Source organism: Heyndrickxia sp. FW510-T9 (genome assembly GCF_058781025.1).
In genome coordinates this window covers 1-47,096 of record NZ_JBYSWK010000034.1, presented here as the reverse complement: position 1 = coordinate 47,096, position 47,096 = coordinate 1, and the positions used below count along the sequence as shown (strand labels likewise).

Sequence of the window (47,096 nt, the reverse complement as noted above, 5' to 3'; positions counted from 1 at the left end):
CGGTTCTTGCGTTTCGTGAAACGCAAGAACCGTCCCCTTGTTCCATTTCTTAGGTAAAAACCCATTTTTATAAGAATAAGCTTCATTCCTAGGTAAATGGCATAGGATGAAATTGGTTATAAATCTTCTTCAAAAAGTAGGTGAAAACATGTATCCAGATCAAAGAATTCATAATCCGTATATGATGGGATATGGATATCCTTCCTACGGAATGGGCTATCCGATGATGGGATATTCTCCTTATGGAATGATGCACTATGAAGATCCTTGCTGTGGGCACTATCAACCTGTGCACTACCAACCTGTACACTACCATCCAGTGCACCACCATCATGAGTATCCACACAATACTCAGATGCAAGCCCAAGCAATGTCCCTTAACATCCCTGGTAGGATGTACATTTAATAGTTAGAAAAAATTAGCGTTTGTTTGACTACACATTAATATGTTTATTTAAGAAGTGGATTTGGTGTGACAAAAATTTAATGGTTTCAAAAAAATGTGATGTAAGCCTAATAGCGCTACTAACAATGGATTGTCAACTTCACAATTAGCCCTTCCGTTTGGAGGGGTCTTCTGTGTGGAAAAATTATTGACCGCTCTACTTGAACAAGCCTTTATCAATTTAGGATTAACAGTGTAGAGAAAGTAGGTCGGCCAACATTTACATACTTGGCTGAGTAAGGTAGCTAATGATTTTATTAAAAAATATCAACTAAAGAGGTGTTCCAGTTTATGTGTCGAATATATTTTTAAAATTAGGGAGACATCAAGAATAACTAAAGGGATTAGAACGTTGAATATGGATAAGGTTGACGACAAGATGCTAAAATCAAGGGATAATAAGGAAATCAGAAAATGGATTGTACCAGTATATATTGATGTAAGAGATTAATAGGAATTGGCAGGGGAGCATGATGAAAAAACAGCAAATTATTAGTTTCATGCTAGGAATAGGAGTTTTTGTGTTTATCATTTTGTTTATTCATTCGGAAATAGAGAAAAAAGCTTATGCAGGATATCTTTCGGATCAGTTAGTAAATCATATTGGTGGTATCTCTCAATCCTCATTGTATAGTTTGGGGATGTTACAAGATGTAATCAAAAGTGGAAAGTTAACAATCGGGCAAGCAAGAGAACTTCAGTCATGCTTTGAAGATATTGCGATGAATACTCAAGATGTTGGTGATATGGGTACTACCATTGGGCGCTTGCGAAATTATAGCGCAAATGATGTTCTCATAATCAATAGTGAATATTCTCGCTTTTTTCTGAATCTGCATATGAAAAAGCAAGAAATTAAATTAACAGATGAACAGATTGATAAATTGAAAATAATGGAGAGTTTAATGCAAGAATACGATAAAGTTGTGAAGGACACGATGGTAATAAGAGGGGAAATTGGTAAAAAGGGAGTACCGGACGAATTCTCGGATTATTACCATAAGAAAGGGATAACAGATAATTATTGGATAAACTTGCTTAAAGGTTATGAAAGAGTAACGGATATGAGTTATCGAATTGAATAAATTAGTACCTTCACTTCGTGACAAAACCCTAAAATGTCCATACCAGATGGACAATAAAAGAAGCATGAATGTGGAAATTTGTAGAAAAAAAGTATATTGCTTGTTAATGGTAAATCGGTTAAACTGTAAACACCAATAAAGGCTCTTTTCTTAAACGTTGTTGCTTTTGTAATCGTAAATTTCATAATTACTTTCATTTAACTTAAGGATGGGGAATCTTAATAAGAAAAGATGCCCCAACTAAGACTTATTAGGAATTTAAACAAAGTACGAAAAGCTACAATTTATACGAAAACAGCCTTATTAAAAAGGAGTGAACCAAAGGACGATGATCTACTAATCCTATTACAAGAAAACATTCGTATATTCACGATGCTTTTTTCAGAAATAGGATTAGTCTATGCATGTATAAAGATGGTAATAGTACAGGAGAAGACTGTACTGTCCTTTTATGGTTCATGACGGCGACTACACCCCCTATTTTGCTAAAAAAGCAGGATAGGGGGTTTTTAATGTGGGTATAATTGTTAGAGGATAAAAAAAATTCAAACAATAAGAGGAGAATTATATGAAACAATTATTAAGAAATCGGTGTGTGCAAGCCATTTTTGTATCTTCCTTGTTTTTACAAGTGGGAATATGGGTTCGGAATTTTGCCGTTCTGTTATTTGTTATGGAAAAAACAAAAGGAGATGCGTTCGCCATTTCCATGATATCGGTTGCTGAGTTTGCACCAATCTTCATTTTTTCCTTTATAGGAGGAGCGTTTGCAGATCGTTGGCGTCCGAAACGAACAATGGTTTGGTGTGATGCATTGAGTGCGGTTTCCGTTTTTGCCGTCATTTTAGCATTAATGTTTACAACGTGGAAAGTGGTGTTCTTTGCTACTTTAATCTCGTCTATCTTGTCTCAGTTTTCACAGCCATCGGGGATGAAATTATTTAAAATGCATTTGCCAGAAGATCTAATTCAGTCTGCGATGTCCATTTATCAAACGATTTTTGCGATTTTTATGATCCTTGGACCAATTGTTGGAACTTTTGTATTTCAGAGTTTCGGAATAAAAGTTTCCATTCTGATTACGGGGATTGCATTCCTCTTATCTGCAGCTTCCTTAACATTCATTCCAGCCGACCATTCGATGGAAAGAGAAAAAAAACACACGACACTTTGGCAGGAAATGAAAAGCGGGGTCCGATATGTATTAGCCAAAAAAGAATTAAGGCTTTTAGGACTTTGTTTTATGGCGGCAGGTCTAGCGATTGGTTTGATTCAGCCGTTAAACATCTTTTTAGTTACGGAACGATTGGGGTTAGCGAAGGAACATTTACAATGGCTGCTCATGTTGAACGGAGCGGGTATGATCTTAGGCGGAGGAGCCACAATGGGGTTCTCAAAGAAGGTCGGTCCGGCTAAATTGCTTGTAATTGGAATGCTTGTAAACGCTATTGGTGTAGGTGTTTTAGGTATATCGACAACATTATGGATTACTTTAGTGACGCAATTTTTCTGCGGCTTATTCATGCCTTGTATCCAAATTGGAATAAACACCATGATTCTGCAAAATACCGATTCTGATTTTATGGGTCGGGTGAACGGTACTCTCAGTCCACTATTCACAGGTTCAATGGTGGTCACCATGAGTATTGCAGGTTCCCTTAAAAACCTATTATCCATCGTCACTATATTTGAAGTTGCAGCTGTTTTATTTTTTATCGGACTTCTGTTTATTGTGCCAATATATAATAAGGCAATGCCAAAAAGTATGGAAGTTCAGAAGGATAGTATGTAAAAATGATAGGCACTCCCAGTGGGCAATGTTGAATTAGTCCAATGGGGGTGGCTATTTTTGTTTATCCAAAAATGGCCAAATAAATATCTATAAAGAAGTGTAAAGGGGAAACGAACCTTCAAAGTTAGTAAACAGAGTTTCGTGTTTTAAGTTTTAAGTGTACACCCTACGCGGACAAAAGTGACCAAATGTCTATTTATGGTGCCTGACACCATGGTGTCAGGCACCATTCATCACTCGGTTTTTGTCGTAAAATAGTTGTTCCTATTTTCCTATTTGCTAGTGTATGATATTGCTAGTTTATTATGCAAGGCTGTTTTCGTATTAGTTGTTGCTTTTTCGTACTTTATTTAAATTCCTAATAAGGATTAGTTTCGGGGCATCTTTTCTTAATAGAATTTCCCCATTCTAAAGCTGAATGGGGAAATTTGTGAGAATTACGATTACAAAAACAACAATGTTTAAGAAAAGAGCCTTAAGAAAAGAGGGAATTTATGAAGCGAGTTATGGGGAAATTAGCTTCCTTAGGTTTATGTGGTATTTTGCTTGCCACATCGTCATTTCTAACGACAAATGCATCGGCACAAACCTTGCCAACGGTGAAAATGAAATCGGTTACATTGGACCATAAAGTAAGAGCACTACAAGATAAAATGGATCAATCCAAAACGTCACCATTTAGTGAAGATACATTTTTGGTGAAATATAGTCCATCATTTTCAGTAGCTGCAGTAAAAGGAAATGGCAGAGATTTCGATGTAATTGAAAAAGTGGACAAACTGCAATACATGGTTATTAGAGTCCGCCAGAAAGCTAACTTAGCAAAAGTAATGACAACATTTCAAAAAAACAGCCGCATTCTTTCAGTCAGTAGGAGCGCATTATATAAAACATTTTCTACTAGTCAAGGAGATCCAAAGACAGCAGAACAATACCATTTAAAGCTATTAAAAATTGCGGACGCTCAGAAATTAGCAGGTAAGCACAAAGTAACAGTAGCGGTTATTGATACCGGCGTTGATAAAAAACATCCGGAATTAAAAGGGGTTTTTTCAAAGGACAGCTATAATGTTATCAACCCAATGAATCAAGGTACACCGGATACTCATGGGACCCATGTAACAGGGATTATTGCCGCAAAAAAAGGCAATGGAATTGGGGGCTATGGAATAAATCCAAATGTAAATATCCTTTCAATTGATGTTTTTGATAGAATGATGTTCACCTCAGATTACACGATTGCCCAGGCAATTCTTTATGCTGTACAGCACGGAGTGAAGGTAATCAATATGAGTCTTGGTTCACCATATGCCTCACCTTTATTAGAAGAAGCAGTAGAATCAGCAATTGCAAAAGGTGTCACCGTTGTAGCGGCTGCAGGGAATGACGGCACAGATACGCCTAGTTATCCAGCAAGCTATGAAGGAGTCATTGGAGTTGGATCCGTTAATAAATCAAAGCAGCTAAGTTATTTCTCAAACTACGGTCCGTCCCTTGATATCGTGGCACCAGGGGAAGACATTTATGCCCCAATCTATGACCTTGAGAAAAAATCTAGCTTTGCAGCATTAAGCGGTACATCAATGGCATCACCAATGGTAGCGGGTACTGTGTCCTTGCTGCTATCTAAATATCCTAACCTGAAGCCTGTGCAAGTGGAATATATTTTAGAACACACGGCCACTGACCTAGGTGCAAAGGGCTATGATTTAAAATACGGAAATGGTTTATTGAACCCGACTGCAGCACTTAAATACAATGTGAAAAAGCTCCCTTCTTTCGTGAAAAATTCTTGGTCGAAGAAAGAAATTTTAGCAAAATCAGCAGGACTATCTTTTTCAAAAAAGATTGCAAAAGAAGGTTATATTACAAAACCATTTGAACAAAAATGGTATGAGTTTAAAGTTGTCAAAGGGGAATACATTCAAACGGAACTAACAAGTGCACCTGAATATGACAATAAATTAATGATTCGATTTTATTCAGATGATGCGAAGCAATCTCAATCTATCGCTATTAATGATGTAGGAGCAGGGCAGGCGGAAGGGAAGTTACTTCAAGCACCTTATACAGGGATAATGGCCATTGGTGTGAAGGATGTAAATGGAAATTACGACGATTCTTCGGCAAAAAAAGCGAAATTTAAGCTTTCTTTGATTCGTACAAAGAATCAACCAAAGGCTGAAACGACATTTGACAAGCCAATGGAAGTGAAAGGTTTTCCATATCAGTCAAAGGAAATGTTGTTATTTGGCGAAAATGGGGATGACGACTATTTCACTTTTAAAACAAATAATGAAAATGTAGTAAAAATTTCTTTAAGTGGGATCGTAGGTGTTAGTTCTTCTATTCAAGTGTATTCAATGGATACACTTGGATTGGAAAGTGACGATGGGGATGATGAGGATCTACCTGCATCAGATGATCAAGAGCCACCTATGCCAATTGATCAAATTCCGCCCGATTGGCAAGCTAGTAGTAACGGAATTGGCGAAGGGGAAACGTTGACAATTCCAACTACACCGCAAACACAATACTATGTGAGAGTGACAAATAAAGCATCAGCGTTTTCTGGGGATAATTGGTTCATGTCTGGGGCCGCGATATCCCAAATGGGTATTCAACCGGATTCACAATCTTCCTTATTACCATATACACTGAAAATAGTAGGGAAGGTCATTCCTCCTGATGAGGATAATCTGCCTATGCCTAATGATGGGGAAGATTTGAATGACTACTATCAAACAATCTTGGACAATGCTCTTCCTGCTACATTAGGTGGAACTATTTCCGGCTATTTGCAAACAGACTGGGATGAGGATTGGTATAAGGTTACTCCTAGCAAAACAGGAATTTATCAGTTTACCTTGCCGGGATCTTACAACAATAAGCCTTATGTGGAAATCTTGATGGTTAATAAAGAAAAAGACGAATACGGAAATCGGGTTATCGTTACACAGCCAAACGGAAGCAATCAACCGTATGACCTTTTTAGCTTGAAGCTGAATAACAGCTTTTATACTGGAATGAAAAAAGGGAAAACCTATTTAATTCACTTTAGTGGAAATCCATTTAATTCGTCTAGTATTTCGTACGATCCTTATAAATTGCAATCCAATCTCATTGTGTCAAATTTAGGAGATCAGTATGACTCTAAGTCAAATAAAATAAAAAATCTGCCGTCATCTACCTTCCAAGGAACGTTTGCCATGCCAAATGATGAGCATTTGTTTTACCTAGAGGGGAAAAAATCAGCTGTCTACAGCCTGCTTTTTGAAAGCGGAAAGCCAACGCCGGAATTACTGCGTAAGTACCCGAAGGAATTGCTTTCAGATGTATATGGAGTTGCGCTTATTTATGAGGATGTGAATAAAAATCGCAAAATCGATGCTGCAGATATTGAACGTGCTAGTATTATTGGTACTTCACTTTATAATGGGTCAAGCACAAACTATGGTTCTTTTAAAGTAAAAAAAGGCAAAAACTATATTATCCAATTTATCGGATTAATAGACGGACCAACACCATTATCATTAGTTCCTTACAAAGCAACAGTAGCACCTGTTTCGACAAAGGATGAGGATAAAGGCTCTGTGGTGAAAAATAATGTTCCTTCTAAACCATTAAAATTGAAAAAAGTAAATGCAAAAACATGGACCGCAACTGGGCAATTGAATAGTGGTGTACCGTTCGGAGACAAAGACTGGTACGTCCTCAATGTGAAAAAAGCCTTCACAGGATATATTTCCTTTGATACAGGAAAAGAAGTCGACGGCGTCATCTCACTCTATCATAAAGGAAAACGAATTCAGTACGCCGATTACTACGGAGCAGGTCAAGCCGAAGCCATGCCAGTCCACCTGAAAAAAGGCAAATACTACATCAAAGTAAAAGACTATTTCGGCAACTCAACCATTAAACCATACACACTAAAAGTAACAAGTAAATAAAAAGTGAAATAAATGGTGTCAGGCACCCTTCGTGGACAAATGAGGAATTTGGGTCCACCTGGGGTGTACAGACACCTTTTTTTGATTATGGTGCCAGTCACCTTTTGAATTTTTGGAAATTCTCTTACAATATTTTGGGTTAACCATTATACTTAGTAAGTAGAATAAAAGAAATCGAGGTGGAATAAGTGAAATTCATACGAATTGCCTTTCTCGTGGCTTCTGTTGTTTTATTTTCAATCTTTGGGAACTACCATTCTCTAGCAGCAAGTAATACTAACAGTCTCGTAACTGCTGCAGTAAATGCTGGAAAAGTTCTCAACAAGCTTACAACGGTTGAAAATAAGGGAACAGGTAAGAACATCCCAACTAAAGAATATAAGACAGCCCTTAATAAATATCAAAAAGCGTTGAAGGCAGTAAATAAGCAAAAAGGAAATCAGAAAAAAACGAATCTGGCTAAGCTCAAGGACGTAAAAACCAAAATTGATAGAGGTAAAAAATATATCGACGCTGTTACCTATGGGAAGAAGCTATTAGTCAAAAAAACAACATTAGATAAGTATGTAAAGAAAGGTGTAATGGATACAAACACCATCAATGCATACACATCTTTGTCTAGTACTCTCAAAAGCTATTCTCCTAAGTTCACAGCTGTTTACGGTAAAAAGACGAAGGATAAAATAAAGACACTTTATAAAACGCCTGTTGATAAAGTTCTAAATGATCTTCAATATCCAGTAACGGTCAAAAAAGCACTTAATGAATCAAGTAAGCTTGTAAAATCATCTGCTTCTCCAAGCAAAATCGCTAATCAATACAAAATAATTGTTTTTAACATTGACTTAATCAAGCAAGCAAACTATCAAAAGCAACTAAGCTCAGAGTTAAAACAATTAAACGCAAGCATCCCGGCAAAACTGAAAACTGGTAGCTTTGCAGATTTGTTAAATATTGAGTCACAGTTTGAAGAATTAACCTCATTAGTTTCAAAAGGAAAATCAGATCAAAAGGTACCTGGAATCTACAAAACACTGAAATCAGAAATAGCAAAGTATAATTCAAAGTCCGATCAAACAAACTTAAATAAACGCTTCACACGCATTATGGATCGCATAAAGGTGAGTACATCAGAGCTCAAAGGAATGTTGACAAGTGCAGCCATTTCGGCAGGAATTCCACCGGAAATCCTCAAATCCATCGCTGTTACTGAAAATGGCAAGCTCCAGCAATTTTTAGCTAACGGAGATGTTTTTAAAAGTCCAGATAATGGGTACGGAATTATGCAGGTAACACCAGCATCTGATGATGACCAGCGCTATGATTGGAATCGGGTAAAATATGATCTTAAATACAATATTCAAGTTGGTGTCGCTATCCTCCTTGAAAAGTGGAAATTTGGTACTGGGGAAAGTCCTTTAATACCTAAAATAAATGCAGACGGAAAAGGCAATGTTGACAAGAAAATCCTAGAAAACTGGTATTTCGCTATTATGGCGTATAATGGATTGTCACAAAAAAATAATCCAAACACGAACAAAAACGCTTATCAACTAAGAGTATATAAAAATTTGAAAGATAGAACGCTAATGAACCCGGATATACTAACAGGAATCAACATGACGCTAGATCCAGATACACAACTACCTACCTTTAAGAATCAAATGACATATACGACAAAGAAGAAAACCGTATCAACTCAGATGTATATAAAAGGAAAACAAATAAAAATTTCCTCAAAGGCAAACTTAAGGACGGTACCTACTACAGTAAATAACAAAGCAAAGGAATTTCCAGCGGGAACAAAAGTGACTATCCAAAGTGGGCCAATCGAAGATGAAAGCTCAGCAAACCTATTCTGCTGGTACAAAGTTTCCATCACAGGAACAAAAGGTACATGGTATATAGCTTCAAGCAACTTACAATAGTAATGACACCTAAGTGGTGTCAGGCACCCCACGTGGACAAATAGATGATTTGTCCACGTGGGGTGTACAATCCTCGTTTTTCCACAGGAAAATTCCACTTAATCTATCATCTATACGTACAGAACTAGTAGAAAGCTGCATAACTCTCAATAACATCTACACTTCACTTTTGTATGATAATATCGCCCACCTATAATTGTTCTTTATAACATTACTAATTTAACATTTTCACCAAATACCCTCTTCTTTTTTACTATAAAAAGGATTACGAATTATCGTTTAAGCTATCTATTAAACGATTTTTTTTCGTTGTGTTGTGATATTAACCCATTTCAATGACTAATTATTTGTCATATTTTCTGTTCTATATACAGAACATGTCTAATAAAGAAATTTAATAGAAACAACCTAAGGAAATTGTAATTTAATGCTTGTCACTGTCAATTTCTATATCGAAATCAATCGAAACGATTAAAACATTTGTGAAAAAATAAATGTATTTCGAAGTATGAAGCTTTTTGACGGTTATAAAGTGCTTTTAAGTGTTTCATATACTAAATTTTTTGGAGAAATTAATATTTTTTACAGAATATTAGTTTGATATTTGTATAATATGTCGAAACAACTAGTGACAAGGTCGTAAAATTATTTTTTGAATATTATAAAAATCTACAAAAACCGCTATATATCGCTATTTACAAGGGTTTTACCCCATGATACATTTTGTACATCTTGGGTAAATTTAACTACATATGAAAGTTACTCAAGAGTTGAAATACAAGAAAGGAGGAGCAGTTTAGTATTTTAATATAATAAATTGGGGGAAAGCTAGTGAAAAAGTTTAGAGGTTTTAGAAAAAAAGTAGCACTTGGTTTACTATCATTACTTACTGTCACTAACATGGCGTTCGGAGTTGGATTTGCAAAAGCAGAATCAAATTCAAGTTCAACGAGCGGATTAGCCAAGCTAAACAAGTCGAAAACAATACAGGTTTTATCACAGCAACATTATAAGGATTCCGATAAGGTTAGGGTTGTCGTGGAACTAGAAGGTGATCCGGCGATTATTCTTCCCACGAAACAAGGAGTAAGATATAAGGACTTATCGGAGAAGACCCAAAGTTCATTACAGACAGAAGTTAAGAATGAGCAATCAAATCTTCTTTCAGCAATAAAAAGTAAAAAAATTGATTTTAACGTTCAAAATACATTTACCACAGTCATAAATGGTATTAGTGGTGATATAGCATTTGGAAAAATTTCTGAACTTGAAAAACTACCAAATGTAAAATCTGTAACTATCGTAAACAAGTATGAGCGTCCTAAAGAAAAACCTACAATGATTACTAGTAAAAATATGGTTCAAGCGATCCAAACATGGAATGCTGGCTACAACGGTAAAGGTATGGTCGTTGGAATCATTGATACTGGTATTGATTCCAATCATCCAGATATGAAGTTGAGTGCCGATACAAAACCGAAATTGACATCAACAAATGTGTCAAGCTTGGTCAAAACAAACAGTCTACAAGGTAAATACTATACAGCTAAAGTACCTTATGGCTATAACTATGCGGACAAAAATAGTGAAATTCTAGATCTTGGACCAGATGCTACTATGCACGGTATGCACGTAGCCGGAATCGTAGGCGCGAATGGTGATGAAACGAAGAATGGTATTAAAGGGATCGCTCCAGAAGCTCAATTGCTTGCATTAAAAGTATTTAGTAATGACCCTGGAATGATATCTACCTTTGGTGACATCTATATTAAAGCGATTGATGACGGCATCATCTTAGGTGCAGATGTCATGAATATGAGCTTAGGTGCACCAGCAGGATATGTGAATCCAGACAATCTAGAGCAACAAGCGATTGATCGTGCAGTAAACAATGGTGTTTTAATGTCAATTTCTGCTGGAAATGAGGCACAAATTGGAGATGGAAATTCAACTAATCCATATGCAACGAATCCTGATATAGGTATGGTTGGAGATCCAGGACTTTACCCCAATTCCCTTGCAGTTGCGTCCATTGAAAATGACAAAATTACATTGAACAAAATGATGATCACAATCGGATCAGAAACATTACCAATTGCATATAAAACACAGGAATCTCCTGATCCTATAGATGTTTTTGGAAAAAATGTTGATAAGGATGTAGTGTTTGTTGGTGATGGTAGTGCAGCACAGTATGCAGGTAAAGATGTAAAAGGAAAAATTGTATTTGCAGTAAGAACAGCAACAGATCCAAATTATGCAGCAATTCAACATCAAGCTGAAGCTGCTGGTGCTGCCGGTGTAATCATTAGAGGTCATGCAAGCCATGGTGATTATGTAAGTATGGCTTTAGATAGCCCTACTATTCCACTCGTCACTTTAAGTCAAAGCGATGGAAACACTCTTCAAACAAAAATCAAGGCAGCTGGTGGAGTAGGGAAAGTAACGTTTACTGGTGAATTAATGACCGTAGTAAATAGTGCAGCAGGTACAATGTCAGCCTTTAGTTCATGGGGAGTAACTCCAGATTTAGAACTAAAGCCTGAAATTACGGCTCCAGGGGGACAAATTTACTCTACACTAAATGATGGAAAATACGGTGTTATGAGTGGAACTTCCATGGCAGCGCCTCATGTATCTGGTGGGTCAGCATTAGTCTTACAAAGAGTGCATGAGTTATTCCCGGCATTAAAAGGTGCTGATGCGGTAAAACGTGCTAAAGTAATGTTAATGAATACCGCAAAAATCATTTCGAATCCAACTAATAGTAATATCCCTTATTCTCCACGACAACAGGGAGCAGGAATGATGCAGCTATATTCAGCAGTTACGACTCCTGTATATGTAGTAAATAAAGGGACGAATGAAGGGAAAATTGAGCTTAAAGAAATTAATGCAGATAAATTCACGATGACTGTAACTGCAACAAACTTCAGTGATAAAGATATAACCTATAATGTAGGAGCCTCTGTATTAACAGATGCAACAACAGGATCAGGTTCAAATACCAGACTTGCATTAAAAGAAAAAGTAATCTCAAATGCAAAAGTCGTAGTTGATACTCCAAAAGTAACACTATTTGCAGGTGCATCTAGAGATATTACTGTCCAAATTGATTTAACTAATGCGAAAGCAGAGCTAGAAAAGGCAATGGCAAATGGTTATTTTGTAGAAGGCTTTATCACACTTACAAGTGATGACCAAGATAAGCCAAATCCAAATATTACAGTACCTTATGTTGGTTTCAAAGGTGATTGGAATAAACCATCAGTATTAGACCCAATGATCTATGATACAGGTTCATATTATGGTATTTCTGGAATGGTTGATCAAGATGGATACTATTTAGGGTATAATCCATGGACTCGTAAGTACAGCAAAAGCCTAATTGCAATATCTCCACTTGGAGTAGGTGCAAATAATACCATTACGCCAGTTTTATCCTTCTTAAGGAACAGTAAAACGGTTGAGTATAGCATAACGGATTCGAGTGGAAATACATTACGTAAGCTGCGAACGGATAAAGATCAGCGTAAGGACTATGCAGCAGCAGAAGTACCTTACACATATAAACCTTACTATACTGAATGGGATGGATTCATTAATAACAAGGTTGCTCCAGATGGCTTGTACTATTATCAAGTAAAAACACAGACTTACCTTCCGGGTAAACCTCAGCAAGTAATAAAAGTACCAGTGATTGTCGATAACACACCACCGGTTGTATCGAATGTGGCATATAGCAAGAAAACAGGAATCCTTGCTTTCGATGCTTCAGATACTGGAAGTGGATTGCAATATTTTGATATTAACGTGGATGGCAAGCTTCTTGGTAACGTTAATCCAGGTACATCTACATCTTTTAAAGTTAATATTGGTACAATTGCAGATGGTTCGAAGATTGAAGTAGTTGCCCATGACTATGCTGAAAATGTTAGTAAAGGTGTTTCTGTAACAAGCCCTGGTGATGTAACCATTCCTTATATTTACGTTATATCACCAGAAGCGCTAGATGTCTTTGATTCACGCGACATTCCTTTAAGTGGATATGTAACAGATGATTCAAAAATGGATTATTTGAAAGTTAGCTCAGATAAGTTGGTCGGATCTTCTGTTAATCTAGCATTAGTATATAATAGTGCAACAAAACGTTACGAATTTAATACTAATTTGAAGTTCTCTGCTGATGGAGTTCACGACCTCTATTTTGAAGGGTCAGATATTGTAGGTAATAAGATCGCCTTTAGACGCCAAATTATTGTCGACACTGTCGCACCAACCCTTAAAATATCTGGACTACCAGCAAATAATTTTGTTGGAAGTGACGAGAAAGCTCCAGTACTGACAGTAACAGTAGCAGATAACTTTGATGATATTCGTCTATTAGTAAATGGTAGTGAAGAATATACTCATGATTTCGATGAGCCATTTGCAATGAGATCTTTCTCTTATGATTACAAATACACTCCAGTACTAAAACCAGGTGCAAATGAATTCAAGTTTCAAGTGGAAGACCTTGGGGGACATATTGTAACTCAAACCATTACAATCACAAAAGGTGATGCAACAACTCAAAATGCTCCAAAAGCACCAACGGTTAATAAAGTCGGAGATTCTGATAAGAAGATAACTGGAAAAGCTGAAGCTGGTTCTAAGATTACTGTCATGGCAGGAAAAACAAAGATAGGAACTGGAACCGCTGATAAAAATGGTGCTTTCTCTATCACGATTAAAACACAAAAAGCAGGAACGGTTCTATCAGTGACGGCGACTGGAAAAAATGGCAAAGTTAGCAGCGTCACAAAAGTTACTGTTAAAGATAAGACACCGCCAAAAGTTCCAACGATCAATATTTTAAAAGATAATTCTAAGAAAATTACTGGTAAAGCGGAACCTGCATCGAAGGTAACCGTGAAGGTCGGGAAAACAGTATTAGGAAAAGGAACCGCCGATAAAAACGGTAACTTCTCGATCACCATTAAAACACAAAAGTCAGGAAAAGTGATCTCTGTTTCCGCAACCGATAAAGCAGGCAATGTGAGCAAAATAGCTAATGTAACTGTGAAACATCAAAAATTGCCAAAAGTAGTATCAGTGAAAAAGGTAAAGTCAAGTTCCACTAAAATTACTGGCAAAGCACAAGCTGGTGTGAAAGTGTATGTGAAAGCCGGTAAAAAAGTGATAGGGTCCGTAACAGCAAATAAAAGCGGAAACTACTCCATAAAAATAAAGAAGCAAAAAGCAGGAACAGTTCTATCCGTCTATGCAAAAGATAAAGCCGGAAACATTGGAAATTCAATGAAAGTTTCAGTGAAAAAATTATAATGGCAGAAGATGGGGTGATGCTAATGCATTACCTCATCTTTTTTTCTTAAATGTAAAAAGGTTCACTGTGCCTTTTATGCCACTTAAGTTTTTTTGCGATGCATTTTAGATCGGACAAATTTCATTTAAAGTACTTGAAAAGGCTTAGTTTTTGAAAATCTGATTGAAAGGTAAAGTTCAAAGTATTATCATTTTCCATTATCGTCAAAATAGTGATACAATTCATTCCATACTAAGTGTGAATAGAGAATTAAGGTAAAATATCCGCAAAAGGATGGGGTAGGATGTTTCCATTAGGGGATCGGGCGATTCTGCTAGAATTTGGTGTTGAAATATCAAAGGTTGTTAATGATAAAGTTTTAAGAGCTGCTGATTATTTCGAGCGCAATCCTTTTCATGGAATGGTCGAAGTGGTTCCGGCTTATACTACATTGACTATACATTATGATCCAATCATAGCAAAATATGAATACGTCTATACTGTAATTGAAAAGGGCTTAAATGAGCTTGAGAAATCAAATGTTTATCCTGGAAAGACGATGAGAATTCCTGTTTGTTATGAGCAGGAATTTGCGTTCGATATAGAATTCGTGGCGGAAATAAATCAGTTGTCGGTAGCAGAAGTTATTTCTATTCATACGAATCAAGTATATGATGTGTTTTTTCTAGGTTTTGCACCAGGTTTTCCTTTCCTAGGGGGAATGGATCCAAGAATAGCCACTTCCAGGAAACAATCACCACGGTTAAAAATTCCGCAAGGCTCCGTTGGAATTGCTGGTGGACAAACAGGTATCTATTCGCTTGAAACACCTGGTGGCTGGCAAATTATTGGGCGGACGCCTATTTCACTTTTTTCATTGGAAGCATCACCACCAACTCTTTTACAACCAGGGGATCGAGTCGAGTTTGTTTCTATTACTAAGGAAGTGTACGAACGTATCGAGAGGGGTAAGTTTCTATGGGAATTCGAATCCTAAAAGGTGGTTTGTTAACAACCATGCAAGACAGTGGTCGAAAAGGGTATCAACACTATGGATTTGTCGTTGGTGGTGCGATGGATTCGTGGGCGATGCAATTAGCGAATCTTTGTCTTGGAAATAGTGCGGGTGAGGCAGTACTTGAAATGACGCTAGTTGGAGCAAAGTTTGAATTTGAGGTAAGTACGGAGGTTTGCTTTTGCGGGGCGGATATGAGCCCGATATTAAATGGAAACCCTGTCTCAAAAAGTAAACCCTTATCGGTAGAAAAGGGGGATATACTTACGTTTCGCAACGCAGTACAAGGATGTCGAACCTATCTCGCTGTTAAAGGTGGTTTTTTAGTAGAAAAGATTTTACACAGTAAAAGTACATATATGAAAGCTGGGATTGGAAAAATGCTTGAAGCAGGAGACTTTCTTCCAGTTCAGGAATTTCGGTCGACTACCGCTAAAAATTGGATGCTCAGCCCTTCGCTTTTTTCATACATACATACAAATACTGTTCGATTTCTAGAAGGAAGACAGTACAATTGGTTTTCGAAAAATAGCTTTGAAACCACACCTTATCAAGTAGAAACTAATTCTGATAGAATGGGCTATCGGTTAAAAGGGGATCCTATTTTTTTATCTGAAAAAAAAGAGCTTATCACGGAAGGGGCTACATTTGGAACGATTCAAATCCCGCCTAATGGACAACCGATCATACTGATGGCAGATCGCCAGCCAACAGGTGGATATCCGAAAATAGGTGAAGTTATATCGGCAGATTTGCCGATATTGGCGCAGCGCAAACCTGGGGATGCAATTTACTTTCGAAAAGTGACAATAGACGAAGCACAAACCGAGCTTACGGAGCGAAGTAAACAGCTAAACATGCTAGAGGCAATTTTAAAAAGAGGTGAATGCAATGGTTAAAATTGATATTAATTGTGATCTAGGGGAAAGCTTTGGCAGATATACGTTAGGAAATGACAAGGAAATCATGAAATATATTACTTCTGCAAATATTGCGTGCGGACTTCATGCCGGGGACCCGGACATTATGAATGGAACGGTTCAGCTTGCTATGAAGCATGGGGTGAAGCTAGGTGCGCATCCTGGTTTTCATGATCTTCAAGGATTTGGGCGTCGAAATATGAATCTATCTGTAAATGAAGCATATAACTTAATTATCTATCAAATCGGTGCACTTGATGCATTTGTGAAAGTGAACGGTGGCTTATTACACCATGTGAAACCGCACGGAGCTTTATATAATATGGCTGCAGTGGATCCGAAGCTCGCCGAAGCTATTGCCAAAGCTGTATATGATTATCATCCTGAACTCATCCTCTATGGATTATCCGGCAGTGAACTAACAAAAGCAGGTGAAAAGGTAGGATTGAAAGTTGCAAATGAAGTATTCGCTGACCGAACCTATCAATCAGATGGCACCCTAACGCCAAGAACACTACCTAATGCATTGATTGAAACTGACGAAGACAGCATCCAGCAAGTATTGAAAATGGTAAAGGAACAAAAGGTCACTACAGTATTGGGCAGCGAAATCAATATCCAAGCAGACACCATCTGCATCCACGGCGACGGCCCCCACGCCACGACCTTCGCCAAACTATTATCCACCCGCTTGTCGTAGGGACGTCTGTAGAGTGTCAAGCGCCAAAAAAGGCTACTAAAAAAGACAGGTTCCATCAATGGCCTGTCTTTAATGAAGTCTAGAGATGATATATAAGTATAGGAATAATAGAAAAAATTGCTATAACCGCTAGTCCGATAAGACATAAATTCATTTTTTTTGCTCTCTGTTTTTTAAAATAGACTTCCTCTGGTGTTAAGAATTTCCCCAATTTTAAAATACCCTCCTTGGCTTTGGTAGCTGGCTGACATAGTTTACTCTGAACATTAGTCCCTATAGCTTTGCGTCATCATTTTTCAATGATTTTGCCGATTCAACCATTTTGAATATATCAAATAGAAGAAATACAATTAAGTGAAAAAAGACCTAATTTAAAAATAAGTATTTTTATCTATTAATATAATACTCCTCAAATCCTCTAATAAATCTCACTAACTTGTATACTATAAAGAACGATATTGTTCTTTAAAAAACACGAAATACTTAGATAAAACGAGAATAATGAAGAAAATAAAAGAAAAATGCTATATTTTCATGAATTTCCCTTTTTTTTGAAGGTTTTCTTTTCCAGGGTTGTTCCATATAATCAATTTGTGGGTTCGCTATAAAGAACAAAAAAACACGAAAACGAACAAAGGAGGGCGGTGATGAGGAAGAAAGTAATAGGTATCATATTAACATGCATTTTATCACTAAGTATCGGAATTACTTTTGCACTATCAGATTCAGGTTTAAAGCTCTTGGATTGGTATCAAGATCAATCTAAAAAGCAAGAACAAAAAATCAGCAATTCTACTATGCAAAAGTTAATAGCATCTTTGCAGAAACTTCAAGAACAAATTCCTTCAACGCAACAAGGCATAAGTAAAGCAATAACAGACTTCCAGAATACTACTCTACTAGAATCAAAAACTTCCATCAACGAACATAACAAAAACTATCTCCATCAGTTACATACAGTCACTGAAGAGATCAAAAAACAAAATGCCGAAGAAATGGCGGCTTATACAAAGCAAAAGAAGCAGCAAGAAACTGAGGAAATCACTCAGGATGTACAAGCTATGTTAGAAGATCTATTAAATAATAATTAAAACCTAAAATGGAAAGGGCGTATTTAAATGTTTAAAACAGTTAAGGGGAAAGTTGTAGCTGGTGTTGTAACGGTAGGATTATTATCTAGTGTTGGGGCGGTATTTGCGAATTCGGATGCATATGCAAATCTGAAAAACTGGTATGGTCTAAAATTTGAAACTACTAAGAGTAATTTGGAAGCTGCAGCAAAAAATCGTGTAGAGGATAAAGTACCTGGACTAATGGCTGAATATAACGGAATAAAAACTAAAGCAGGTAATGATATTGACGCTGAAAAGAATACTCAAATTAGTACAGGCAAAAGTGACATAAAAGCTGCTGCTAATAAACATATCAAAGATCTAAACGATTCAAAGAAAGATATTCTAAATGGTATGAGCAAACAATTTAATGATTTATGGAAAGAAGCCCAAGGTAAAATCGAAGCTGCTGGAGAAGCAGCAAAAACAAAAGCTAGTGATGATTTAACAGGCTATACTTCAAAGCAAGGTGAAGCAGCACGTGCAGCTATTGACGAAGAATTGGCTAAAACGCAAAAGAATTCAGTGAATGAATTAAAACTAGCGATTATTGCAGCTAAAGCAGAGCTTACAACACAATTGGCTGTAAGATCTGGAATTACTACGCTTCAAATAAATATTGCAATCGATGCAAAAATCAAAGATCTTCGCAAACAAATCAATCAAACAGCTAAAGACTTAGTTGATGCACAAATAGCTTTAATAGATCAACAAGCGAAGGATGATGTCAAAGCTGCTACAGACGAACTTGACTCAGTAGTTGACGGAATCTAATTCATAAATTACTACTATCAGAGTTCCAAATACGGAACTCTGATAGCTTAAAAAAATGGAGGATATCACGATGAGTAGATTGTTAGATGTCGAAAAACCGAATACGAATGTATCAACATCTATAAGTAAGAAGGTAAAATTCCAGAAATCAAAAAAACATCTCAAAATCAAAATTCTTATTGGAGTTCTTTTTTTAATCGTTTCCATCGGTGGTGGAATGGGAGTTGTGTTTGCGGATTCAGACATTAATGGACTTTTAACAAACTGGTTCTCGAAAAAGGGCACAGAATCTATTTCGTCCATTGAAAAAGCCGTCATGACGGAAAAAGATAAACAAAAAGAGCGCTTAAAAGAAGAATTGCAAAAAGAATTACAAAAATCGCAGGATCAATTATCTGATTTTACAAAGAGTGAAGAGGCCAAAAGGGTTCAAGAAATCATAGATTATGCAAATAAATTAATAGCCAACATGAAAATAGATAACACAAGTAAAGAAAACGATATACGGGATCAATTTAGCTCAATCGTTAGGCAGGCAAAGGCAGCGATGGATAAAATAGCGGCTAAACAATCAGAGAAAGACTCTAAAGGTAATGGCAATGGAAACGGCAAAGAGAAGCCATAAAGTTTTTAAGTGAAAAATCAACCATAAAACTCATACTTAATAGATTATTTCAATTCAGGGGGAACAATACATGCAGAATGTGAACGTGATCGACTCAAATATTCCAGCCAAGTCGAAACCGACTAAATCAGTCATATTTGGATGGGTGCGATATGTGTTAGTATTAATCCTTCTATTTTGTGTCCTCCATTATGGATTTGGAATTAAAATAGTTGATGGGCACTCTATGAATCCTACTCTTAGTGATAAAGGGATAATGTTGATGACAAGGCTATACTTCAAGCCTGAAAGAGGCGATATCGTAGTGGTGAAAGATCCACATGGATTCGACATTGTTAAAAGGATTATAGGTTTGCCTAGTGATAAGATTTTGATAAAAAATGGGATTGTGCATGTGAATGGTACTCCATTAAAAGAAACGTACACAAAGGGGAAAGCAAATGATCTGGATGAGGTGGTAGTAAACAACCACTCTTACTTCATCATGGGAGATAACCGAACCCCGGGCGAAAGCCTAGATAGCCGAGACCAAAGCATGGGCCCTATAGACAAGTCGCGCATAGAAGGAAAAATCATTTTCCATTAAAATAGAAGGAAATAAAAAGTGTACATTCCACATGTACACTTTTCCAAATTGTCCACTAGTGGTGAAATTTGAATTGCGAATTTCACTCGGGCTAGTCATCCTATATTGTTTCGTACAATCTCTTGAATCCGTCGAAATGGTTTTTCCAGTAGGTTTCGTTAAGAGAGGAAATTTCTACTCCATTATCACCCGCATGGATAAATTGATTGTTACCAAGGTAGATTCCTAGATGAGAAATCCCCGCTTGATATGTATCAGTGAAAAAGACGAGATCACCAGGCTGCGGACTATTAACATAGAATGAACGAGCATAATATCCTGTACTGGCTAACCGCCCGAGTGGTACCCCTGCTTGGTTGTACACATAATAGATGAATCCACTGCAATCAAATCCTGATAAAGAAGACCCTGCCCAAGCATAAGGAGTGCCTAAAAGCTTCGTTGCAATATTGATTAAATTACTTGCCGAAAATCCATTTGTATTTCCAACTGTGGTTCCACTAGTCACATTACTTGGTGGTGGAGTCGGTGATTGCTGTGCCCCAGCTCCAACACTCAGCTTTTGTCCAACGTAAATAGCATCGGACGATAATCCATTTAATTTCTTTAAATCTGCAATCGAAATACCGAATTGAAGACTTAAAGCAGAAAGAGTGTCTCCAGCTTTTACCGTGTAATTAGCTTTTGAAGAATCATCAGGTTTGGAAGGTGTTGTTTTAGGTGTATCTTTAGTCGTATCAGTTGTCTTCGGTGTCGACGTCACATTTTTAGAAGTCGTTGTCGAAGAGGTCGACTTGCTGGAAGCAGCAACCGTGCCTTTCGATACTTGAATAATGTCCCCAGGATGAATGATGGATGTTGCTTTCAGATTATTCCAAGTAAGCAAGTCTGCTAATTTGACCTTGTTTTTACTGGCAATCCCACTAAGCGTATCTCCTGCTTTAACCTTATAGGTTTTGGCACTAGTCGAAGGCGTTGACGTCGCTGTTGTTTTAACAGAAGTTACTTTTACTGAGGATGCACTTGACTTCGCAGCTTCCTTTGTAATGGAAAGTACTTGACCTGGAAAAATAATATCACTTTTCAAGCTATTTAGCTCTTTTAACTTGCTAACCGTTGTATTATATTTATGGGCAATCGCACTTAGCGAGTCCCCTGATTTTACTTTATAAGTAGTTGTCCCTGTAGTCGTTTTTACTGGAGTAACAGTTACAGAAGATGCGCTGACCTTACTAGCTTCTTTTGTAACTATAAGAACTTGTTTTGGAAAAATAGTATCATTTTTTAATTTATTCCACTCTTTTAGCTGATTTATCGTTGTGTCATATTTATTGGCGATGCCCCAAAGTGAATCGCCTGATTTTACCTGGTACGTAGAGGCAAATGCCTGCGAGGTGAATGCGGAAGCAATCATCGTGGTGGCAGCAACCGACACAATCGTTTTTTTCACGTCAATATTCCCCCTTTTTTCATCTATTTCCTTATTATTCTACCAAAATCTACGGAGCTTTGTACCCCTTTTATCTGAGAATGTGACAAAAGTCTGATAAATTTATCCGAATAATACACTCCACATTTTGTATAATAGAGATAGAGGGAAAGAAGGAGGTATATTTTGAAAAAAATAAGTATAATCGTAGCCATGTTGTTCATTGCCATAGGTATATTATCCGCCTGTCAAAAAGAAGTTTCACCTAATGACAGATTAAAAGAATATGTGAAGCTTTGGGACAAAGGTAATTTTAATAAAATGTATAATGATTTTCTTACCTCAAGCAGTAAAAAGGAATACAACACAGCGGATTTCGTTGAACGTTATCCTAAAATATACAAGGACCTAGAAGTAAAAAATGTAAAAATCACATATAAAGCGCTCAAAGAGGATGCGTTTAAGAAAAAGGATAAGGTTGGTATTCCAATCCACATTGCCTTTGATACAATGGCAGGCAAAGTTCAATACGATACGAAAGTGGCACTGCTAAAGGAAGAAAGGGATAAAAAATCAAGTTGGTATATCGACTGGAAACCAGAGTTGATTTTACCCGGTCTCACTAAAGGCGATAAAATTGTTCCCACCACAGAGGATCCGAAGCGTGGGGAAATTCGTGACCGCAATGGACAAGGTCTAGCTGTGAACGGAACTGTATATCAAATCGGTGTCATCCCGGAAAAAATGGGTGGCCAAGAATCCACGGTAAAGAGCAAGCTAGCCAATTTATTGGGTCTTTCCGTCACAGAAGTTGACCAGAAACTAAACGCTTCTTGGGTTAAACCGAATTTGTTCGTCCCTATTAAAAAAATTGCGACGAACAATGAGAATCTATTAGCGAAACTATACCAACTTCCTGGTGTCGACAAGCAAAACACTACAGGAAGAGTCTATCCATTTGGAGAAGCGACCGCACACTTGATCGGTTATATCGGCTCCATTAATGCGGAGGAGTTAAAAGAAGAACAGGGCAAAGGCTATACAGAAAGTAGCGTGATTGGAAAAAGAGGACTAGAGCAGCTCTTCGAGGATCGCCTTCGCGGCAAAGCTGGTGCCAAAATCACGATCCAAAAAGCGGACGGAACGGAAAAAGTGGTGGCGGAAGAAGAAGTGCAAAATGGTGAAAACATCGAAATAACTATTGATGCAAACCTACAAGAGAAAATCTATAATCAAATGAAGGGAAATGCCGGAACAGCAGCAGCAATTCAACCTACTACAGGTGAAGTCCTATCTTTAGTGAGTTCCCCGTCGTTTGATCCAAATGATTTTGTCTTAGGGATGCCAGATTCAGAATACACAAAGCTTGAAAAAGATCCGCTGCAGCCGTTAATCAACCGCTTTGCATTGTCTTATGCACCAGGTTCCTCCATCAAACCAATTACAGCGGCCATAGCCTTGCAAAATGGAACACTAAAACCGAATTCGACGAAGAATATCATTGGTAAGTCATGGGGCAAAGGTGGCAGTTGGGGAGATTATACGGTCAGCCGTGTTCATATAGAAAATGGTGCAGTAAGTCTAGCCGATGCAATGATGTACTCTGACAACATTTACTTTGCACAAACCGCTCTCGATATGGGGGCAAACAAATTTATACAAGGCTTGAAGGATTATGGCTTTGAGGAACAATTGCCTTTTGACTATCCATTGAAAAAATCACAAATTTCAGCAGACGGAAAACTAGATCGAGAAATTTTACTTGCTGATAGCGGATATGGTCAAGGACAAGTGCAAATGAATATTCTACACTTAGCTGATACCTACACAACCTTTGTAAATGATGGGAATATGATCCAACCTTACTTACTCCTAAATGATAAAAAGTCACGAGTTTGGAAAGAAAACGTGATAAGCCCTGAAACAGCAAAAACCGTAGCAGGACTGCTCCGCAAAGTTGTAGCAGATCCACGTGGAACGGGTCATGGAGCAGATCTTCCAAATGTCGCTTTAGCAGGGAAAACTGGTACCGCAGAATTAAAAAGCTCCAAGGATGAAAAAGGTAAAGAAAACGGATTTTTCGTAGCATACGACCAAAATCAGAAGAATCTATTAGTCGCCGTCATGGTCGAGGGTGTAGAAAAAGGTGGCGGTAGTCATCTAGTTGTACAGAAAGTGGCGAAAATATTTAAATGAAAACAGGGGACGGTTCTCTTGTTTCCTTTTAGGAAACAAGAGAACCGTCCCCGCGTTTCATTTCAATTCGAGATGTTTTCTTAGTTTTTTGGAAATAGCTAATCTTTCGGATTCCGGGACAATATAGTACCAAATTTTATTGATTATTTGTCCTTCTCCACTAATTTGCATTTCATGAATATTATTGCGCAAGTCTTTATAATTGCTTTGGATGTCTACCATGTCCTTAAAAGTTAAATTGGTTTTCACATTTTTCGCTAAAGCTTCTAAAATATCATCATAGTTCCACAAGGACGAAATGCTAGCCCCTTTCTCGAGAAGGGAATCAATTATTTGTCTTTGTCGCATTTGACGGCCGAAGTCACCGCGCGGGTCATCATGACGCATCCGTGAATATTTAAGAGCTTGCTTGCCGTTTAATTCTTGAACACCAATAGGAAAAGTTTCTCCACCAGCCGTGAATTCTAAGTCATTATTAACGGTTACACCATCAACCGCATTAACCACGTCTTTGAATCCTTCCATATTGACCTTTATGTAATAATCAATCGGAATATTTAAGAAATGTTCTACAGTATCCATAGACATTTCCACATCTCCAAAAGCATAGGCATGGTTAATTTTATCAACAGTTCCTTTGCCGATAATTTCGGTTCGGGTATCACGCGGAATGCTTAGCATGTCGATTGATTTTTTATTAGGATTTACCGTCATAACAATCATCGTATCAGATCGCCCTTTATCATGTGGACGCTGATCAACCCCAAGTAGGAGAATCGAAAACGGATCTCGTTTTTTGATCGTGACTTGCTTCGTCCGCTTCACAGGATTTTCCCGTTTTTCAACAGGTTTATGGATGGAGGTAATCGTTTTGTGGACAGACTGATAAACCATATAAGCATATGCACTTCCAGCAAATAGGAAGACAATCATCGTACTGAATAAAATAGTCAACCAGATTTTTTTAGTATTTTTTTTAAGTTTCATTTGTTTTTCTCCTCTAGACTTTTTATTTTGCTTGTCGAATAACAAATCATTGGAGGTTTTTGTTTTACTCTTATGTTGTGATAGTTGGGAGTAGAACTTTTTTACGGAGTGAATTAGTCCTATAGCAAATGATTTATTTTATAGTGAAGTATTATGAACCATGCCATATAAGCATACATAAATCAGTAATTTATGCGAATTTAAAAAATTCTGTCCATACCAATATACCAATTTTCGATACGGATTGACAATCATTTTGTAACACTAACAGGTAAATAGACCTAGGTGGAACACGGGGGTGAAACATGGGGACGGTTCTCTTGTTTCCTTTTCGGAACAAGAGAACCGTCCCCATGTTTCGAAAATTTTTCCAAAAAAAACCTAAAAATATGATAAACTATGACATGAAAAGATAAAAAAGAAGGGGGGTTAGTAATGGTGAAATTTCGAAAACTATTTATTTGTCTCTTAAGCTTGTTTCTATTTTTTCAGATAACGGGAAGCACAGGCTATGCGGCGACTAAATCTAATTATTCGTCTTATAAAGTAAATGCAAATTCGCTTTATATTCGAAAGGGACCGAGTGCCCATTCTTCTTCTATTGGTTCAGTAAAGAAGAACCAAACAATAAAGGTATACAAAATCAAAAATGGCTGGGCACATATGTCCTATAGAAAGTTAACAGGCTATGTTAGTGCAAAATATTTAAAAACTATTAAAATATCAAGTACTAAGGCAAAGCCAGAGCTATTGGACCAACGCACTGTAAGAGTGGACATTCTCAATGTTCGCATTGGCCCAGGAACCAAATATAAGAAAATTGGTAAGTTAAAGAAAAATATGAAGGTGACTGTCACGAAGACTAAAAATGGTTGGGCATACATAACATACGGGAAATTAAAAGGATATGTGAGTACCACCTTTTTGAAACCGGTTAAGACATCCAGCACCAATAAAAAACCAAAACCGAGTACTTCGAAGTCAAGCAACTCAAAACCGAGCAATCCAAAACCAAGTGATCCAAAACCGAGCAATCCAAAGCCAAGTGATCCAAAACCGAGCAATCCAAAGCCAAGTGATCCAAAACCAAATGATCCGAAACCACCTGTAATTAATCCGGAACCACCGAAAGATCCGAATGACACGGAGCCTGATTCTTCCACTGATCCGTCTGGAAATAATCCAGATCCGGCGGATAATCAGAATGGCGATAACACTTCTCCACCTGGTAATAAAGAGGAAAAGCGAATGGTTACGACGGATGAATTAAATGTTCGTCAAGGTCCTGGAACCAATTACAAAGCAATAGGAAAGCTGAAGAAAGATACCGTTGTAACCGTTACGAAGATTGTTGGAGATTGGGCATATATAACTTCTGAAGCATTGCAAGGGTATGTTAGTATTGCTTATCTGAAAGAAGTTGGAGCCAAAATTATCGTGCTAGATGCGGGACATGGAGGAAAAGACCCAGGAGCAAGTGGAAATGGAATTGTGGAAAAAAATCTTACATTGTCCGTTGCAATCCGAGTTCAAAAACTCTTGGAAAAATCGGGAATACAAGTAGTGATGACGCGTACTGGGGATACTTATCCTACATTAGATGAGCGTGTTAATATTTCAGCAAAATCGCATGGAGATGCCTTTGTTAGTATTCATGCAAATGTTGCTGATTCCAGCACTGCACAAGGGACAGAAACCTATTTCTATTCCGGCGGTGACAAACAAAGAGCAGATCAAAGCAAGAAACTAGCTGGATTCATCCAAAACCGGTTATACAAAGCGATAGATACAAAAAATCGTGGTGTGAAAAGTAATGATTTTCGTGTCATTAAAAATAATCCATTACCTGCTATATTAGTAGAGTTAGGGTTTCTTTCAAATCTAAGCGATGCAAAAAAGCTAAAATCGAATACTTATCTGGATGTTGCAGCACAATCTATCTATTCAGGTATTCTTGATTTTTATAAAGAGATAGGAAAATAGCATTTAGGACAGTGGTTTTTTATCACTGTCTTTTGCTTTTTTATACTTGTTACTAGTTCATTAGTCCTATTTATTTAATAGTTTGAATTGTGGTAAATTTTAATATGACTAGTAAAATTACCCTGTAAGTTGTAAATTTACTAGAATCCGAGAGAGGAGGCTGTAGGTGTCGTTTGTCTGTATATTATAATGATAGGGGGAACATTAGTGAAGATTATCAGAAATTTTAAAAAAGCGCTAATAATCACGCTTGTATTTCTTGTAGCTCTTTCTAGTGGATTCTACAATGCTGGGTCAGCAAAAGCCAGCCAGCTTAATGTAGATCAGTTTAGAAAACATGGGAAAAGTGTGAAACTTCAAGATTCATTAAATAAGAAATACAAAGACTCAGATGTTGTCAGAGTAATTGTCGAACTAGATGGCAAACCAGCCATTTCTTATGCAACACAACAAGGTGTTAGATATAAAGACTTATCGAAATCAAAACGAGCGGACCTACAAGCGAAAGTAGATTCAGAGCAATCAACTTTCTTATCTCGACTAAAATCAAATAAAATACAATTAAGCGTTGAAAATAAGTTTACAACCGTGTCAAACGGGATAAGTGGTAAGATTAAATATGGAAATATCAATCAATTAAAGAGATTGCAAGGTGTTTCCAATGTTTATATTGCTAATGAGTACAAACGTCCTGTAGAAAAGCCAGACATGATTACAAGTAAAGGCCAAGTTCAAGCTCAACAAACTTGGAATTTAGGCTTGAAAGGCGAAGGTATGGTGGTAGGTATTATCGACACAGGTATCGATTATACCCATCATGATATGGTGTTATCATCAAATACAGAAGGAAAACTTACCCAATCCACCGTAAATGATCTAGTAAGTAAAGAAGGTCTCCCAGGAAAATACTTCACTTCTAAAGTGCCTTATGGCTATAATTACGCAGATAGAAACAAGGATATCATTGACAAAGGAACTGGCGCGTCTATGCACGGGATGCATGTGGCGGGAATTGTCGGAGCTAATGGCGATGAAAGTAATGGCGGCGTGCAAGGTGTTGCACCAGAAGCGCAGCTTTTAGCTATGAAAGTTTTCTCTAATGACCAAGGCAATCCATCTACATATGGTGATATTTATATTAAAGCGATTGACGATGCTATTAAGCTTGAAGCAGATGTCATTAATATGAGCTTAGGTTCACCTGCCTCCTTTGTAGCACCGGATGACCCTGAACAACAAGCGGTTCAAAATGCAGTTGATAATGGCGTACTTATGTCTATTTCAGCTGGAAATTCTGCATACTTTGGAAGCGGTTATGCTAATCCATTAGCATGGAATCCAGACATAGGTATGGTCGGTGCTCCAAGTGTTGCAGATGCATCTATTTCTGTTGCCTCTGTTGAAAATACAGATATACAAATGGATCAAATAGAATACGACATTGAAGGTACAAAAGGTACGGCAGGATACATGTCTGCAAGCAGTACAAATCCCAATGATTTAAATCAAAGAATATTTGATATAGCATATGGTGGAAAAGGAAACCCAGCTGAATTAGGTAATAAAGTAAAAGGAAAATATGCATTAATTCAGCGTGGAGATCTGAATTTTGTCGATAAAGCAATCAACGCTCAAAAGGCAGGTGCGGTTGGGGTTATTATTTATAACACGGCACCAGGCTTTATCAATATGGCTTCAGACCCGTCTATTACCATCCCACAATTGTTCTTACAACAAAGTGATGGTGAGAAGCTTCAGCAAGCGCTTGCTGACGGCAAGCCAGTACAAATTACTTTTAAAGATGAGAAGATTCAACTTGCTAATGCAAATGCAGGAAAAATGAGTGATTTCTCTTCTTGGGGTATTACACCAAGCTTAGATTTCAAACCAGAAATTACGGCACCAGGTGGACAAATTTACTCTACGTTTAATAACAACACATATGGATTAATGAGTGGAACATCTATGGCGGCTCCACATGTATCAGGTGGATCTGCGCTAGTACTTGAGGCAATACAAAAGAAATTTCCAAATCTGCAAGGTGCAGATAAAGTAAAAAGAGCGAAAACTCTTTTAATGAATACTTCAAGCCCTATCATTGATCCGGATGGGACAACTTACTATTCTCCGCGTCAACAAGGTGCAGGGATTATGCAATTAGCGTCTGCTGTAGAAACTCCTGTATATGTTACACAAACGGGAACAAACGAAGGGAAAATAGCTTTAAAAGAAATAAAGACTGACAAGTTTACGATGAGTGTAACGGCTACAAACTTCGGAAAAGACGAAGTTACGTATAATGTCGGTGCTAAGGTTCTAACGGATGCGTTGGCAAAGAATGAAGTTCAATTTGCTATGCAAGATCAAGAAATAAAAAATGCGCATGTGACCTTCAATAAAGATACAGTTACACTTAAACCAGGTGAATCAAAAGAAATAACGGCAACTGTTGACTTAACTGCCGCAAATGGCGCACTTAAAGATCTAATGCCAAATGGATATTACGTAGAAGGGTTCATTACTTTAACAAGTACAGAAAAAGTCCCAGTACCAAATCTTTCCGTTCCATTTGTTGGCTTTAAAGGCGATTGGAATGCGGCTGATATTCTAGATGGCATGATCTATGACGATGATAGTTTCTATGGTTATTCTGGAATGGTAGATGAAGCTGGTAACTATTTAGGTGATAACCCAGTTACATGGGATGATGACGAAAACAAGATCGCATTCTCTCCTAATGGCGATGGAAACAGTGATACGATTGCACCTATTCTATCCTTCTTAAGAAATAGCAAAACGGTAGAATACAGTATTGTAGATAAGGACGGTAAGCAATTACGAAAGCTGCATACCGACTCTGATGTTTATAAAGATTACTTTGATGCTAGCCGTGGCGAGGAAAGCATGTTCACGTATAATCCATCATTAACTTCATGGGATGGAAAAATCAATAATAAACAAGTGGCAGATGGAACGTATTATTATCAAATCAAAACACAAATCGATTATCCTGGAAAAGCACCTCAAGTGAAGAAGATTCCAGTTATCGTCGATACAAAGAGCCCAGAGTTCCAAAGCATCTCGTATAATAAAGGTACAAATAAAGTTTCATTTACAGCAGCCGATGTTGATAATGGTAGCGGAATCAATTATTTTGCCATTGCAGTAAATGGTAAGCTGGATGGATACGCAGCAGGTTCTGATAAAACAAGCAGTTATGAATATACGATTAAACATAAAGTTCCCGACGGTTCAACCATTGCTGTCATTGCCTTTGACTATGCAGGGAATTCAGCTGTGAAACTTTATGGAGAAAAAGGAGATTATCATGGTCCTGATATAATGGTAACTTCTCCAGAGAATCTATTCAACGCAGCATATAATGAAAGAACAGTAGATTTTGCTGGTTATGTAACAAATGCTTTTGATATCAAAGGCTTAGTTATAAAAGGGGACGCAATCAAAGGATCTGTCGTGAATGTGCCACTGCAATGGGATAATAATGAACAAGCATACTATTTCGACACTCCTATTACGTTCACTAAAGACGGTGTCCATGATATTAATGTGACATGGACAGATGGTCAAGGAGAGCACGATGGCTTCACACGCCAAGTTATCATTGACAGTACTGCGCCAACGATTGCTGTAAAGGGCCTTCCGGCAAATAATTATGTATCTGATAGTACAAATAGTATTAAGCTAACAGCGACTGTTGGGGATAACTTTGATCAAATGATCTTCAAAGTTAATGGAAGTGAAGAATATACTCATGATGTTGACTCACAATTAAATATGGTACCTTTAAGTCATGATGTGAAATTAACGATTCCATTAGAGCATGGAAAAAATGAAATTGAGTTTACAGCAGAAGATCTTGGTGGAAATGTTACAACTAAAACAGTAACGATCTTTAAAGGGGTACAATTGGATAAACCAATGGTGAATCCTGTAGGAGATAATGATACAAAAGTTACTGGCTCCGCTGTAGCAGGAGCAACTGTTTCGGTTAAAGCCAACTCTAAAGAAATCGGTAAAGGTACAGCAGATAAAAATGGTAAGTTCTCTGTAAGTATTGCGAAACAAAAGGCGGGCACTAGCCTTGAAGTAACGGCTTCTAAAGAAGGACTTTATAGTCAAGTGGTAACGGTGAAAGTTCTAGACAAAACACCGCCAGCTGCACCGAAGGTAAATAAAGTGTCTGATAAAGACAAGAAGGTTACCGGAACGGCAGAAGCAGGCTCCACAGTTACGGTATATGCAGGAAAAACAAAACTTGGCTCAGCAAAAGCTAACAGCAAGGGAGCATACTCTGTAACGATTAAGGCACAAAAAGGTGGAACAAGTCTATCTGTAACAGCAACAGATAAAGCAGGAAATGTAAGTAAGGCAACTGTTGTAAAAGTAGCAGGTACTACACCGCCAGTTGCACCAAAAGTAAACAAAATTACAACAAAAACAACCAAAGTAAAAGGAACAGCAAAAGCAGGTACCAAAATTACAGTCTATGCTGGCAAAAAGAAATTAGGAACAGGAAAAGCAGATAAGAAAGGTGCATTTTCTGTCACTATTAAAAAGCAAAAAGCGGGTACAACTTTATCAGTAACAGCAACCGATGCTGCAGGTAAAGTGAGCAAGGCTACGAAAGTAAAAGTTAGCCAAGCAGCACCTTCAACCCCAACTGTAAACACAGTAAAATCAAGTTCTAAGACTGTGAAAGGAAAAGGGGAAGTAGGCTCTAAAGTTTATGTCAAAGCAGGTTCAAAAGTATTAGGTAGTGCAAAAGTAGATAAGAAAGGCAATTACTCCGTAAAGATTAAAAAGCAAAAAGCGGGAACAAAGCTCACTGTATATGCAACAAAGAGCGGTAAGAAGAGCGCATCCAAAACTGTAAAGGTAAAAAAATAAACGCCTATACAGAAGTTGTTGAATAGCTAACAAAAACAGGACAAGAACGACGAATCGTTTTCTTGTCCTGTTCTTTTGTGGAACATGGGGACGGTTCTCTTGTTTCATTAAATGAAACAAGAGAACCGTCCCCGCGTTTTACCTAAAAATAACTTACAGCTTGATTTCCGAATTGCTGCCAGCCTTCTATAAAAGCTTTCTTTGGTAGCTTTTTATTTTTTCGTCCATCTAATGGGTCATTCACATAGACATATTTTGCATCATAGCCAGTAATAAGCACAGAATGTTCTTTATAAGTTATCTTTATTCTCCCTGTTGGAGTATACCAAGTAATCCAATAGCGGCTTGGTACATAGCTGAACCAACTTGTTGTTACGACCCAAACAGGATGACCAGCGGCTACGTAATTTTGAATATTATCAAATGATTTACCTGATAAATCGACGATTCGATTAGGTAAATATTGTTTTGCTAATGCGGTGATAGGCTGATGGTACACACCAAGACCAGGCTTACTAAAAGTATACATATTTCCGACAAATCCGAAATTAGGGTTTCCAAAATAAATTTTTCCATTTTTTACTGCATGATTGGTTGGATCTTTTTTTATCTTAGTGGCGAGTGTCATTTTATTTACCTTTACACCAGAATCACTTAACAGCATGGATAGACTAGTAACCTCACAGCCACGGGGCAATTCTGGCATTTGCCTAGTAACAGGTACTTTTAAAACTTTTTTGCTAGGTCTCTTTTTATGTCTCACGGTTACTTTTGTTGCTTTGCTTTTATTCCCTGCCTTATCGGTAGCATATATCTCAAACTTTGTTTGTTTGGCATGAAGTGGGATTCGATAACGAAATGTCCCGGAAGCACTAGCATTTACTGTACCGTATAACTTTTTGTTTTTTACAATATAAACTTTTGCCTTTGCTTCTGTCTTTCCTGTAATAGCAAATGACTTATTCGTAATGCTATTTATTTTCGGTGTCTTTGGTGGGATTTTATCCACAACGGTTACTGTGATCGTTTTACTCTTCTTCCCTCTACTATCCATCACATAGGCAGAAATTCGTGTCCCGGCCGTTAATTTCGCTTTTAAAGGCATTTTAAAAGACGGTGAGTTTTGTAGACTTATAGATTGCCATTTTCCATTTAGTAACAGAAAGACTTTGCTTCGCAGTTCAGCCGTCCCGGAAATAGTCGTACTTTTATTAGAAATTAAATTTACATTTGGGGGGCTTGGGGCTGGTGCATCCAAAACCTTGATATATGTACTGTTTTTTATATTATCTTTTATGGAAATAACCTTGATAATACTTCCTGTAGTAATAGAAGGTGGCAACGTAAATTCGAAGTTACCATTTTGACTATTAAATGCAACTAGTTTTAATTGCTGATTTCCAATATAGGCCTGCACACTGGAGCTACCGATTGCACTCCCCTTCATTGTTGTTTGCTTATTATTGGGAATAACGACAATCGGTGGCTGATAGATGATAGATTTGCTATCGGTATAGCCATTTTGATCCGTAGCCGTAATGGTTAAAACGGACGATGTTTCAATAGGTTGATTGAAATGAATCGTAAATAATGTGTTCTTTGTAACATTTGCTTCCCCAATTATATTATTTTCCAGACTGATGGTTATCTTCCCAGAACCTGAATATGTTCCAGTAAGTTGATTACCATCTACCTCTTCAATACTTAAAGCATCCTTTTCAGCAGCACTAGACATTAATAAGGATGGAAAAGAATTGAAGAGGAAAGTCAGGAATAAAATAATTGTTAATTTTTTCACTTTTTTCATCATATATCCTCCTTTGTTAATATTGTAATATAACATGGAAAAAATGGGAGGAAAAAAGTTCAATTAATCTTGAAAACTTTTATTTTGCACAATAATGTAGTTTTATTATTTTGAATATTTATAATTTAATGTATAATTTACTATATCGTTCTGTTAGGGGGGAAGAGATTGAAAATCACTATTCTACCTAGAAAAATCAAGACGGCCATCATGCATTTCGCTAGACCTTTTGTGATGATGAGAAGAAATGCGGCTTTTAAAAGAATAATTATGTACACTCGGTATTTGGAGAAGTTAAAAGTAGAAGATCATGTTATTCTATATGAATCATTTCATGGGAAAGGAATGATAGATAGTCCTTATGCTATATTTAAAAAGCTGGTTCATGATCCGAAATACAGTCATTATAAACATGTTTGGGCTTTAAATAACTCGGAAAATCTACATGCGGACCTTTATAAGGAGTACCATAATATAGAATTTGTGAAAGTCCACAGTAATGCATATTTAAAATACTTAGCATCAGCAAAATTTTTAATCAATAATACAACGTTTCCACCATATTTCCAAAAAAAAACTGGCCAAATTTATGCAAATACATGGCATGGCACACCATTAAAAACACTAGGCAAAGATATGAAGGGAGAGTTAGGGCAACATAAAAATATCCAGCGGAATTTTTTGCATGCCGACTATTTATTGAATCCGAACAAGTATACGGCAGATTCATTAGTCCAGTCGCATGATTTAGAGGGTTTATATAATGGAATGATTGTCCATGAAGGATATCCTCGGATAGATCTAACACTTAATGCGAATAAAGCGGATGTAATAGCAATTCTATCGCAAATAGTGAAAATAGATTCTTCAAAAAAAACGATTCTTTACGCTCCAACTTGGCGTGGAGAAGTGAATAGTGTAGCTGATACGAAGGAGGAAATTCAAAGTATAATTACGGAGTTATACGAAAGGATTCCAGATGAATATCAGTTGCTATTAAAGGTGCATACTCTTGTATACGAAAATATCAAAGAGTATAAGCAATTGAAAGGTATTTGTATTCCAGAATGGGTAGATACGAATGAACTTTTATCAATAGTCGATATATTAATTACGGATTATTCTAGTATCTTTTTTGATTATTTAATAACAAAGAAACCAATCATTTATTTTATGTATGACCGCGATCAATACGAATTGGAACGTGGTTTATACATTGATCTAGATCAACTCCCAGGACCAATTTGTACGGATCTTGATGAAGTAGTGGGTGAAATACATCATGCCGAAGCCCATTTCTCTTTTTATGAAGAAAAATATCAAAAGGCTTTAAATAAATTTTGCTCACATGATGATGGTCATGCTACTGAACGGATCATAGATATTATATTTAATAAAAAAGTAACTAAGCATTGCTACCAATTACGAAATGGAAAAGCCAATATTTTATTATATTGCGGAGGATTTTTGAATAATGGGATTACAACTTCGGTAATAAACCTATTAAATAATATAGATTACACTAAATATAATGTAGCGGTAATAGATAAAGGTAGTTATGATAGTGTATCTGCAGAAAACTTTCGGAAGCTAAATCCTAATGTGAAAAAGTTTTACAGAGTGGGCAGTATGAATACGACAATCGTAGAATCACTTAAACATTTTTATCTATTAAAAAAAGGTTTGCTGAACGAATCTCTGCATACCTTAATCCCAAAAACACTATATCAAAGAGAATTGCACAGACTGTTTGGTAACGTCCAACTTGATATCGTCATTGATTTTAGTGGTTATGTCCCGTTCTGGAGTCTCCTATTTGCATTTGGAAATGCGAAGCGAAAAGTCATCTATCAGCACAATGATATGAGGGCAGAATATGATAAAAAAATAAATAATAACTATAAGCATAGAACGAACCTAAATCTTATCTTTCCTATTTATCAATACTTTCACAAAATTGTATCTGTTGCTGAGCATACTAGAGAAATAAATAAAGAAAATTTAAAAAAATATATTCCAAGCGAAAAAGCTGCCTATGTTCACAATTGCATAAATCCAGAGAAAGTTCTAGAACAAATAGAAGAAAAAGAAGTTTTAAGTATTTCCGTGAATGACTACCTCATTATGAATAACATATTAAAGCACGGGGTCCTCCACTTCAAAGGAATTAGTATGCCATTAGCAGAAAATATAAACTTTGTCCATATGGGAAGACTCTCTCCCGAAAAGGATCAAAAAAAGCTGATTAAAGCTTTTGCAAAGATAGTGGATATATATGAAAATGGAAGACTCTATATAATTGGAGAAGGTGTCTTAGAATCGCAACTAAAAGCACTCGTTATTCAATTGGGTCTGGAAGGAAAAGTGATTTTCACTGGTCAACTATCAAATCCATTTCAACTCATGCATAACTGTGACTGTTTCATCCTATCCTCCAACCATGAAGGCCAGCCAATGGTATTACTCGAAGCTCTAATTTTAAACATACCAATCATCTCAACAGATATCCCAGGATCACGAAGTATATTACAGAATGGCTACGGTGAACTAGTAGACAACTCAGAAGAAGGCTTAATACTCGGTATGGAAAAATTCATAATGAACCAAATTCTAACAAAAAAATTTGATTATCAAAAATATAATAATGAAGCTTTGGAAATGTTTTATGAAATCGTTTGTGGTGAAATGGATAGAAAGCAAATCCAACCTCTTGAGATGGAAATTTACGGTTAGAATAAATATATTTTCATCTGTACTCTAGTTGATATTTCTATAACTTTAATATATTTTTATATTACCGTTATTTATTTAGGCTGATTCATATAAATTGTTGCTTTTCACTCTACTAGCAAAATACTAAAACAGTATAGTTTGGGTTCATTTTTTTTCTTAAGGAGGTTTTTCATTCTAAACCTAATTAAGGATGCTTAAAAGCTAAAAAAGCAACTAAGTTTAAGAAAAGGGCCTTTATTTGAGGAGAAAATATGAGTGCTTCCGTAATTTTTAGAAACGTAACAAAAAAATACAAAATGTATAAAAAAACATCGGATAAGATACTGGATATAGTTTTACCAAATGGTTATGGTGAAGACTTCTTTGCTTTACAGAACATCTCCTTTACTGCAAGTCCGGGGGATGTCATCGGGATAATAGGGGTAAATGGTGCTGGAAAATCTACTCTATCTAATTTAATATCCGGTATTATTCCTCCAACTTCAGGTAACCTAGAAATAAATGGTGAAACCTCGCTAATAGCAATCTCATCCGGGTTAAACAATGAATTAACAGGTAGAGAAAATATAGAATTAAAATGTTTAATGCTTGGATATAGTAAAAAACAAATTAGAGAAATCACACCTTCTATAATTGAATTCGCTGACATAGGAAAATTTATTGATCAGCCGGTAAAGAAATATTCCAGCGGTATGAAATCTAGGCTTGGATTTGCTGTTTCTGTCACGATTAACCCAGACATACTCGTTATTGATGAAGCATTGTCTGTAGGAGATCAAACTTTTACAGATAAATGTTTAGATAAAATGAATGAATTTAAAGATGCTGGAAAAACGATATTTTTTATTAGCCATTCAATTAGTCAGGTGAAAAAATTCTGTAATAAAGCATTATGGTTAGAAGCTGGGGAAGTAAAGGAATATGGCTCAATTAAAGAAGTAATGCCAAATTACGAGAAGTTTTTAAAAAAATTTAAAGCAATGTCCAAAGAAGAACAGAAGAATTTTAAACAAATGATATTAGAAAAAAGAAATAGCGAAAAGAAGGCAGAGATTGAACAAGGACCGGAACCTGAAAATAGTGAGGAATATCCAGTCGAAAACTCTGATTATTATACGACGAGAGCGACCAAAAAAAGACTAAATAGGAAATCAAAATTACCAAAAATTTTAATTAGTTTCTGTATTTTGTTACTACTAGTTGCTGGAGCTTACGCTTTTCAAAATAGAAGTAAGCAAGTTGCTGGATCGAAAAAGAAGGCTAATCAGCAAGTAGAGGTTACTAAAAAACATCCGAAAGTAAATAATTCAAAACAAAAACAGGATATTCCCAAGAAAATAGATACTGTGTATCTCAATGTAAGTTCTGCCCATATTCATAGTGAACCAAGTCTAACGAGTTCAGATATTAGCATGACTTCATTCGGTGATGCATTTGAAATTTTGGATACGAAACCCGACGAGACTGATAATGTTGATTGGTATAAAATCCAAAATAGTGATGGAAAAGAAGGCTGGATCAGCAGTGGTGTTGTAACGAAGATTTCTGAGCCTATGGAAGATGAAAAAATCTTGCCCATTTTGAATGAAAAAATCTTACCAAATCAAAACACTAGTGAACTAGTGAAAGTATTAGGTAAAACAAAAGACGAAATGACAACAGAAAATACTCCGGATGGAAACGTTGAATTTGCATATAATAATGAGGATATTTGTAATGAAATTATTATAAGTCCCAATCAATTATATGTAGATAATGTGACGGAGGGATTGGGTAATCCCCAAATAGAAGTCCAAGATAAAGCTATTTTGTACCACGGCACAAAATATGACTTTATATTTTATTATTCTGATTCAAATCAAGTTACTAGATTGTATATTAATAAACTACCTGATGCTAGTGAAAATTAAATTACGTCTATTTTATTTACAAAATGGGAACCATCTTATGCTTAAGATGAGGTTCCCTATTTTTTTGAAGTATCCAAGAATAAGCTATCTAAAAATGATGTCTCTCCTACTATTGTCGATTTTTGGTGTTTTATATCCATTAATAAAAAAGAACTTTAGTGACATTCTATTGTTTCATTATTAATGTTAAAAAGCAGAAGGATTAGGCTGATTTGATGCGAATGTTAGCACATTATGGTATAATTGTATGAAGATTTATCATAAAAATGTAAATCTCACCAAATTATACTGTAAAACAATCAAATTTGACAGTATTCGACAAAATACATCTATTTATCTTGCAGAAATACAATGATAATATAGTACTATATTAATTCGAATAACTAATAAAAATTAATAATGCTTATTATATGAAAATAGATGTCTAATAAAAGATCATGTCGATTGTGGTTTTTTATTAGATATTTATTTTGTTTACTTAAATAGATTAATATAGAGTTTTTGGATTTTGAGGGGGAAGTATAATTGAAAAAAGTAAGAAAAGCTATTATACCAGCTGCAGGATTAGGGACAAGATTTTTGCCAGCAACAAAGGCAATGCCAAAAGAAATGTTACCGATAGTGGATAAGCCTACTATTGAGTATATTATTGAAGAGGCCGTTGCTTCAGGTATTGAAGATATTATAATTGTTACTGGAAAAGGAAAACGAGCTATTGAAGATCATTTTGATTATGCTCCTGAGCTTGAACAAAACTTATCAGAAAAAGGTAAATTAGATTTATTAGATAAGGTTCAATATTCATCTGAACTAGCGAATATCCATTATATTCGACAAAAGGAACCAAAAGGTTTAGGACATGCAGTATGGTGTGCACGCAGTTTTATTGGAGATGAACCTTTTGCTGTTCTATTAGGTGATGATATTGTTCAAAGTGATACTCCATGCTTAAGACAGTTAATCGATCAATTTGAAAATACTCGTTCTTCTATTATTGGAGTGCAACAAGTGCCTGATAATGAAACTCATCGTTATGGAATTATTGATCCTTCTACACAAGAAGGGAGACGCTACCAAGTTAATAATTTCGTTGAAAAGCCTAAGCAAGGTACTGCGCCATCCAATTTAGCGATTATGGGACGTTATATTTTAACACCAGAGATTTTTCTTTGTTTAGAAAAACAAGAGACAGGTGCAGGCGGAGAAATTCAACTTACAGACGCAATTCAAAAGTTAAATGAAATACAACGAGTGTTTGCTTATGATTTTGAAGGAAAGAGATTTGACGTGGGAGAGAAGTTAGGGTTTGTTAAAACAACAATAGAGTTCGCATTGCAGCGTGAAGAGCTTCGAAATGAAGTCTTGAAATTCATGAAGGAATTCATGGGAAATGAAAAGTCGTTAGTTTAAAGAATCATCTATTTTATTATTGCTAAGATTTTTACTCTAAATAGATTGATAGACATTAATTAATGTATAACCCTAAATTATAAAATTCTATCTTCACTCTAACATCAATAAATTATATTACGAAATATTAAAAAGGTGGGTAAGTAGGGTGGAACAACCATATATATCTGTAATATTGCCTGTTTACAATGTAGTGAATTATGTAGAGGAAACATTTAATTCTTTACTTAATCAAAATATTGGATTCGAACATTTGGAGATAATTTTTGTCGATGATTGTTCAACAGATGGGACAATTGAGATACTTAGAAATTATAAAAAAAAGTATTCTAACGTAAAACTAATTGAGTTACCTACAAATTCCGGGGCACCTGGAAAACCCAGAAACATAGGTATCGACAAAGCAACAGGAAAATACACTATATTTTTGGATCCAGATGATTATATCCCAGCAGATGCTTATAAAAAATTATATACTTTAGCCGAAAAACTAGATTCCGATTTTGTCATGGGAACAATGGAAAGTTTTAGTGATAGCGATCCAAAGAGAAAAACTAGGGTTCATTTAACCTTCCGAGATTATTTAATGAAAAAGAGTTATTACAATGTGTCGATCAAGGAAGTTCCTTTCTTTTTACAAGTTAAGACAGCAATTATTATAAAGCTAGTCAAAACTTCATTTATTAGAAAACATAAAATAAGATTTATTGAAGGAATGAAAAATGGAGAAGATAAATATTATGATATTCAGCTCTTTACTTTAGCTGAAAAATTCAGCTTTATCCCTGACTCTGTTTATCTGTACAGAACACGTGATGATCAAGAAAATCGTTCTATGACACAACAAGATATGAAACCATCTATTTTAAATGATTGTAAATCAGCTAGAATCATAAAACCTTTATTATCAATTGAACAATATGAAGTTTTCTTAATAAATGCATTAAGGTCAATATTTTGGAAGCTAATTGATCCAGAGTTTAATAATTTGCCTTATGAAGAGAGAGTATTAATTTTAGAAGAAATAAGTGATGTTGTTACTGATTATAATCCAGAACTTGTTCACAAATATTTTAATTTAGAATTACCTATTGTTAGCTTACTAAATAGAGGTTATATTGAACTTGCTATGGAATACACACAAATGCATATTTCTCGTAAGTTCTGGTATATTGAAGGTAATAAATTACTCAAGATATATAGAAAGCAATTAGGATTTATAAATAGTAAGTCATGGAAAATTAGTAGACCATTAAGGGTATTGAATAATAAAACTAGACGAATCATTAAAAAAGTAAAACTATCAATTAATTAATAATTGATATCTACAAAAATGAATGTCTAAAATGGTGGATGAGTTAATATGATAAACGCAAATTTAATAGCTTTGAAAAGTAAAAGGAATTTGATATTTGGGGAAATTTTTTGCGACTCTGAAACTGCTAACTATAAAGTAGTTAATTTTGTATTATTACAAAGAAATAGTTCAAATAAAAAAATATATAAATTTCCCGTCAAATTTGAAAAAAAGAATAATATTTTCTTCGAAGTAGATGTAAATTATGTAGATTGGCAACCATATTATTGGGATGCTTATATAGAAGTGGAAATTAACAATAAGATAGATCTTATCCGTGTTAAGGTTAAAAATAGTAAAATAAGATTTAAGATGAATCTATTGCCTTTTATTAAGTCTATAAATATTAGTCAAGGTTATCATTTATTTCCTTATATCACCTTTCATGGATCCCTTTCTTTTACATATAAGGAAAAAAAGTTTTATGAGACAAAACAATACCAGTGGAGATGGCTATTCGCTTTGTTGATATATTTTTTATTAAAACCTTATTGGGCATCAAAAAAACTATGGATTGGTTTTGAAAAAAATTCAGCTAGAGCACAAGACAATGGGTTTGCTTTTTTTCAATATTGCTATAAAAATAAAAAACATTCTAATTTTTACTATGTAATTCAAGAAGATTCTTCAGATATCAAATATTTAGATGGAATGGAAGATAGAGTCTTAAAATTTATGAGTTTTAAATATATGGTTTATCTTTTAGCATCTACATTGTTAATATCATCTGAAACTAAAGCCCATATATATGATATAAAGATTCAGAGAGGATTAATACGTAGGATTATTAATACAAAAAAACAAATATTCCTGCAACATGGTGTTATCGGGTTAAAGAAAGTAGATAATATCTTTCATTATAATAGTAATAATAGAGCAGATTTGTTTATTACATCCTCAGAATATGAAAAAAGTATTATTACAACTCACTTTGGTTATCATGATAATTTAGTAGAAGTAACTGGATTATCTAGATGGGACCAACTTAAAAATGCGTCAACTGGTAAAAATATCCTTGTGATGCCCACTTGGAGATCTTGGATGGATAGTATTTCAGATGACGATTTTATTTTAACAAACTACTATCAAACATATATGAATATGATTGCCTCCGATGAATTAGTTAAAGTAATTGAGGAAAATAACTTATTTGTAACATTTTTACTTCATCCTAAATTCACCCAATATGTGCACCTATTCAAGTCTTTAAATGAGCGGATTACTGTTTGTTGTGATGGATTTACTTCCGTACAAAAGGAAATTGAGAAAGCTGCTTTAATGGTAACTGATTTTTCCAGTGTGGCATGGGATATGTTTTATTTGGGAAAACCTGTTGTTTTTTATCAATTTGATCATAAAGAATATCTTGAAAATCAAGGAAGTTATCTTGATTTTTCTAGTGACTTATTCGGAGAACAGGTTAAAAGCTTAAGAGAACTTATTAATACAGTTCAAGAATATGCAGAGAATGGCTTTAAGGAAAAGGAAATATTTAAGAAGAAACGAAGTAAATATTTCGCATACAATGATCAGAACAATAACGAGCGTATCTTTAACACAATTGTTTTTCACCTACCACGTTTATATAAAAGCGGTTTTGGATTATTTAAAACAATTATGCATAACTTGAAAGGATTAAATAAAAAATCATTTAATTTAAATAAGAATATGTAGAATGAACATATTCTTATTTAATTACTTATGGATAGATAGCAAAAGGAGAGTTACTAATGCGTTTGAGTCTAGTATTGTTACCAGAGTGTTTCTCCTTATTTAACAAGGAAAATGAATTGTTCGAAATTGTTAAGTTAATTAAAGATAGGCAGAATATTGAACTTATTATTCTGGGAAATGATAAGTTAGAAAATAAGGAATCAATTGTGGGTAAGAATATTTCAGTCATACCTAAACATGATTTTGGATTAAGAAATATAGGATCAGAATATGTTTTATTTATTGATAGACCGGTTAGTTTTACTCATTCATTTTTTGATGTAATAATATCAGCGATTGAAAATAACAAAGAATATGATTTTTTTCAGCTCTTAACAAAAGAAAAAAGTGAACACAGACAAGAAGAAAATAAAGTTGATGAAATGGAATATGAAGATATCACATCAATGAAAGTAATAAAGAAAATGGTTTTGGAAAATTACGACTTAAAAAACTTTGGCAATATTACAACACTAACACTAACTGAATTATATTTTGACCTATTTCTATTAAATGAATTCAAGTATGAAATAATTGATAGTGCTTATTTCAGTGAATCGAATGTTCAAGATAAAGAGTTTATTATTTCAGTAGGGCAAAATATTCGTTATCTTCTAGATTCAAAAGCAGGAATGTATCAACATAATTTTATGATACTTTATAAAAAGGCTTTACTCGTAAAATTATTTCATTTAATTGATAATCGTATTTTTGTTGATTTACTACCATATGACAAACAAGAGTCTATTTTAAATATATTAAAGGAATCCTTATTATATGTAGACAATGGGCTATTAGAAAATTGGAAATTAAATGTATATATTCCTTTTACGGAAATGGTTCGGGAAGGTTTGTATGTTGAGGGGCTCTATTATATAAAATTATTACGAGGAAAGCGTTACTGGTATAATACAACAAAAGAGTTGGAAGGGAAAATAAAACATTATCCTATTGAAGATTCCTTGTCTTGGAAAGTAACAACTCCTCTACGCAAAATCATTATGTGGAAACAAAAGATAAAAAATATAGCTATAAAATGGAGAGTGCAGTTATTAAGTATTCCTGTTAAGTTAAAGTTTAGCAGAAAAGAAGTTTGGTTAGTTAGTGAAAGAGCAGACCAAGCAGAAGATAATGGCTATAATTTTTTTAAATATTGTCGTGAAAAACATCCTGAAAAACCTATATATTATATTATTAATGACGATTCCCCACACGTTGAAAAAGTAAAGGAATTAGGTAATGTTATCTATCATTCTAGTTTAAAGCACTGGATCTTTATGTTAGTAGCAAAAAAATATATTAGTGCCTGGGTATTTGAAGAAACTTCTTATCCAGAACCAGAACTCAATTTTAAGGAAATATTTGGGGATGTTGTTGAGAAAAGGCAGCAAATTACACTTCAACATGGTGTTATAATTCATAACATTGCACCATATTTAAACAAAGACTTATACCATCAATCACTCTTCATAGCAAGTTCAAATGCTGAAAAAGAAGTGATCAAGAATACATTAGGGTATAACAATGAAGAAGTTGTTGTAACGGGATTAAGTAGATTTGACAACTTACATGATATAAAAGTTAAAAAACAGATATTAATTATGCCGACATGGAGACGTTCTCTTTATAGATTAAATCAAAGTGAATTTCTTCGTTCAGATTATTTTTACCGTTACTATCATCTAATACGTAATGAACAATTTCTAAAATTAATTGAACAAGAAGATATTGATGTGAAGTTTTACATTCACAATCAAATGCAGAAGTTTATGGATGAATTTGTATTCGATCACCCTAATATAGAATTTCTTACACAACAAAACTCAGTAGTATCGGAATTGTTAAAAGAAAGTGCTTTATTAATAACGGATTATTCATCTGTAATGGCTGATTTTTTATATATGGAAAAACCAACGCTTTTATTTCAATTTGATCCGTATAATAATCATCATGGTCCTGTTAAAGAAATTAATTATAAAGATTTCGGTGAAATAATGACTGATGAGGATTCATTAGTAGAAAAAATTCATAGTGTAATTAAACGTAAGTTTGTTATTGAAGATAAATACAAAAAAAACTCAGATAAATTCTTTCTATATAAAGACGATAAAAATAGTGAGAGAATATTTAGAGCTATTGAAAAGTTAAGTATTAAATAAGGGGTGTATTAATGAAAACACTATCTGTTAGTGAATTTTCTTATGAAAATGAAACAGGACAAGTGTATATGCAAGTCCAGATTTCAGGGGATTCTGGCAGTCAGAACAACTTTTTTCTAATTAATTATGATGTCCCAAAGTATGTACCTCCAATTAAGATTCCTATTCAGCAAAATCAAATTGATAGCCAATATGTGTTATTAGATTTTAATTTAGATAGGATGTTCAATTCTACCAATATTTCACATAATAGTACATGGTATTTAATTTGTGTTGAGAATGAAAAGGAATATCAATGTAAGATTGACCAATTGGAATTTGGTTATTATTATTTTAAAGAAAAAAGATCATATAAAATAAAGCCATATTTAACAAAAAAAAATACAGTTGCTTTTTATATACGTGAATTAGAAGTTAGTGCAATCATATATGATATTGAATATACATTAGGCACCTTAAAAGGTACACTACAATATAACATTGAAAACATGAATATTGATAATTCAATGGTGAGTCTAGGAGTTAAAAATAGAGATAATGACTTGATGCAGGTTATAGATAGTATTGTCACTCCTTCTATTAAAAATCAAAATATTATATTTGAATTACCATTATCTAAACAACTTATAGATTTAATTAATGGTGATGTGCTTGATCTTATATTAATTGTTAAAAGTGCAAATTTTGAAACATATCAACTAATTAAAGTACAAGTCAGTGCTGAAAGTAAGTTTGATTACTTTACATGTGAAAAAAACGAATTCTATCTAATAAAACCATATATAACAAAAAATGAAACTTTATCAATTTATGTGAAAAGAAAAAATATTGTTGCTAGAGTAAGTGACGTAACTTTCAATGAAAGCAATGGTGAAATTAGTTTGGAAGGTTTTATATCACTTGAAGAAAATAATGTCGATAAAGTAGATTATAAAGCGGTAGCTTGCGTATTAAAGCAACGTAATCCTGTTGGAACATCCAACCCTTATTTTGTGGAAAAATCAATTCCACTTGATATAGTTGGAAATATTTATTCAGCTGAATATTCACTGAATGAAGTTTTCCCTATTGATCAAGCATTTATAGGAAGTATTTGGGATGTGTTTATACGAATTCAAGGGAATAATAATGTAGAAGATTTTCCTGTAAAATTTATTGATGGCTATAAAAGTAAGAATTATGAATATTATAAGTTTAATTCATCAACTCCTGCAAAAAAAATTAAACCATATGTTACAGGATCCCATGGTTTATCCTTATTTATTTCAGATACAAAAGAAGTGAAAAAAAATTCAGTAAAAGTTGCAGTTCTGGGTACTTGTTATAGTAGAAACCCATTTAATTCAATGCCATATTTTAACCCAGAATATAAAGATTTGTATCAGGTAGTTTTTTTACAATTTCATTCTTCTTTAATTAGTCTTACATCTGAACCAGTTTCATTAAAAAAAGAAGATATTGGTGAGATAGAAGATAAATTTTTGCCATTTGTACAAAGGGACTTTAATAAAACATTCTTTGAAGATTTAAAACGTTCATCTCCAGATTATTTTATTTTAGATTTAGATATAGACGCTACTCATAATCTTGTTAAAATAAATGATAATCAAATTGTTACTTTAAATTATATGTTAGCTAAAACAAATTTTTTAACAAACAACCAGAATGAAGTAACTTATATACTGCATCATAATGATTTTGAGTTTTTTGAGATGTGGAAAAAATCAGCTGATGCATTTATATCCAAATTAACCGAAATAATACCTGAAGAAAAAATTATTCTTAACTCTGGAAGGTATGCCCAAAAATATTTAGATTCAAAACGCAATATTCAAGATTTTCCGAATTTGAATTGGATAAGGCAACGTAATGAGTTATGGGAAAAAATGGACCATTATTTTTTGGTGAAATTACCGAAAGCTCAAAATATTGATTTAACAAGATCTAATTTTATCGGTGATGAACTATATCCATTTGGAAACAAGGCTGAACCACCTCATTATGAGTCGGGATATTATAAAGAGTTTTTGCGCCAATTAAACATGATTGTGCTCAGTAATTTCATTGATGAAAGATATTAATACTTGTATAAGATTAATAATGTAAGCTAACTAACATAGTGTAAGCAAATATAATTAATTTATATAAAAGAGGTCTCTTTTATGAGACCTTTCTATTGTAAAGTGACAGAGCAATATAAACATAATATTATCTATTTGGAAGAAATCTGTTTTCTAAATTCATTAAGTCTAAAGAATGTTTTATGA

The 47,096-nt window shown here is 35.1% G+C and carries 26 protein-coding genes and 1 riboswitch; of the genes, 22 read left to right on the top strand and 4 right to left on the bottom strand.

Annotated elements, in window-relative coordinates:
* Positions 1-116 precede the first annotated feature (116 nt).
* A complete protein-coding gene (locus tag AC3WJF_RS16070) occupies positions 117-371 on the bottom strand; it encodes a hypothetical protein (protein WP_492453984.1) in 255 nt (84 codons plus the stop codon).
* A 544-nt stretch (positions 372-915) separates the two neighbouring features.
* On the opposite strand from AC3WJF_RS16070, the gene AC3WJF_RS16065 reads away from it, so the two are divergent.
* From AC3WJF_RS16065 to lepB, 12 genes are all read left to right on the top strand, one after another.
* On the top strand, positions 916-1,530 hold the full coding sequence (locus tag AC3WJF_RS16065) for a hypothetical protein (RefSeq protein WP_492453983.1): 615 nt from the start codon (positions 916-918) through the stop codon (positions 1,528-1,530).
* A gap of 568 nt (positions 1,531-2,098) precedes the next feature.
* Positions 2,099-3,322, top strand: a complete 1,224-nt coding sequence (locus AC3WJF_RS16060) for an MFS transporter (RefSeq protein ID WP_492453981.1) — start codon at positions 2,099-2,101, stop codon at positions 3,320-3,322.
* Positions 3,323-3,816: 494 nt separating this feature from the next.
* On the top strand, positions 3,817-7,272 hold the full coding sequence (locus AC3WJF_RS16055; protein ID WP_492453979.1) for a S8 family peptidase: 3,456 nt from the start codon (positions 3,817-3,819) through the stop codon (positions 7,270-7,272).
* A gap of 188 nt (positions 7,273-7,460) precedes the next feature.
* A complete protein-coding gene (locus tag AC3WJF_RS16050; RefSeq protein ID WP_492453977.1) occupies positions 7,461-9,200 on the top strand; it encodes a transglycosylase SLT domain-containing protein in 1,740 nt (579 codons plus the stop codon).
* An 831-nt stretch (positions 9,201-10,031) separates the two neighbouring features.
* Entirely contained in the window at positions 10,032-14,525 is a 4,494-nt protein-coding gene (locus AC3WJF_RS16045) for an Ig-like domain-containing protein (protein ID WP_492453975.1), read from the top strand.
* A 284-nt stretch (positions 14,526-14,809) separates the two neighbouring features.
* A complete protein-coding gene (gene pxpB / locus AC3WJF_RS16040) occupies positions 14,810-15,502 on the top strand; it encodes a 5-oxoprolinase subunit PxpB (protein WP_492453973.1) in 693 nt (230 codons plus the stop codon).
* Positions 15,484-16,419, top strand: coding sequence for a 5-oxoprolinase subunit C family protein (locus AC3WJF_RS16035; protein WP_492453971.1), 936 nt, complete (start codon positions 15,484-15,486; stop codon positions 16,417-16,419). Before pxpB ends, AC3WJF_RS16035 begins: the two co-directional genes overlap by 19 nt.
* Positions 16,412-17,140: a LamB/YcsF family protein gene (locus AC3WJF_RS16030; protein WP_492453969.1), complete on the top strand. Its 729-nt coding sequence runs from the start codon at positions 16,412-16,414 to the stop codon at positions 17,138-17,140. The genes AC3WJF_RS16035 and AC3WJF_RS16030 overlap by 8 nt, the downstream gene beginning before the upstream one ends.
* A 232-nt stretch (positions 17,141-17,372) precedes the next feature.
* Positions 17,373-17,460, bottom strand: a riboswitch (cyclic di-GMP riboswitch).
* Between the two features lie 327 nt (positions 17,461-17,787).
* Positions 17,788-18,231 carry a hypothetical protein gene (locus AC3WJF_RS16025; RefSeq protein WP_492453967.1) on the top strand — a complete coding sequence of 148 codons (444 nt, stop codon included), beginning with the start codon at positions 17,788-17,790 and terminating at the stop codon, positions 18,229-18,231.
* A 27-nt stretch (positions 18,232-18,258) separates the two neighbouring features.
* The gene (locus tag AC3WJF_RS16020; RefSeq protein WP_492453965.1) at positions 18,259-19,026 is read left to right on the top strand and encodes a hypothetical protein; all 768 of its coding nucleotides are present in this window, start codon (positions 18,259-18,261) and stop codon (positions 19,024-19,026) included.
* 70 nt (positions 19,027-19,096) lie between these two features.
* The gene (locus tag AC3WJF_RS16015) at positions 19,097-19,651 is read left to right on the top strand and encodes a hypothetical protein (protein WP_492453963.1); all 555 of its coding nucleotides are present in this window, start codon (positions 19,097-19,099) and stop codon (positions 19,649-19,651) included.
* A 70-nt stretch (positions 19,652-19,721) separates the two neighbouring features.
* Complete coding sequence (gene lepB, locus AC3WJF_RS16010) at positions 19,722-20,237, top strand: signal peptidase I (protein WP_492453961.1); 516 nt, start codon at positions 19,722-19,724, stop codon at positions 20,235-20,237.
* A 100-nt stretch (positions 20,238-20,337) separates the two neighbouring features.
* Here the strand turns inward: lepB and AC3WJF_RS16005 are convergent, their stop codons facing one another.
* Entirely contained in the window at positions 20,338-21,687 is a 1,350-nt protein-coding gene (locus AC3WJF_RS16005; protein ID WP_492453959.1) for a C40 family peptidase, read from the bottom strand.
* A 165-nt stretch (positions 21,688-21,852) separates the two neighbouring features.
* Between AC3WJF_RS16005 and AC3WJF_RS16000 the strand changes: the two genes are divergently transcribed.
* The gene (locus tag AC3WJF_RS16000; protein ID WP_492453957.1) at positions 21,853-23,862 is read left to right on the top strand and encodes a penicillin-binding transpeptidase domain-containing protein; all 2,010 of its coding nucleotides are present in this window, start codon (positions 21,853-21,855) and stop codon (positions 23,860-23,862) included.
* 57 nt (positions 23,863-23,919) lie between these two features.
* On the opposite strand, the gene tagU is transcribed toward AC3WJF_RS16000, so the two are convergent.
* Positions 23,920-24,849: a polyisoprenyl-teichoic acid--peptidoglycan teichoic acid transferase TagU gene (gene tagU / locus AC3WJF_RS15995; protein ID WP_492453955.1), complete on the bottom strand. Its 930-nt coding sequence runs from the start codon at positions 24,847-24,849 to the stop codon at positions 23,920-23,922.
* A 435-nt stretch (positions 24,850-25,284) separates the two neighbouring features.
* On the opposite strand from tagU, the gene AC3WJF_RS15990 reads away from it, so the two are divergent.
* Both AC3WJF_RS15990 and AC3WJF_RS15985 read left to right on the top strand, forming a co-directional pair.
* Positions 25,285-26,832: an N-acetylmuramoyl-L-alanine amidase gene (locus AC3WJF_RS15990; protein WP_492453953.1), complete on the top strand. Its 1,548-nt coding sequence runs from the start codon at positions 25,285-25,287 to the stop codon at positions 26,830-26,832.
* A 207-nt stretch (positions 26,833-27,039) separates the two neighbouring features.
* A complete protein-coding gene (locus AC3WJF_RS15985) occupies positions 27,040-31,740 on the top strand; it encodes an Ig-like domain-containing protein (RefSeq protein WP_492453951.1) in 4,701 nt (1,566 codons plus the stop codon).
* 142 nt (positions 31,741-31,882) lie between these two features.
* Here the strand turns inward: AC3WJF_RS15985 and AC3WJF_RS15980 are convergent, their stop codons facing one another.
* Positions 31,883-33,547 carry a C39 family peptidase gene (locus AC3WJF_RS15980; RefSeq protein WP_492453949.1) on the bottom strand — a complete coding sequence of 555 codons (1,665 nt, stop codon included), beginning with the start codon at positions 33,545-33,547 and terminating at the stop codon, positions 31,883-31,885.
* A 210-nt stretch (positions 33,548-33,757) separates the two neighbouring features.
* Here AC3WJF_RS15980 and AC3WJF_RS15975 point away from each other — a divergent pair, with 210 nt between their 5' ends.
* The 7 genes from AC3WJF_RS15975 (at position 33,758) to AC3WJF_RS15945 (ending at position 46,910) form a co-directional block, all read left to right on the top strand.
* Complete coding sequence (locus AC3WJF_RS15975; protein ID WP_492453986.1) at positions 33,758-36,280, top strand: CDP-glycerol glycerophosphotransferase family protein; 2,523 nt, start codon at positions 33,758-33,760, stop codon at positions 36,278-36,280.
* Positions 36,281-36,531: 251 nt separating this feature from the next.
* Entirely contained in the window at positions 36,532-38,190 is a 1,659-nt protein-coding gene (gene tagH / locus AC3WJF_RS15970) for a teichoic acids export ABC transporter ATP-binding subunit TagH (protein WP_492453947.1), read from the top strand.
* A 525-nt stretch (positions 38,191-38,715) separates the two neighbouring features.
* A complete protein-coding gene (gene galU, locus AC3WJF_RS15965) occupies positions 38,716-39,600 on the top strand; it encodes a UTP--glucose-1-phosphate uridylyltransferase GalU (RefSeq protein WP_492453945.1) in 885 nt (294 codons plus the stop codon).
* A 148-nt stretch (positions 39,601-39,748) separates the two neighbouring features.
* Complete coding sequence (locus AC3WJF_RS15960) at positions 39,749-40,915, top strand: glycosyltransferase family 2 protein (RefSeq protein ID WP_492453943.1); 1,167 nt, start codon at positions 39,749-39,751, stop codon at positions 40,913-40,915.
* 48 nt (positions 40,916-40,963) lie between these two features.
* Positions 40,964-42,631 (top strand): CDP-glycerol glycerophosphotransferase family protein, encoded by a 1,668-nt coding sequence (locus tag AC3WJF_RS15955; protein WP_492453941.1) that lies wholly within the window; start codon positions 40,964-40,966, stop codon positions 42,629-42,631.
* A gap of 56 nt (positions 42,632-42,687) precedes the next feature.
* Complete coding sequence (locus AC3WJF_RS15950) at positions 42,688-44,829, top strand: CDP-glycerol glycerophosphotransferase family protein (protein WP_492453939.1); 2,142 nt, start codon at positions 42,688-42,690, stop codon at positions 44,827-44,829.
* A gap of 11 nt (positions 44,830-44,840) precedes the next feature.
* Positions 44,841-46,910 carry a DUF6270 domain-containing protein gene (locus tag AC3WJF_RS15945; protein ID WP_492453937.1) on the top strand — a complete coding sequence of 690 codons (2,070 nt, stop codon included), beginning with the start codon at positions 44,841-44,843 and terminating at the stop codon, positions 46,908-46,910.
* Positions 46,911-47,096 lie beyond the last annotated feature (186 nt).

Bases quoted from the DNA above. Each gene is read 5' to 3' on its own strand.
- AC3WJF_RS16065 (WP_492453983.1), top strand. From the start codon at position 916: ATGATGAAAAAACAGCAAATTATTAGTTTCATGCTAGGAATAGGAGTT.
- AC3WJF_RS16060 (WP_492453981.1), top strand. From the start codon at position 2,099: ATGAAACAATTATTAAGAAATCGGTGTGTGCAAGCCATTTTTGTATCT.
- AC3WJF_RS16055 (WP_492453979.1), top strand. From the start codon at position 3,817: ATGAAGCGAGTTATGGGGAAATTAGCTTCCTTAGGTTTATGTGGTATT.
- pxpB (WP_492453973.1), top strand. From the start codon at position 14,810: ATGTTTCCATTAGGGGATCGGGCGATTCTGCTAGAATTTGGTGTTGAA.
- AC3WJF_RS16035 (WP_492453971.1), top strand. From the start codon at position 15,484: ATGGGAATTCGAATCCTAAAAGGTGGTTTGTTAACAACCATGCAAGAC.
- AC3WJF_RS16030 (WP_492453969.1), top strand. From the start codon at position 16,412: ATGGTTAAAATTGATATTAATTGTGATCTAGGGGAAAGCTTTGGCAGA.
- AC3WJF_RS16025 (WP_492453967.1), top strand. From the start codon at position 17,788: ATGAGGAAGAAAGTAATAGGTATCATATTAACATGCATTTTATCACTA.
- AC3WJF_RS16020 (WP_492453965.1), top strand. From the start codon at position 18,259: ATGTTTAAAACAGTTAAGGGGAAAGTTGTAGCTGGTGTTGTAACGGTA.
- AC3WJF_RS16015 (WP_492453963.1), top strand. From the start codon at position 19,097: ATGAGTAGATTGTTAGATGTCGAAAAACCGAATACGAATGTATCAACA.
- lepB (WP_492453961.1), top strand. From the start codon at position 19,722: ATGCAGAATGTGAACGTGATCGACTCAAATATTCCAGCCAAGTCGAAA.
- tagU (WP_492453955.1), bottom strand. From the start codon at position 24,849: ATGAAACTTAAAAAAAATACTAAAAAAATCTGGTTGACTATTTTATTC.
- AC3WJF_RS15990 (WP_492453953.1), top strand. From the start codon at position 25,285: ATGGTGAAATTTCGAAAACTATTTATTTGTCTCTTAAGCTTGTTTCTA.
- AC3WJF_RS15980 (WP_492453949.1), bottom strand. From the start codon at position 33,547: ATGAAAAAAGTGAAAAAATTAACAATTATTTTATTCCTGACTTTCCTC.
- AC3WJF_RS15975 (WP_492453986.1), top strand. From the start codon at position 33,758: ATGCATTTCGCTAGACCTTTTGTGATGATGAGAAGAAATGCGGCTTTT.
- tagH (WP_492453947.1), top strand. From the start codon at position 36,532: ATGAGTGCTTCCGTAATTTTTAGAAACGTAACAAAAAAATACAAAATG.
- AC3WJF_RS15955 (WP_492453941.1), top strand. From the start codon at position 40,964: ATGATAAACGCAAATTTAATAGCTTTGAAAAGTAAAAGGAATTTGATA.
- AC3WJF_RS15950 (WP_492453939.1), top strand. From the start codon at position 42,688: ATGCGTTTGAGTCTAGTATTGTTACCAGAGTGTTTCTCCTTATTTAAC.
- AC3WJF_RS15945 (WP_492453937.1), top strand. From the start codon at position 44,841: ATGAAAACACTATCTGTTAGTGAATTTTCTTATGAAAATGAAACAGGA.